55 protein-coding genes and 2 pseudogenes (1 of these 57 running past the window's edge) are annotated in these 55,989 nt (G+C 38.0%); all 57 read right to left on the reverse strand.

Features of this window, described 5'->3' with window-relative positions:
* Window positions 1-484 carry the 5' portion of a riboflavin biosynthesis protein RibF gene (gene ribF, locus QRN68_RS00655; protein WP_285394627.1) on the reverse strand. It extends 473 nt beyond the left edge of the window, so the window shows 484 of its 957 coding nt (coding positions 1-484); it begins with the start codon at window positions 482-484; its stop codon lies off the left edge, out of view.
* Between the two features lie 13 nt (window positions 485-497).
* A complete protein-coding gene (truB, locus tag QRN68_RS00660; protein ID WP_285394628.1) occupies window positions 498-1,409 on the reverse strand; it encodes a tRNA pseudouridine(55) synthase TruB in 912 nt (303 codons plus the stop codon).
* 210 nt (window positions 1,410-1,619) lie between these two features.
* Complete coding sequence (rbfA, locus tag QRN68_RS00665) at window positions 1,620-1,961, reverse strand: 30S ribosome-binding factor RbfA (protein ID WP_285394629.1); 342 nt, start codon at window positions 1,959-1,961, stop codon at window positions 1,620-1,622.
* Between the two features lie 90 nt (window positions 1,962-2,051).
* The gene (locus QRN68_RS00670) at window positions 2,052-2,330 is read right to left on the reverse strand and encodes a DUF503 domain-containing protein (RefSeq protein ID WP_285394631.1); all 279 of its coding nucleotides are present in this window, start codon (window positions 2,328-2,330) and stop codon (window positions 2,052-2,054) included.
* On the reverse strand, window positions 2,330-4,609 hold the full coding sequence (infB, locus tag QRN68_RS00675) for a translation initiation factor IF-2 (protein WP_285394632.1): 2,280 nt from the start codon (window positions 4,607-4,609) through the stop codon (window positions 2,330-2,332). The genes QRN68_RS00670 and infB overlap by 1 nt, the downstream gene beginning before the upstream one ends.
* Before the next feature lie 14 nt (window positions 4,610-4,623).
* Window positions 4,624-4,932: a YlxQ family RNA-binding protein gene (locus tag QRN68_RS00680; protein WP_053483263.1), complete on the reverse strand. Its 309-nt coding sequence runs from the start codon at window positions 4,930-4,932 to the stop codon at window positions 4,624-4,626.
* On the reverse strand, window positions 4,929-5,207 hold the full coding sequence (rnpM, locus tag QRN68_RS00685) for an RNase P modulator RnpM (protein WP_068983119.1): 279 nt from the start codon (window positions 5,205-5,207) through the stop codon (window positions 4,929-4,931). The genes QRN68_RS00680 and rnpM overlap by 4 nt, the downstream gene beginning before the upstream one ends.
* Before the next feature lie 187 nt (window positions 5,208-5,394).
* Window positions 5,395-6,534, reverse strand: a complete 1,140-nt coding sequence (gene nusA / locus QRN68_RS00690) for a transcription termination factor NusA (RefSeq protein WP_285394634.1) — start codon at window positions 6,532-6,534, stop codon at window positions 5,395-5,397.
* Between the two features lie 30 nt (window positions 6,535-6,564).
* The gene (gene rimP / locus QRN68_RS00695) at window positions 6,565-7,035 is read right to left on the reverse strand and encodes a ribosome maturation factor RimP (protein ID WP_285394635.1); all 471 of its coding nucleotides are present in this window, start codon (window positions 7,033-7,035) and stop codon (window positions 6,565-6,567) included.
* Window positions 7,036-7,802: 767 nt separating this feature from the next.
* A pseudogene (locus tag QRN68_RS00700) lies at window positions 7,803-9,206 on the reverse strand (PolC-type DNA polymerase III); the annotation flags it as partial.
* A gap of 109 nt (window positions 9,207-9,315) precedes the next feature.
* Window positions 9,316-11,142 (reverse strand): group II intron reverse transcriptase/maturase, encoded by a 1,827-nt coding sequence (gene ltrA / locus QRN68_RS00705; RefSeq protein ID WP_285394636.1) that lies wholly within the window; start codon window positions 11,140-11,142, stop codon window positions 9,316-9,318.
* A 726-nt stretch (window positions 11,143-11,868) separates the two neighbouring features.
* Window positions 11,869-14,796 (reverse strand): annotated as a pseudogene (locus QRN68_RS00710) (PolC-type DNA polymerase III); the annotation flags it as partial.
* A gap of 362 nt (window positions 14,797-15,158) precedes the next feature.
* Complete coding sequence (locus tag QRN68_RS00715; protein WP_285394638.1) at window positions 15,159-16,865, reverse strand: proline--tRNA ligase; 1,707 nt, start codon at window positions 16,863-16,865, stop codon at window positions 15,159-15,161.
* A 203-nt stretch (window positions 16,866-17,068) separates the two neighbouring features.
* Window positions 17,069-18,337, reverse strand: a complete 1,269-nt coding sequence (gene rseP / locus QRN68_RS00720) for an RIP metalloprotease RseP (protein WP_285394639.1) — start codon at window positions 18,335-18,337, stop codon at window positions 17,069-17,071.
* Window positions 18,338-18,382: 45 nt separating this feature from the next.
* Window positions 18,383-19,528: a 1-deoxy-D-xylulose-5-phosphate reductoisomerase gene (gene dxr, locus QRN68_RS00725; protein WP_285394640.1), complete on the reverse strand. Its 1,146-nt coding sequence runs from the start codon at window positions 19,526-19,528 to the stop codon at window positions 18,383-18,385.
* Between the two features lie 152 nt (window positions 19,529-19,680).
* On the reverse strand, window positions 19,681-20,481 hold the full coding sequence (locus tag QRN68_RS00730; RefSeq protein WP_285394642.1) for a phosphatidate cytidylyltransferase: 801 nt from the start codon (window positions 20,479-20,481) through the stop codon (window positions 19,681-19,683).
* The gene (locus QRN68_RS00735) at window positions 20,478-21,272 is read right to left on the reverse strand and encodes an isoprenyl transferase (protein WP_285394643.1); all 795 of its coding nucleotides are present in this window, start codon (window positions 21,270-21,272) and stop codon (window positions 20,478-20,480) included. The genes QRN68_RS00730 and QRN68_RS00735 overlap by 4 nt, the downstream gene beginning before the upstream one ends.
* Window positions 21,273-21,676: 404 nt before the next feature.
* Complete coding sequence (gene frr, locus QRN68_RS00740; RefSeq protein WP_285394645.1) at window positions 21,677-22,234, reverse strand: ribosome recycling factor; 558 nt, start codon at window positions 22,232-22,234, stop codon at window positions 21,677-21,679.
* Complete coding sequence (gene pyrH, locus QRN68_RS00745; RefSeq protein ID WP_285394647.1) at window positions 22,234-22,959, reverse strand: UMP kinase; 726 nt, start codon at window positions 22,957-22,959, stop codon at window positions 22,234-22,236. Before pyrH ends, frr begins: the two co-directional genes overlap by 1 nt.
* A 12-nt stretch (window positions 22,960-22,971) precedes the next feature.
* Window positions 22,972-23,259 (reverse strand): hypothetical protein, encoded by a 288-nt coding sequence (locus QRN68_RS00750; RefSeq protein ID WP_285394648.1) that lies wholly within the window; start codon window positions 23,257-23,259, stop codon window positions 22,972-22,974.
* A gap of 201 nt (window positions 23,260-23,460) precedes the next feature.
* The gene (tsf, locus tag QRN68_RS00755) at window positions 23,461-24,348 is read right to left on the reverse strand and encodes a translation elongation factor Ts (RefSeq protein ID WP_285394649.1); all 888 of its coding nucleotides are present in this window, start codon (window positions 24,346-24,348) and stop codon (window positions 23,461-23,463) included.
* 101 nt (window positions 24,349-24,449) lie between these two features.
* The gene (gene rpsB / locus QRN68_RS00760) at window positions 24,450-25,169 is read right to left on the reverse strand and encodes a 30S ribosomal protein S2 (RefSeq protein ID WP_049668466.1); all 720 of its coding nucleotides are present in this window, start codon (window positions 25,167-25,169) and stop codon (window positions 24,450-24,452) included.
* A gap of 157 nt (window positions 25,170-25,326) precedes the next feature.
* Window positions 25,327-25,917 (reverse strand): hypothetical protein, encoded by a 591-nt coding sequence (locus tag QRN68_RS00765; protein ID WP_285394650.1) that lies wholly within the window; start codon window positions 25,915-25,917, stop codon window positions 25,327-25,329.
* A gap of 9 nt (window positions 25,918-25,926) precedes the next feature.
* Window positions 25,927-26,235 (reverse strand): RNA polymerase subunit sigma, encoded by a 309-nt coding sequence (locus tag QRN68_RS00770; RefSeq protein ID WP_285394651.1) that lies wholly within the window; start codon window positions 26,233-26,235, stop codon window positions 25,927-25,929.
* A 36-nt stretch (window positions 26,236-26,271) separates the two neighbouring features.
* Complete coding sequence (locus tag QRN68_RS00775) at window positions 26,272-27,042, reverse strand: FliA/WhiG family RNA polymerase sigma factor (RefSeq protein WP_285394652.1); 771 nt, start codon at window positions 27,040-27,042, stop codon at window positions 26,272-26,274.
* Window positions 27,043-27,576: 534 nt separating this feature from the next.
* A complete protein-coding gene (locus QRN68_RS00780; protein WP_285394653.1) occupies window positions 27,577-27,804 on the reverse strand; it encodes a hypothetical protein in 228 nt (75 codons plus the stop codon).
* Between the two features lie 140 nt (window positions 27,805-27,944).
* The gene (locus tag QRN68_RS00785; protein ID WP_481817417.1) at window positions 27,945-28,451 is read right to left on the reverse strand and encodes a chemotaxis protein CheD; all 507 of its coding nucleotides are present in this window, start codon (window positions 28,449-28,451) and stop codon (window positions 27,945-27,947) included.
* Entirely contained in the window at window positions 28,452-29,084 is a 633-nt protein-coding gene (locus QRN68_RS00790) for a chemotaxis protein CheC (RefSeq protein ID WP_285394654.1), read from the reverse strand.
* A 9-nt stretch (window positions 29,085-29,093) separates the two neighbouring features.
* Window positions 29,094-29,540, reverse strand: a complete 447-nt coding sequence (locus QRN68_RS00795) for a chemotaxis protein CheW (RefSeq protein WP_053594227.1) — start codon at window positions 29,538-29,540, stop codon at window positions 29,094-29,096.
* A gap of 27 nt (window positions 29,541-29,567) precedes the next feature.
* Window positions 29,568-31,970, reverse strand: coding sequence for a chemotaxis protein CheW (locus QRN68_RS00800; RefSeq protein WP_285394655.1), 2,403 nt, complete (start codon window positions 31,968-31,970; stop codon window positions 29,568-29,570).
* A 15-nt stretch (window positions 31,971-31,985) separates the two neighbouring features.
* The gene (locus QRN68_RS00805; protein WP_285394656.1) at window positions 31,986-33,140 is read right to left on the reverse strand and encodes a protein-glutamate methylesterase/protein-glutamine glutaminase; all 1,155 of its coding nucleotides are present in this window, start codon (window positions 33,138-33,140) and stop codon (window positions 31,986-31,988) included.
* Complete coding sequence (locus tag QRN68_RS00810; protein ID WP_285394657.1) at window positions 33,141-34,016, reverse strand: MinD/ParA family protein; 876 nt, start codon at window positions 34,014-34,016, stop codon at window positions 33,141-33,143.
* On the reverse strand, window positions 34,013-35,209 hold the full coding sequence (gene flhF, locus QRN68_RS00815; RefSeq protein WP_285394658.1) for a flagellar biosynthesis GTPase FlhF: 1,197 nt from the start codon (window positions 35,207-35,209) through the stop codon (window positions 34,013-34,015). The genes QRN68_RS00810 and flhF overlap by 4 nt, the downstream gene beginning before the upstream one ends.
* A complete protein-coding gene (flhA, locus tag QRN68_RS00820; RefSeq protein ID WP_285394659.1) occupies window positions 35,206-37,239 on the reverse strand; it encodes a flagellar biosynthesis protein FlhA in 2,034 nt (677 codons plus the stop codon). Before flhA ends, flhF begins: the two co-directional genes overlap by 4 nt.
* Window positions 37,240-37,262: 23 nt before the next feature.
* Window positions 37,263-38,351, reverse strand: coding sequence for a flagellar biosynthesis protein FlhB (gene flhB / locus QRN68_RS00825; protein WP_285394660.1), 1,089 nt, complete (start codon window positions 38,349-38,351; stop codon window positions 37,263-37,265).
* Between the two features lies 1 nt (window position 38,352).
* A complete protein-coding gene (gene fliR / locus QRN68_RS00830; protein WP_285394661.1) occupies window positions 38,353-39,129 on the reverse strand; it encodes a flagellar biosynthetic protein FliR in 777 nt (258 codons plus the stop codon).
* A gap of 4 nt (window positions 39,130-39,133) precedes the next feature.
* Window positions 39,134-39,403, reverse strand: a complete 270-nt coding sequence (fliQ, locus tag QRN68_RS00835; protein ID WP_285394663.1) for a flagellar biosynthesis protein FliQ — start codon at window positions 39,401-39,403, stop codon at window positions 39,134-39,136.
* 13 nt (window positions 39,404-39,416) lie between these two features.
* Complete coding sequence (fliP, locus tag QRN68_RS00840) at window positions 39,417-40,082, reverse strand: flagellar type III secretion system pore protein FliP (RefSeq protein WP_285394665.1); 666 nt, start codon at window positions 40,080-40,082, stop codon at window positions 39,417-39,419.
* Window positions 40,079-40,750, reverse strand: a complete 672-nt coding sequence (locus tag QRN68_RS00845) for a flagellar biosynthetic protein FliO (protein ID WP_285394666.1) — start codon at window positions 40,748-40,750, stop codon at window positions 40,079-40,081. The genes fliP and QRN68_RS00845 overlap by 4 nt, the downstream gene beginning before the upstream one ends.
* A gap of 10 nt (window positions 40,751-40,760) precedes the next feature.
* Window positions 40,761-41,123, reverse strand: coding sequence for a response regulator (locus QRN68_RS00850; protein ID WP_049668450.1), 363 nt, complete (start codon window positions 41,121-41,123; stop codon window positions 40,761-40,763).
* Window positions 41,124-41,144: 21 nt separating this feature from the next.
* A complete protein-coding gene (gene fliY / locus QRN68_RS00855; protein ID WP_285394667.1) occupies window positions 41,145-42,368 on the reverse strand; it encodes a flagellar motor switch phosphatase FliY in 1,224 nt (407 codons plus the stop codon).
* The gene (gene fliM / locus QRN68_RS00860) at window positions 42,361-43,356 is read right to left on the reverse strand and encodes a flagellar motor switch protein FliM (protein ID WP_285394668.1); all 996 of its coding nucleotides are present in this window, start codon (window positions 43,354-43,356) and stop codon (window positions 42,361-42,363) included. Before fliM ends, fliY begins: the two co-directional genes overlap by 8 nt.
* A 31-nt stretch (window positions 43,357-43,387) precedes the next feature.
* The gene (gene fliL, locus QRN68_RS00865) at window positions 43,388-43,816 is read right to left on the reverse strand and encodes a flagellar basal body-associated protein FliL (RefSeq protein WP_285394669.1); all 429 of its coding nucleotides are present in this window, start codon (window positions 43,814-43,816) and stop codon (window positions 43,388-43,390) included.
* Window positions 43,806-44,027, reverse strand: coding sequence for a flagellar FlbD family protein (locus QRN68_RS00870; RefSeq protein WP_285394671.1), 222 nt, complete (start codon window positions 44,025-44,027; stop codon window positions 43,806-43,808). The genes fliL and QRN68_RS00870 overlap by 11 nt, the downstream gene beginning before the upstream one ends.
* 79 nt (window positions 44,028-44,106) lie before the next feature.
* Window positions 44,107-45,075, reverse strand: coding sequence for a flagellar basal body rod protein FlgG (gene flgG, locus QRN68_RS00875; protein ID WP_285394672.1), 969 nt, complete (start codon window positions 45,073-45,075; stop codon window positions 44,107-44,109).
* An 82-nt stretch (window positions 45,076-45,157) separates the two neighbouring features.
* Complete coding sequence (locus tag QRN68_RS00880) at window positions 45,158-45,529, reverse strand: TIGR02530 family flagellar biosynthesis protein (protein ID WP_285394674.1); 372 nt, start codon at window positions 45,527-45,529, stop codon at window positions 45,158-45,160.
* A gap of 15 nt (window positions 45,530-45,544) precedes the next feature.
* Window positions 45,545-46,276, reverse strand: coding sequence for a flagellar hook assembly protein FlgD (gene flgD / locus QRN68_RS00885; protein WP_285394676.1), 732 nt, complete (start codon window positions 46,274-46,276; stop codon window positions 45,545-45,547).
* A gap of 2 nt (window positions 46,277-46,278) precedes the next feature.
* Complete coding sequence (locus tag QRN68_RS00890) at window positions 46,279-47,577, reverse strand: flagellar hook-length control protein FliK (protein ID WP_285394677.1); 1,299 nt, start codon at window positions 47,575-47,577, stop codon at window positions 46,279-46,281.
* Between the two features lie 6 nt (window positions 47,578-47,583).
* The gene (locus QRN68_RS00895) at window positions 47,584-48,192 is read right to left on the reverse strand and encodes a MotE family protein (protein ID WP_285394678.1); all 609 of its coding nucleotides are present in this window, start codon (window positions 48,190-48,192) and stop codon (window positions 47,584-47,586) included.
* Window positions 48,193-48,196: 4 nt separating this feature from the next.
* Window positions 48,197-48,646: a flagellar export protein FliJ gene (fliJ, locus tag QRN68_RS00900; RefSeq protein WP_285394680.1), complete on the reverse strand. Its 450-nt coding sequence runs from the start codon at window positions 48,644-48,646 to the stop codon at window positions 48,197-48,199.
* The gene (gene fliI / locus QRN68_RS00905) at window positions 48,647-49,972 is read right to left on the reverse strand and encodes a flagellar protein export ATPase FliI (RefSeq protein WP_285394682.1); all 1,326 of its coding nucleotides are present in this window, start codon (window positions 49,970-49,972) and stop codon (window positions 48,647-48,649) included. It abuts the gene before it with no gap.
* Window positions 49,973-49,977: 5 nt separating this feature from the next.
* Complete coding sequence (fliH, locus tag QRN68_RS00910) at window positions 49,978-50,766, reverse strand: flagellar assembly protein FliH (protein WP_285394683.1); 789 nt, start codon at window positions 50,764-50,766, stop codon at window positions 49,978-49,980.
* Complete coding sequence (gene fliG / locus QRN68_RS00915) at window positions 50,759-51,772, reverse strand: flagellar motor switch protein FliG (RefSeq protein ID WP_285394684.1); 1,014 nt, start codon at window positions 51,770-51,772, stop codon at window positions 50,759-50,761. The genes fliH and fliG overlap by 8 nt, the downstream gene beginning before the upstream one ends.
* A gap of 15 nt (window positions 51,773-51,787) precedes the next feature.
* Window positions 51,788-53,383, reverse strand: a complete 1,596-nt coding sequence (gene fliF / locus QRN68_RS00920) for a flagellar basal-body MS-ring/collar protein FliF (RefSeq protein ID WP_285394685.1) — start codon at window positions 53,381-53,383, stop codon at window positions 51,788-51,790.
* 270 nt (window positions 53,384-53,653) lie between these two features.
* Complete coding sequence (gene fliE, locus QRN68_RS00925) at window positions 53,654-53,959, reverse strand: flagellar hook-basal body complex protein FliE (RefSeq protein ID WP_285394686.1); 306 nt, start codon at window positions 53,957-53,959, stop codon at window positions 53,654-53,656.
* A gap of 23 nt (window positions 53,960-53,982) precedes the next feature.
* Complete coding sequence (gene flgC, locus QRN68_RS00930; protein ID WP_285394687.1) at window positions 53,983-54,444, reverse strand: flagellar basal body rod protein FlgC; 462 nt, start codon at window positions 54,442-54,444, stop codon at window positions 53,983-53,985.
* A gap of 3 nt (window positions 54,445-54,447) precedes the next feature.
* Window positions 54,448-54,840 (reverse strand): flagellar basal body rod protein FlgB, encoded by a 393-nt coding sequence (gene flgB, locus QRN68_RS00935; RefSeq protein ID WP_285394688.1) that lies wholly within the window; start codon window positions 54,838-54,840, stop codon window positions 54,448-54,450.
* Between the last annotated feature and the right edge of the window lie 1,149 nt (window positions 54,841-55,989).

The raw sequence follows: 55,989 nt of genomic DNA on the forward strand, positions 1-55,989 counted from the left end.
TGTCAGTCTTCTTGTCAACAACCGTCACGCCATACTCTCCATTACTCAATTCAAGCATATCTGCCATTGTGCCTTTACCAAAAGCACCAAAAGAATAATCAAAGCCAGCTGTAACATGTTGGATGTTCAACCCACGAATAAATGTATCAATAAATGCAACAGGTGAGAGTTTTGCAAAATCTGATGTGAAATGTACAACAAATACTGTATCTACACCTTGTTCTTCAAAAAGCTGTAATTTCTGCTGTAGTAACGTAATATAAAAAACCTTTTCGTTACGTCCACCTAGCACTACAGAAGGATGTGGATCGAATGTCATAACAGCTGTTGGAATTTGACGTTTGTCTCCTTCTTCTTTCGCTGCCTTAATAACTGCCTGATGCCCTCTATGTACACCATCAAAAAAGCCGAGTGCCAATGAGTATGGCTGCATGCTTTCTCGTTGCTGTAGTTGGTGTGGGTATTTTAAATGAATGACCTCCATACAAAAAATCCTCCTACTCTATCGTCGGAAACATCTTATGTGGCTTCATAAGCCCTTCCTTTGTAGGATGGGCCTGATACACCGCAATTGCTTTCCCACTGATTCCAAAAACAATTTTATCATGTATCTTTAATAATGCATCGGCTGGAAGCACTTGTCCATTGGAAATTTCTTTTTCATTAGCAGAAGTTATCTCAATATACGGATAATCTGTTAATGCATACTCCACTGGTAAAATGCATGAATCGATTTGTTCAGCTTCCATCAGCTCAGCAACTTGTGCCAATGTAAAGCAATTTTCTTGTGTAAACGTACCTGAGGCAGTGCGTACGAGCTCTTTCATATGTGCAGGATAGCCAAGTGCCTCTCCGATTTGCACAGCTAATGTGCGAATATAGGTCCCTTTACTACATGCTATTCGGATTGGAAACATAATTTCTTGACCTTCATATATTTCTACATCTTCTAGCAGCTCTAATGCATAAATAGTAACCTGACGTGAGGGCCTTTCAACAATTTCACCTTTTCGAGCATATTCGTAGAGACGTTTACCATTTACTTTGACAGCCGAAAACATCGGTGGTGTTTGAGTAATAACACCTGTTAAGGAGGCTAAAACTTCTAGCAATTGAGTACGTGTAAACTTTTTAATCGTATGATCTTGTTCTACCGTTTCTCCTTCTGCATCCTCAGTTGTCGTTGTACGACCAATTGAAATCACAGCTTCATAGGTTTTTCCTGCATCTGTTAAATATTCTGCAATACGTGTTGCTTGACCTATACAAATTGGAAGAACGCCCTCTACCCCTGGATCAAGCGTGCCTGTATGTCCAACTTTTTTAGTACGTAATATCTTTCGCAATTTAAAGACGCAATCGTGACTCGTCATGCCACGTTCCTTCCATAGCGGTAAAATACCGTTCATAAATTCCCTCCTAATATCAAGGTTCATCACTATAACTCGGAGTTGTTCCCCACATAATTTGGTGATGAACGAAAATCAATTCTTTTTAGCCTATTTGACAGTATCCAAATTTGAATATTTTCCGCCGTTTTGCTCAGCAAAATCTTCTTTGGCGTATGTAAAAAGTCTGCCTGCATGAACATGCATAGGGCAGACTTTTTTAAGTCAAACTTATTCTTCGTGTAAACCACGTAACAATGAATCAATACGGTTCCCATATTCAATCGATGAATCAAATTCAAAGATTAATTCTGGTGTACGACGTAAACGGATTCGTGTACCGATTTCCGAGCGAATGAAACCAGAAGCTTTTACTAAAGCTTTTAGTGTTTCCTCTCGTTCACGTTCATTGCCTAGAGTTGTAATATAAATGGTCGCTTGCTGTAAATCACCTGTCACTTCAACACCAGTAACAGTAACAAAACCAACACGCGGATCTTTTATTTTACGGCCAAGAATATCACCGAGCTCTTTTTTCATTTGCTCAGCAACACGGTTAGAGCGTAGAGACATAGTTTGTCACCTCAATTTCGATGTACAGATCGTTGTGTATGCAAGGTATGAGTAAATCACATCTAAACATATACAACGATCTAATGTTACTTATAAATAGTCTCGCCACACATCTAGCTGTTCCCAAGATGGATTTGACTGTAAGTAGTGGAGCGCATGATTAATTTCCCGCTCGGCAGCTTCTTTTGATGAAGAAACAGCAACAAGCGCTAATTTCGTGCGTTGCCATACATTTTGATGGTCAATTTCCGCAATAGAGACATTAAATTTTTGCTTAGTGCGGGTAATCATACGCTGTAAAACAGCACGTTTTTCCTTCAACGAATGAGCAGTTTGAATAATAAATTCAACCTCTGCATAAACAATCATTATACGCGTTTAACTTCTTCCATAATATAGGCTTCGATAATATCGCCTTCTTTAATATCGTTGAAGTTTGTAATTGTAATACCACATTCGTAACCTCTTGCAACTTCTTTAACTTCATCTTTGAAACGTTTTAGTGTATCTAATTCACCTTCAAAAATTACTACATTTTCACGGATTATACGTACGCCAGAATCACGAGTTACTTTACCTTCTGTTACGTATGAACCAGCAATAGTACCAACTTTTGATACTTTAATTGTTTGTCGAACTTCTGCTTGACCAATAATTTTCTCTACGAATTCTGGATCAAGCATACCTTTCATTGCTTGTTCAATTTCCTCAATTACTTTATAGATAATGCGGTGTAGACGAATATCTACGCCCTCTTCTTCTGCTGCACGTTTTGCATTGACATCTGGACGAACATTGAAGCCAATAACAATTGCATTTGAAGCCGCAGCAAGAGAAATATCTGATTCTGTAATCGCCCCAGCGCCAGTGTGAATAATTTTCACGTTTACGCCTTCAACATCAATTTTCATTAATGATGCAGCCATAGCTTCTACAGTACCTTGAACGTCAGCTTTAACAATTAAGTTTAGCTCTTTCATTTCGCCTTGACTCATTTGTTCGAATAAGTTATCAAGCGTTACGCGTTGTTTTTCTGAGCGTTGTGCTTGAATGGCTGACATTGCACGAGTTTCTCCGACTTGGCGCGCTGTTTTTTCGTCTTCAAAGACAACGAAACGGTCACCAGCTTGTGGTACATCATTTAAGCCTGTGATTTCTACTGGCGTTGATGGTCCAGCTTCCTTCACACGACGGCCTTTGTCATTCACCATTGCACGTACACGTCCATAAGTGTGGCCGACAACAATTGGGTCCCCAACCTTTAATGTTCCGTCTTGTACTAAAAGCGTTGCAACAGAACCTCGACCTTTATCTAGCTGTGCTTCAATTACTGTACCAAGTGCTAAGCGATCAGGGTTCGCTTTTAATTCTCCAACTTCAGCGACAAGTAAAATCATTTCAAGCAATGTGTCAATGCCTTCACCTTTTAATGCAGAGATTGGTACGAAAATAGTTTCGCCGCCCCAAGCTTCAGGAACTAGGCCATGCTCTGTTAACTCTTGCATTACTCGGTCCGGATTCGCTGATGGTTTATCCATTTTATTAACTGCAACGATAATTGGTACTTCTGCTGCTTTTGCGTGGTTAATCGCTTCTACTGTTTGTGGCATAACACCATCATCCGCAGCTACTACTAAAATTGTTAAGTCCGTTACTTTCGCACCGCGCGCACGCATCGTTGTGAAAGCAGCATGTCCTGGTGTATCAAGGAACGTAATTTTTTTGTCGCCTTCAGTTACTTGATAAGCACCGATATGCTGAGTAATACCGCCAGCCTCTCCAGCTGTAACTTTTGTGTTTCGGATAGAGTCTAATAATGTAGTTTTACCATGGTCTACGTGCCCCATAATTGTCACTACAGGAGGACGTTCTGATAAATCCGCCTCGTTAACTTCTTCTGTTTGTTCGAAGTGTGTTTCTAAATCCGTAATATCTACACGAATTTCTTCTTCAACTTCTACACCATAGTCTGCACAAATTAATTCAATTGCATCCTTATCTAATTCTTGGTTAATTGTTGCCATTACACCAAGCATAAATAATTTTTTAATAATTTCTGATGGTTCACGGTGCAGTTTTTTTGCTAATTCTGCTACTGAAAGTGATTCAACAAAAGTAATTTTTTCTGGTAATTCCTTTTGTTTCACTGGTTGACTTGGTTGATGTGTTTTTGGATGGCGACGTTTTCCGCCGTGAATTCCTGGTTTTGGACGTTGGTTGTAACCACCGCCACCTCTGCGATTATTATTATTATTGTTATTATTGTTATTTTGTGTCATATTTCTATTTTGGCTACCTTTTATATTCTTAGATTTTTCGTTAGACGAATTTGAGTTTTGATGCGTTTGTTGCTGATTATTAACTTTAGGCTTAGAAGTAGCAGATTGCTGCTTTTGCCCTTCTTGCTTTTTCATCGATTGCTGTGATTTTTGTTGGCCATTAGCTTGTGATTTCTGCGATACGTTTTGAGTAGGTTTCTTCACTTCTTTTGTAGCTTTAAATGATTGGTTTAACTTTGATACTATGTCTTTTTCTAACATTGACATATGGTTTGTTACACTCACATTTAATTGACTTAGTGCTTCAATAACCTCTTTACTCGTTTTATTCACTTGTTTCGCATATTCATGAACTCTGATTTTGGTCATCTGCTCACCCCCGATTATTTTTCGTTGAGTAGACTAGACAATTTGCTTGCAAAACCTTTATCGGTAATAGCTAAAGCCACTCGGGCCTCCTTACCTGTAGCATGTCCTAAATCATAACGATCACCAATTACATGATACTCAACGTTATAGTACGTGCATTTATCTTGAATTTTTTTGCTAGAGTTTTTAGAAGCATCGTTTGCAAGTAGTACTAGCTTAGCATTCCCATTGCGGACTTCCTTTACTACTAACTCTTCTCCTGAAATCACTTTACGTGCTCTTGCCGCTATCCCAAGCAAATTATGCACTGCTTGATTAATCATATAATAGACTCCCTACGAATTAACAAAATAAGCTCATCGTAGATTTCTTCAGGGATTTTTACATCAAGTTGGTGCCCTAAAACATTTTTCTTTCGGGCGATTTCAATCGCTTTTTCCGATTTAGAGACATAGGCACCACGTCCGGGTTTTTTTCCGGAAACATCAACACTTACCTCGCCCTCTTTCGAACGAACGACACGAATCATTTCTTTCTTTGGTAGCATTTCTCCAGTAGCTACACATTTTCGAAGAGGTACTTTTTTATTAATAGCCATAAGAATCACCTTTCCTCTCTGAAGCTTGTCGTAAGAGGTGGACTAAGCCATGCACTACATTGGTCATATACTTAGATTTTAAATAAGTATCAAGATATTTTCCATTGTAGGCTCTGCCATTATTCAGTCGGCGCAACCCAACGCCCACTGAATAATGGCAGTTAACTAGTCACACGGGCTTTCTTACTTATTCTTCGTCGTCTTGATATAAGTCAACTGCAACATCATCAAAATCACTTTCTTCATCCTCAGCAGGTATGAAAGTGCTTGTAGCAGATGGATAAATACCTAACTCACGAGCATCCGTTTCACTCTTAATATCAATTTTCCAGCCAGTTAACTTTGCAGCTAAACGTGCATTTTGACCACGTTTACCAATTGCTAATGATAATTGATAGTCTGGTACGACAACCGTAGTAGATTTTTCTTCTTCATTTACTTGAACATCTAATACCTTTGATGGGCTAAGAGCATTTGCTACAAAAACAACTGGATCTTCTGACCATTCAACGATATCGATTTTTTCGCCGTTTAATTCATTAACAATTGTTTGTACGCGCGCGCCTTTTGCTCCTACACATGAGCCTACTGGATCTACTTCTTCGTTATGTGCATGAACAGAAATTTTAGAACGATCTCCTGCTTCACGAGCAATTGATTTAATTTCTACAATACCTTCATAGATTTCAGGTACTTCCATCTCAAATAGGCGGCGTAATAAACCAGGATGTGTACGTGAAACAATGACTTGTGGTCCGCGTGTTGTACGTTCAACCTTTGTAATATAGACCTTGATGCGATCGTGTGGACGATATGTTTCACCTTGAATTTGTTCGTTTTGTGGTAATGCAGCCTCTACTTTTCCTAGACCTACGTAAATATTACGAGCATCTAGACGCTCAACTACACCAGTCACGATATCATCTTCACGGTCCACATATTGCTCGTAAATTAAGCCACGTTCTGCCTCACGTACACGTTGAGTAACAACTTGTTTCGCTGTCTGAGCGGCAATACGACCAAAGTTTCGAGGTGTCACTTCCTGTTCAACCACATCTTCCAACTGGTATGCAGGGTTGATCGCCTTTGCATCTTCTTCAGAAATTTGCAAACGGTCATCCTCTACTTCTTCAACAACATCTTTACGTGAAAAGACACGAATAGAGCCCTTATCTAAATTTAAGTCAACCCGAACATTTTGTGCTTGATTGAAGTTGCGTTTGTAAGCAGTAACTAATGCCGCTTCAATCGCTTCAATTAACACATCTCTTGAAATTCCTTTTTGTTCTTCTAGCGCATTTAGCGCATCTAACAAATCACTACTCATTTTGTTTTCACTCCTAAATATGCAATATGCTTAAAAATCGATGGCTAGTCGTGCCAATGCGATTTTTTCTTGTTCAATTGTTACTGTAATTTTGCGCGTTTTAATGCGTACTTCTATCACTAATGTATGTTCATCATATGACGTTAAGTAGCCTTGGAATTCCTTCATGTCCTTGATGGGCTCATAGGTTTTAACATAAATAAATTTGCCAATCGCATTTTCAAAATCAGCATCTTTTTTTAATGGACGTTCTGCTCCAGGTGAAGAAACTTCTAAATAATAGTTTTGTGTAATTGGATCATTTTCATCCAATAGCAAACTTAGTCGTTCACTAACTTGAGCACATTGTTCAATGTCAATTCCACCCTCAGGTGTATCTACATAAACACGTAAAAACCAGTTACGTCCTTCTTTTACGAACTCGACATCCACTAACTCAAGATTCAACTCTTCAACAATCGGTTTCGCGAGCTCTTCAATTAAAGATGGTACTTTGCTCATTGTTTCCTCCTGTATCTATGAAATTCTGGCGTAATAAAACAGAAATTCCACCAGTAGCTTTGGTGAAATTTAACGGTCTTACCTGCTGTTAGTCAAAAATTTGTTTTGCTACGGTATAACAACAGAAAAGAGCGGGAAGGTCCCACTCTTTTGCTGGAAAAATATCAACAAATTATTACCATAAGGATAGCATAGTTTACAGCACAATGCAAATTTCCTTATTCTAGACATCTAATCAATTATGCCTCGGCATAATTGCGTCCGGAGGCTTTAACTTCTTTCAGCGGATGTTTGGACACCCGCTGAAAAAAGTTAATATAACCTTAATTGTGTCTAGAAATTGAAATTTTCGCTTAAATTAGGGTTCATCACCATAACGTGGGAGTTGATTTCCGTTCTGGCTAGGCGCTTTGCCGCTGACGCTTCGCTTTCGCGCAGATAAAACATTTGTTGCTGTCGCTTCGCTTTCGCACAGAGCAAAGCTTCCTGGGGGCGTCCGATGAGCAGCTTGGGCCTACACGATGTAGGTCACGAAGGCGTTATCACAGGACGTGATGTTTTTAGCCTTCGTTCCTCTGCCTGCTCGCTCCAGTGTGTCCTCTAAGCCGCTAATCCCCAAGGAGTGGCTTAGCCGTACCGAAGATCAACTTTTAACATGGTATACATTTTAACAAATGTCACCCTCAACTTTATAAGCCTTATTTTGAACATAAGGCTTATAAGTTATTTGTTATTGATGAAGATGCCTTCAGACTAACCTTCTTATTTTAGAAAAGTGATAACTGATTAGCATCTGGCATTCCCTCTAAACAGCCCAATTGATCCATGTATTCTATTAATGTCTTGGATACACGACCTCGTTGCTGTAAATCTTCCTTCGATAAAAATTCTCCGTCCTCTCGTGCTACCACAATTTGTTTAGCAACGTTCGTACCAAGTCCAGGAATCGCGTCGAATGGTGGAATTAAAGAGTTCCCATCAATTATAAATTCACTAGCCTGCGAACGATATAAGTCCACCTTCTGGAAGCTCATACCACGCTCACACATTTCAAGTGCTAGTTCCATTACAGTTAATAGGTTTTTTTCTTTTGTGGAAGCATCTAAGCCCTTCATATTGATTTCATCAATTTTTGCACGAATCATTTGCGGACCCTGTACCATCGCAATTAAATCAAAATCATCTGCACGAACTGTGAAATACGCTGCGTAATAAAGGATTGGGAAATGTACCTTAAACCATGCAATACGCACTGCCATTAACACGTACGCGGCAGCATGGGCTTTCGGGAACATGTATTTAATCTTTTTGCATGAATCGATATACCAGCCCGGTACTTTATTCGCTAACATCTCTGCTTCAAACTCGTCAGATAATCCTTTCCCTTTACGTACGGATTCCATAATTTTAAACGCCAGTGACGGTTCTAGCCCTTGGTAAATTAAATACACCATAATATCGTCACGACAGCCAATTACTTCTTTCAGTACACATGTACCATTTTGAATTAATTCTTGTGCATTGCCGAGCCACACGTCTGTACCGTGTGAAAGTCCTGAAATTTGCACAAGCTCCGAGAATGTTGATGGTTTTGTATCTTCAAGCATTTGGCGCACAAAACGAGTACCAAACTCAGGTATGCCCAATGTTCCCGTCTTACAACCGATTTGTTTTTCTGTTACGCCTAAAGATTCTGGAGAACTAAAGATTTTCATAACGATTGGATCATCTGTCGGAATGGTTTTTGGATCTATTCCTGATAGATCCTGCAACATCCGAATCACAGTCGGATCATCGTGCCCGAGAATATCCAGTTTTAAAATATTATCGTGAATAGAATGGAAATCAAAGTGTGTTGTACGCCATTCTGAGTCCTGTGCATCCGCAGGAAATTGCACTGGTGAGAAGTCGAAAATATCCATATAGTCTGGTACTACGATAATCCCCCCAGGGTGCTGTCCTGTTGTACGTTTTACGCCTGTACAGCCTTGCACTAATCGATCTACCTCAGCGCCGCGGAAATGTAGGTTGTTATCATTAGCATAGCCTTTTACGTAGCCATACGCTGTTTTCTCCGCAACTGTACCGATTGTCCCAGCACGATATACATAATCTTCACCGAATAGTACCTTCGTGTAGTTATGGGCTTGTGGTTGATATTCACCGGAAAAATATGACGATAGGTAAGCGTTTGATATGATCTCCAGCTTTTCCCCCGTCCCACACCGTACGTGACCCTTTCGGCGTCATACGGCGTTCCATCGTTAACTTTGTTGAAATTTATAAACTAAGCTTTGGATTTCCTACTTCCGTTCTTAGTTCGTTTAATTTATTTATTGCTTTCTTTTCGAATCGAGCTAATATCTTTACATAATTTTTATTAGCGAGCGGGTCCTTTGTATGGACAAGCATGTGATAACTCCTGTTGATAATAATCAAGTTATCATAGTCGTCAGTTCCACCGTGAGCTGTCGGCTTAATATGATGACAAACGGCTTGATGTGGAGTAAGTCTTTCTCCTGTTATACCGCAACTCCCTTTTTGAGCCACATACTTACTCAGGCGATTATTTTCATACAAAACACTCTTAGCTTTATATATTCCTTTACGAAACATCTCAATTTCACGAACAGACACATGTTTTAAATCTTTATGAATTAAGGACCTGTCTTTCTCATTGTAAATCGTAAATTCAGGCTTTCTTTGTCCTCGTATATCATGTCGAATTGCTTCAATAGGATATACCAGCAATCCATTACTTTTAAATCTTTGATAATTGTAACCCCCATAAAATTTATCAATGACATTGTTTGTTTCCTTCGTTTTCACAAATATGTTTCTAAACAACAATGATTTGATATTTGGATGAACTTTATGTCTTATTGCATTGAAATCTTGTGATATCCTGGTCGCAATTTTGTAATAGTTATGCAGTCCAAGAATATTAGCATTAAAGTTCATCACTTTTTCTGGAGTAGGACTTTTTCTAAGTTTAACTAACTGATACCTTATAACCCCTTGCACTTTTTCTTTTGCTTTAGGGTCCATTTTAGAATTTACGATATACCCTGTTTTAGCGTTACCTTTTTGAACAGCCCTAAATCGTATCCCTAAAAAATCTGTACCATTTTTACGAAGATTTGTGATTTTACTCTTTTCTTTGCTTACCTCAAGCCTTAATCGCTCTTTTAGCCATTTTTCAACAGCTATTTTAATCTTTCGGGCGTTTTCAAAAGAGTTTGTAAAGATTTTAAAATCATCTGCATATCTAACAAGGTACATAGGCTTTAGCCTTGTTTTCTTTAGAGCATCCGTTTTATTTCGTTTCAGTTTATAAGGTACTTCCGTTGGCTTTGATTCCCACTGATTCGATACCCACCAATCTAATTCGTTCAATACTATATTAGCAAGAAGCGGGGATAAGATACCGCCTTGGGGAGTTCCCTTTGTTGGAATACCTTCACCAGTAATTTCAGCTCTTAGCATCTTTTTAATAATTGTTAAAACTTTTTGGTCCCTTATACCAATTGTCCATAATTGCCTCATAAGCTTTTTATGATTAACGTTATCAAAAAATCCTTTTATATCTATATCGACCACAAAGTGTTGATGACTATGATTTACCAAATGATAACATCTCGCTAATGCATCATGTGTGCTTCTTTTTGGTCTAAATCCGTAGCTTTGAGGATGAAACCTAGCTTCTACAATCGGCTCCAAAACTTGAAGGAACATTTGCTGAATCAATCTATCTTCAATTGTAGGTATTCCAAGTGGTCTCATTTTTCCGTTTGGCTTCGGAATAAACAACCTTTTAACCGAATGTGGTGTATAGTTTTCAAGTCTTTTCCTTATTATCTTTATTAGCTTGTCGGCATTCATTTTGTTTAAATGTTTAATTGTGTGTCCGTTTGTACCTTTCGTTTTACTACCTGTATTACTTTTTAGGTTACGAAAAGCAAGTAAAATATTTTCTTCAGAAATAATCAGCTTATAAATATCTGTAAAGTATCGACCCTTTTCACTTTCTTTAAAGAGATTATCAAATGTCTCTTGTAAGCCAAAATATTCGTTATTTCTTAACTTTTGAATCATTAAGTCAGCCAACTAATCACTTCCTTTACGAAGTTTTCGTTCTCTTTAGTCATACACGAATCTGACTTATTGTAGGTTTTGTTTCAACGTTAACGACTTGTGCCCTTCCCTCTGAAATGTTTTTCCCTCCGACTTATTGGTTATTCAGTCATCAACAGCATTTCTTCGTCGGTACTACGGCACTACTGCCACTCCTTTAAAGTATGTTATAGCTATTTTGCCTTTCCATACACCGTCGTCATTGAAGTGCAACCTTCTCTTACGTTAGGAGCTTCACACGTTCCACTATTTCTATCTGTACATAATTCCCGTAGGTTCCCTCTAAATTCCGCTAGGTTGGATTGTGCCTGTAACACAATATGGATTTTCATAACCAAACGCTTACTCATCCACACCTAGAAGTCCTCACTGGACCCCGTAGCATTTCTACTACGTGACATTTACGAAAAGTCAGTCGAGGGTTCGTCTCGATGATTCTACCGCTACTAACCATAGGAATTTTATAGACGCCAGACCTATCATTCACAAGAGATTTCTATCCCTCTTTCCACAGCCGAACTGTTTGGGTGAACTTCAGCCTACTTTAACGAGCTTCAAACGTTTTGGTGTTTGCAATACCGTCCACGCTTGTCGTAGCTTTAGCGAGTGTGTTTCAAGACGTTACTCTGTCATTCCACACTTTGAAATAGCAGTTCTACCAATTAAGGTGGTTAACCTTTTCAGTTAACAACGTGTCGCACTCAAATCAATATCAGGTACCTTATCCCCTTTAAAGCCAAGGAACGTTTCGAACGGAATGTCTTGTCCATCTTTTTTATAAGGTGTTCCACATTCCGTACAATCTTTATTTGGTAAGTCAAAGCCTGAGCTTACTGAACCGTCATTAAAAAACTCTGAATGCTTACAATTTGGACAAACATAATGAGGTGGAAGTGGATTTACCTCAGTAATCTCCATAAAGGTTGCCACTAAAGAAGATCCTACAGAACCACGAGAACCTACTAAGTAACCATCCGCTAATGACTTTTTCACAAGCTTCGCTGAAATTAAATAAATTACTCCGAAACCATGGCCTAAAATTGACTTTAATTCTTTTTCAATTCGGGCCTTCACGATTTCTGGTAGCTCTTCTCCGTATATAAGATGAGCCATTTCATAGGTTAAATTTGTAACCTCATCATCTGAGCCTTCAATTTTTGGTGTGTATAAATCATCTTTAATTGGCTTTACATCACCAATCATATCGGCGACCTTTTGAGAGTTTGTGACAACTACTTCTTTCGCAAGATCTGGTCCTAAAAAGTCAAATTCCGCTAGCATTTCATCAGTTGTTCTAAAATGAACCTCAGGCAGCTTTGATCTATTTAATATGTTGGCACCACCTTGAGAGCCAACTAGTATTTGTCTGAACATTCCATCTATCGGATCTAAGTAATGCACATTACCGGTTGCTACAACAGGTTTATCGATCTTCTTCCCTAGCTTTACTAACTTGCGAATAATATCTTCAAGTGTCCATTCATCATGTACGACATTACGCTCAATTAACGGTGCATACACTGCCTTAGGTTGAACTTCAATATAATCATAAAATCTCGCAACTTGCTCTGCTTCCTCTGGGGATTTATTCATCATTGTCTCAAATAATTCACCATTACTACAACCTGATCCGACTAATAAACCTTCTCTATATTGCTCTAGGACCGCTCGTGTTACACGAGGTACACGATAGAAAGTTTTTGTATGGGAGTGGGTAACTAATTTAAATAAATTTTTTAGTCCAGCATTGTCTACTGCTAATATCGTGCAATGCATTGGTCGTCCTTTTTTATAAGCATCCCCGCCCCCGATATGCTTATTAAAGTCATCGTGATATTTAATACCTAATTCATCTGCATCTTTTAACAGCTGTAAAAGTAAGAAGCCAGTTGCTTCTGTATCATAAATAGCTCGGTGATGCTGAGTTAAATCAATATTGAATTTTTTACAAAGTGTATTTAAACGGTGGTTTTTCATCGTTGGATAAAGCAATCTGGCAAGCTCCAACGTATCAATAACAGGATGAATTGTTCCCTCTAGCCCAAATTTTTTATAGCCTGTGTATAAAAAGCCAATATCAAACGATGCATTATGGGCTACTACAATACCATCTCCAATAAATGCATGGAACTCCTTAATGACTTGTTCCACTTCTGGCGCGTTACGTACCATATCATCTGTAATGCCTGTCAGTTCAATAGTCGTCGCCGAAAGTGGGTGATGGGGATTGGCAAAGCTTTCGTATTTGTCGATTACCTGCCCATCTTTAATTTTCACCGCGGCAAGCTCAATAATCGTATCGTAAGCAGTAGATAGACCTGTCGTCTCTACGTCAAACACGACATAAGTATCATCATCTAGTAATCGATGCTCAGCTGCATAAGCAATCGGAACACCATCATCTACTAAATTCGCTTCCAAACCGTAAATAACTTTTATACCATGTTTCTTCCCTGCTGCATATGCCTCTGGGAAGGATTGTACAACAGCATGGTCGGTAATAGCCACGGCTGGATGCCCCCACTTCGCAGCCTGCGCAACAAGTCGATCAACTGGTGTAACAGCGTCCATTGTGCTCATTGGTGTATGCAAATGCAATTCAGCTCGTTTTTCTCCCTCTGGTGCCTTATCTTGTCGTGTTTCTTTTTTGATTTCATTGATATCATTTGCCATCACGATTAAATCACGAATGAATGTGTCAGTTTGTACGGAGCCTCGTACTTTTACCCACATACCCTTCTTCAAATGTTGCATAAGTTCCGCATCATCATTATCACGTGAGAACATTTTTACAACGATGGAATCCGTATAGTCGGTAATTTTAATTTGCAACAAAGAACGACCGCTTTTCAGCTCTTTAACTTCTGCATCGAATACAAAGCCTTCAATGATTACACGACGTTCTTCCTCAACAATGCGTTTAATTTCCATTGTTTCATCATCTTTAATTAACATACCAAGCTGGAATGGTCGATCACCAAGATTGGCAAGAGCCGGATTTTCTTTCTTCTCCTTCTCACGTTTTTGGTAATCTTCTATCGCTTGCTGAGCTAAAGCGGCTTCTTCTAAACGCCTCTGCTCCATGAAAGCTTCCTGTGCCGCAATCATTTCTTCTGTTTGATCTTGCAGCACGAAATCGAGCACAATATGTGGAAAGCCGAACTGAGTATAGCTTGCAGATAGCTTTTCTGCATACTTTGTTTTCAGCATCATAAATTCCATTTCCTGCATACAGGATAACGTAATTTTTTGCCCATTCCACATAGGCACTTGCGATACTAGGCAATTTTTTAAAGTTGGTGCCATCTCATCGATTTGCTCTACTACTGTTAACCAATATTGTTGGACAAGCTCCTCCGTCACATTTTTCTCTTCCGTATCAAAGGTTGTGTGGATTTCAGCGATAGCTGAAAATTTCTCAGCTAAACGAGTACGAAAAAGTTGATATAGCGGAAAAGGCAGTATACCTTGTAATTTTATAGTAAAGTTCCATAGCCTGTTCTTTTTGTGTACGGTTAACCGTGATAATTCACCTTCTTCAAAAAAGGACATATACACATCATCTGTTAACTCTAGTTGCTGCAAGAGCATTTGAAACCTCGTTCTTGCTTCTTGTTGCTGTTCCAATCTATTGACACCTACTTTCCAGAAAGAGGCAATGTTAAAAGCCCCTTATTGTATTCCTAAGCAACGTTTACGAATCAAAGAAAAAATTCGCTCCCTTTCCGCAGGTGACCATCAAGCCTCACAAATCCTAAACATCTATGAATTCATGCTTGGCTCGCTGTCCCCGAGAAGTGGCGCGAATTTTTTATCTATTTAATGCCATTTTCATCCTTTTTGGGGACAAGCAGTTCTAAAGGAAAATCAATTATGCCTCGGTATAATTGCGTCCGGAGGCATTAACTTCTTTCAGCTGGTGCTTGGACACCCACTGAAACGTAGCTCATCTCACCACCATTGAGGTGGGAGACTTCAGCTGAAAGGAGTTAATTTTTGCGGAAAAATTCATTTAAACGATCAATGACCTCTTCTTTTTTCCATTCAAACGTTTCGCCTGTTTGACGGAATTTTACTTCAACAATACCTTCAGTTGCTTTTTTACCTACTGTTACACGGACAGGTAATCCAATTAAATCAGCATCTGCAAATTTAACCCCTACTCGCTCTGCACGATCATCTAATAACACATCATAACGGTATGATTTCAATAAGCCATACAGCTCATCAGCTAATGCTACTTGTGTTTCATCCTTTGTATTAACAGGTACAACATGAATATCATAAGGAGCTAATTGTGTTGGCCAAATAAAACCATTGTCATCTTGGAAATGTTCAGCAACAGCAGCTAAAATACGTGATACACCAATACCGTAGCAGCCCATAATAAATGGCTGTGCCTTACCTTGCTCGTCTAAGAAAGTACCATTCATTTTTGCAGAGTAAGTTGTTCCTAATTTGAAAATATGCCCAACCTCAATACCTTCTGCAAATTTGATAATACCGTGTCCATCTGGAGATGGATCACCCTCTTGAATAAAACGAATATCTAAGTATTCATTCACTGCAAAATCACGCTCTGGATTAACGTTTACTAAGTGGAACCCATCCTCATTTGCACCAGCTACACCGTTACAGATTGATTTAATAGCATTGTCAGCTACTACTTTTATGTCTACTGGTAATTTAACAGGACCGATTGAACCAACACCACAGCCTAATAAATCACGAATTGCCTCTTCACTAGCAAGTTCCACAGAATCAGCATTAAGCGCATTTTTAAGTTTAATATCATTAATTTCGTGATCTCCACGAGCAAGTACAACAACTAATTCACCATCAACGTCAAACACTAAAGATTTTATGACAGTTAAAGGCTCAACATTTAAGAAAGCTGATACTTCTTCAATTGTTTTTTGATCTGGTGTTGCCACTTTTTCAAGGTCTTTTAATGCTGCATCTGATGGTTGATAGTCTACAAGAACTTCTGCCATTTCGATGTTCGCAGCATAATTAGACGTGTCAGAATAGGCAATTGTATCTTCCCCAATTTCGGAAAGCACCATAAATTCATGTGTACCTTTACCACCAATTGAGCCTGCATCTGCAATAACTGCTCGGTAGTTTAAACCTAAACGAGAGAAGATATTTGAATAGGCACGGTACATATCATCATATGTTTCATCTAAGCTTTCACGTGACGCATGGAAAGAATAGGCATCTTTCATAATAAACTCTCTACCTCGAAGTAATCCAAATCGAGGACGTTTTTCATCACGGAATTTAGTTTGAATTTGATAAAGTGTTAACGGTAATTTTTTATATGATTTAATTTCATCGCGTACTAAAGTTGTAATCACTTCTTCATGTGTTGGTCCTAAAGCAAAATCACGATTATGACGGTCTTTCAAACGCATTAATTCTGGGCCGTATTTTTCCCAGCGACCTGATTCCTGCCAAAGTTCCGCTGATTGTAACGAAGGCATTAAAAGCTCAATTGAATTGATTGCTTCCATTTCTTCACGAATAATATTTTCTATTTTTGTTAACACACGTTTTGCAAGCGGTAAATACGAGTATACCCCACTTGTATTTTGACGAATAAACCCTGCACGTAGTAATTGCTTATGTGATTTTACTTCTGCATCAGCAGGTACTTCACGTAGCGTTGGGATAAATGTTTTACTTTGCTTCATTCAGTGTTCCACCTTTTTTAATAAATAAGTTTTTATACTCTAATTAGCATAAACAAATTTAGCTTTGAACGCAATGTTTCAAAAAAATTGCGCTCAAAGCTATGTTTTCAATCAGTTCTCACCTTGGCTCATTGTAACATTCGCTAGGGCTTCTCTAAATTATGTTTTCCTTGAAAAACTCAACTCAACTTAATTTAATTTAATTAGAAGAAAAATCGTTGGATATCGTTCCATGTAACGATGACCATTAGAATCATCAATAATACGATACCTACAAAATGCACAAGACCCTCTTTTTGACGATCAATTGGCTTACCACGTACTGCTTCATAGCCGAAGAATAATAGACGACCACCATCAAGTGCTGGAAGCGGTAGTAAGTTCATTATCCCAAGGTTAATACTTAACATTGCAGCCCAATTCATTAAATTCATGAATCCATATTGAGCTACAGCCTCTGTCGCTTTATAAATACCTACTGGACCTGATAGAGCATCTATAGTGAATTGACCAGTAATTAACATACCAAGCAACTCAAATATTTTAACAGTCATATTATAGGTTTCTTGAGCTCCATAAACAACTGCCTTTAATGGATTAAATTCACGTGGACTCTCATACTTAACACCAATTTGGCCATAAATCTTACCAGTCTTCTCATCTTTCTTTTCTTTAACGGTCATTGGAAGATTTTTTGTTTGTCCATCTCGTTCAATTGTTACATTAATTGTTTCACCTGGACGATCTTGTACATTGCCAGCTAAGTCTTGCCATTTTTCAACCGCTTGTCCGTCGATGGCAGTTACTCTATCGCCGGCAACCATTCCTGCCTGTGCAGCTGGATCATTGTCTACAACTTCTGTTATGATTGGCTCATACGTAGGGACACCATAAAATAACCCAATTAGCAAATAAATAACAAAAGCTAAAATAAAGTTAAACAATGGACCTGCAAAGATTGTCATAGAACGTTGACCAACTGTTTTAGCATTAAATTGACGATCATATGGTGCAATTAACGTTTCTCTACCGTTTTCTACAAGCATACAATCTCTTGCAACACTATAACGAACTAATTTTTCTTCTTCATCATAACCTTCTACAAACAATTCTTTTTCTAAATCAGCACGTTCAACTTCTAAAAATAACAAATCTGGTAATTGCTTATTGTTTTGATTAAAGATAATTTTCTTTACAACATTATCTTCATCTACAATAAGCCCTACTCGGTAGCCTGGTTGTAATTCAGTGCCATCCATGTCCTCACCAGCCATACGAACGTACCCACCAATCGGCAATAAACGTACCGTATAGATTGTTTCACCATGTGTTCTCCAATAAATTTTCGGTCCCATACCAATGGCGAATTCTCGAACCATGATTCCTGCGCGTTTCGCAAACAAGAAGTGACCAAATTCATGGAAGAATACGAGTAGGCCAAATATTAAAATAAATGCAATAGCTGTTTGCATAATACCCCACCTTTAAAAGCGAATAGTTAACGATATCTTCTCTCGTTATTTTACCATGTTTAACACTGTTTTTCTTGTTTCACTGTCTACATGCAAAATTGTTTGCAAATCTGGCACTAATACGTTGTTATGTGCCTGCATTACACGCTCAATCGTTTCGTCAATTTCAAGGAATGTTATGTGCCCTTGTAAAAATGCCGCAACTGCCGCTTCATTCGCCGCATTCATCGCTGTTAAAATTGTACCGCCTGTACGACCAGCCTCATAAGCTAGACGCAATGCTGGATAACGTTCAAAATCCATTTCTTTAAAATGTAACTGACCAATTTGTGCTAAATTAAGTCGTTGTCCGTTATGTAGCGGCATACGATCTGGGTAGCTTAAGGCATATTGAATAGGTACACGCATATCCGGTGTACCTAACTGTGCAATGACACTAGTATCATGATACTCAACTAGGGAGTGAATAATACTTTCTCTATGCAAAAGTACATCAATTTTATCATATGGCATATCAAATAAGACATGTGCTTCAATGACTTCCAACCCTTTATTCATCATTGTAGCTGAATCTATCGTTATTTTCGCACCCATTGACCAATTCGGATGATTTAGTGCATCTGCAACCGTTACATGCTTCAACTCCTCACGTGTTTTGTCACGGAAGCTACCACCAGAAGCTGTAATGATTAAACGTTCAATATTTTTTGGATTCTCACCATTCATTGACTGAAAAATCGCAGAATGCTCACTATCAACCGGTAAAATTGTTGCATTATATTTCCTTGCCTCAGCCATTACTAAATGTCCAGCAGTAACAAGTGTCTCTTTATTGGCAATGGCAATTGTTTTGCCCATTCGAATTGCGGCTAATGTCGATTCTAGTCCAACACTTCCAAGAACAGCGTTTACAAGCACTGTTGAATCAGGGTGTGTAGCTACCTCTACAAGCCCTTTTGCGCCAAACGTAAAATGGACTAGTGGATATTCTTTAGCGAGCATCATTGCATCCTCTTCTAATTGAACAGATACTAGCTCAGGCTTTAAAGTTTCAATCATTTCACGCGTTTTTTCGATGTTTTTCCCTGAAGAAAAGGCCACTAAATGAAAGGCATCTTGTTGTTCTTTTAAAATATCATAGGTTTGCCAACCGATTGAACCAGTTGCACCAAGTAAACTTATTTTTTTCACGACAATTAGTCCCCTTTTTCTATCTCAGCAAATGATATAGCATGATTATTACCACTCTTTTTAGAAGAAAATGCTATTATTATGACTCGTATAGTTGATTACGGTTCTGACTGGGCGCTTTTTAAGAGGCGTCCGATGAGCCACTATTGTTTTTAGTTACCAAAAAGATGTAAAAAATGTAGTAAAGGCACGACGAATAGTAGACTATCAAAGCGGTCTAAAATACCGCCATGCCCAGGTAAAATTTTGCCTGAATCTTTTACGTCAAAATGACGCTTTATAGCCGATTCCACTAAATCGCCCATTTGACCAATCATTGACGCAAAGATCGTGATGAAAATAATTGAGACATAACCATTCGCAAATGGATAAATTGCCTGCATACCAACAGCAAAGATTACGGCAATGACAATGCCACCTACAAAACCTTCCACCGTTTTCTTCGGTGAAATTTCAGGCCATAGCTTATTTTTACCTAGTTTTCTTCCAACAAAATATGCACCTGAGTCAGTTGTCCAAACTACTAGTAAGCAATATACGACAAACTCTAGACCATAGCTTCTTGTTTCAATTAAGTAATGGAAGCCTAATCCGACATAAAACGCACCTAATAAAATAAAAGCAACTTCGTCGAATGTAATTTTATTTTTTACAAGGACTACGTAAATGAGCAATAGCATCATTAGACCATACACAACCATTAAATCAGAGGAATAGCCAATTGCTTCTACTACCTTACTAGACCAGTCCTTTGGTATAACAAGTAGTATTAATGTTAGTAGCCCTAAAAAACCAGGCACTGAAAAAAGTGAAATACCTTTCATTTTTAGTATTTCATAAAAACCGACAACAGCCATTGCAAGCACAAGTAGTGTAAATGGCACTTTTCCATAAATAACGAATGGAATAAATAGCGCTCCTGCAATTATTGCTGTGATAATTCGTTGTTTCAAGTTGTTTCTTCTCCCTTCAACCCACCGTAACGGCGATTACGTTTCTGATAGTTTTCCACCGCTTCCAGTAAGGTTTCCTCACTAAAATCTGGCCACAATGTATCTGTAAACCAAAATTCTGTATAGGCGAGCTGCCATAACATAAAATTACTTAATCGTACTTCACCGCTTGTACGAATTAATAAATCTGGCTCTGGCAGATGGGCAGTCATTAAATGAGATGTCAAGCATTCTTCTGTTATGTCTTGCATCGTTAATTGACCGTCTTGCACCTTTTGAAGCATTGTTTTCATGGCACAAACCATTTCTGAACGGCTTCCATAATTTAGAGCAAAATTTAGAATTAATCCTGTATTATGCTTTGTCTCCTCCATCGCCTCATACAATGCTCTTTGAGTATGTGCAGGCAACAAAGATGGATCTCCAATCATTTCAACACGTACATTGCGTTCCATCATTTCAGGTAAAAAGGAACCTAAAAATTCGACAGGTAAACGCATCAGAAAATCAACCTCTTTTTTTGGTCGTTTCCAATTTTCTGTAGAGAACGCATACACCGTTAAAACTTTAATACCTAGATCTGATGCAAATCTAGTTACCTTTCTCACGGTTTTCATACCTTCATGATGTCCAGCAACACGTGGCATGGCACGTTTCTTCGCCCAACGTCCATTTCCGTCCATAATAATCGCTACATGAGCAGGAATCGGCTCGTTTTTAGCAAGGGCAACACGTTCCTCCAATGATAGTGTATCCATTTTTATTTGTTTACCTAATAGCTTTTTAAACATGCTAACTCCCCCACTACAACTAATCGGACGTATACTAACCTATCATAACAAACAAAAGCGCTTTTTGTCTTTTTTTTCCCTCTAAATTGACTATGTATGAACTAGCTTATTTTAGAACTACACACATTTTAGGATGCTCAAGTATGATTATTAAGAGGTATTTCCCTTATTTCGTTCATTCCTCAATAATGTTTTTCTCTTTACGTAAAAAACAGTTCTTCTTAATCTTAAAAGAAAGAAAAATTAGATGAAAGGTATTTCCCTAAAACAATTAAAGTTATGTATAACACTTTACTAAACCTTTTACATAATCATTTAAAAGTAAAGAGAAAAGACGTCCTGATATTTATAGGACGCCTTCATCTCATTAAAAAGTTCCATCATGGAGATGTAAATTGAGTTGTTTACACCTCTAAAATTTCTTTTTCTTTGTCTTTCATTACTTGATCTACTTTTACGATGAATTCATCCGTTAATTTTTGAATATCTTCACCGTAGCCACGTAGACCATCTTCTGTGATTTCGCCAGCTTTTTCAAGTTTTTTCAGATCATCATTAGCATCGCGACGAACATTACGTACAGCGATTTTTGCATCTTCTGCTTCTTTTTTCACTTGCTTCACAAGATCTTTACGACGCTCTTCTGTTAAAGCCGGGATCATTAAACGAATAACAGATCCATCATTTGTTGGTGTAATACCAATATCTGATTTCATAATCGCTTTTTCGATTTCACCTAAGATTGTTTTATCGTAAGGTGTAATAACTAATAAACGCGCTTCTGGTACAGAAACACCTCCAAGCTGATTAATCGGTGTTGGTGCACCATAATAATCAACTGTAATGCGATCTAATAGAGAAGCATTTGCACGACCTGCACGGATTGAAGCTAGTTCACGTGAAAAAGCGGCAATTGTTTTGTTCATTTTGTCTTTAGCTTGTTCTAAAACTTGTTTAGCCATTATGCATTCCTCCTAACAACTGTTCCAATTTTCTCGCCTTGTACGGCACGTTTAATATTACCTGGCTCCGTAATCGAGAAGACAATTAACGGAATATCGTTATCCATACATAAAGTAGAAGCTGTTGAATCCATTACTTGTAAACCTTGTTGAATAACGTCTAAATATGTGAGTGTATCGTATTTAACGGCAGTTGTATCTACCTTTGGATCTGCTGAATAGACACCGTCTACATTATTTTTTGCCATTAAAATCGCATCTGCGTCGATTTCTGCTGCTCGTAATGCAGCAGTAGTATCAGTAGAGAAGAACGGGTTACCTGTACCTGCTGCAAAAATTACAACACGTTTTTTCTCTAGATGACGAACTGCTTTACGACGAATATATGGCTCTGCTACTTGTGTCATCACAATAGAAGATTGTACACGTGTTTCAATCCCTAATTTTTCAAGGGCATCTTGTAACGCTAAAGAGTTCATAACCGTCGCTAGCATACCCATATAATCGGCTGCTGCACGATCCATGCCCATTTCGCTACCGATTTTCCCACGCCATATGTTACCGCCACCTACAACAACAGCAACTTCTACATCAAGATCTACTACTTCTTTTACTTCTTCTGCAACAGACTTGATTATTTTTGGTGATAAACCGAAGCCCGCTTCTCCAGCTAACGCTTCACCACTTAATTTAATAACTACTCGTTTATATTGTGGCACACTCATTGTAAACCTCCGTCAGACTTTATTTAAAACATCTCTATTCCCTTTTCCATTATAGTATAAATAACAATAATTTCTAGTTATGAATAAGGCAAAATAGAAAATTATGTGACTCATCATCATAAAGTTGGTTGATTTCTGTTCCGGCTGGGCGCTTTGTAGCTGCCGCTTCGCTTTCGCACAGAAAAAACAATTGTCGCGGCCGCTTCTCTTTCGCACAGAGCAAAGCTTCCTGGGGCGTCCGATGAGCTGCTTCACTCCCGATGCTCGCTCCAGGGTCTCATCTATGACGTTGATCCCCAAGGAGTCGCCTAGTCGTAACGAAGATCAACTTATATACATAGCATAGGTTTTAACAAATGTTATCCGCAACTTTTGGTAATGAGCCAATTATATCTTTTTTCCGCTAATTTCGGAAAAATAGGGAACACGCTATGTTGTGTTCCCCATTTTTTAGTCTAGAAAATCTAGATATTATTTGATTAGGATCAAATGCAAGCTAAATTAGTTACCTTTAACTTGGCTCATTACTTCTTCAGCGAAGTTATCTTCACGTTTTTCGATACCTTCACCTACAGCGTAACGTACGAAGCCATTTACTGAACCGCCAGTTGAAGCAACGAAGTCACGTACTTTTTGGTCTGAGTTTTTAACGAATGTTTGGTCAAGTAAGCAAACATCTTCAAAGTATTTACCAAGACGTCCTTCTACCATTTTCGCTACGATGTTTTCTGGTTTACCTTCGTTAAGAGCTTGTTCAGTTAATACTTTACGCTCACGTTCAACTTCTTCTGCAGAAACTTCATCGCGAGAAACATAAGTAGGGTTAATAGCTGCGATGTGCATAGCAACATCTTTTGCAGCAGCAGCATCTGTAGAACCTTCTAAAGTAACTAATACACCGATACGGCCGCCCATGTGTAAGTAAGAACCGAATGCATCTGCATCAGTTTTTGTTTTCACTTCGAAACGACGAAGAGTGATTTTTTCACCGATTGTTGCAACTGCAGTTGAAATTTGATCAGCAATTTTCACACCTTCAGCATTTGCAAGCTCTAATGCAGCTTCAACTGTTGCAGGTTTAGCAGCAAGTAATTGCTCAGCTAAAGAAGCAACTAATACTTGAAATTTTTCGTTTTTAGAAACGAAGTCAGTTTCAGCGTTTACTTCAAGGATGATTGCTTCGTTACCATTTTCTAAGATATAAGTTGTACCTTCTGCAGCGATACGGTCAGCTTTTTTAGCAGCTGAAGAAAGACCTTTTTCACGTAGGAAATCGATTGCAGCATCAATATCGCCATCAGTTTGTACTAACGCTTTTTTACAATCCATCATTCCAGCGCCAGTTTTTTCACGTAATTCTTTTACTAATTGTGCAGTAATGTTTGCCATTTAGTGTTTCCTCCTCAAATTGGTTGTACAAATTTTAGTGATAGGTTCTAAAAAAGGTGATAAGGGTCCTGAGCCACTTATCACCTTTTTGTAAACGTGAATTACTCAGCAGCAGCTTCTACAGCTGGAGCTTCTTCTTCACCTTGTTTTGACTCGATTAAAGCGTCAGCCATTTTAGCAGTTAAAAGTTTAACAGCGCGAATAGCATCATCATTAGCAGGGATTACGTAGTCGATTTCATCTGGATCACAGTTAGTATCAACAATACCTACTAGAGGGATGTTTAATTTAATAGCTTCTGCAACAGCAATGCGTTCTTTGCGTGGGTCAACCACGAACATTACGTCTGGAAGAGCGTGCATATCACGGATACCGCCTAAGAATTTGATTAGACGTTCGTGTTCTTTTTTAAGTTGGATTACTTCTTTTTTAGGAAGAACTTCAAAAGTTCCGTCTTCTTCCATTTTTTCGATTGCTTTCATACGTGCAACACGTTTTTGAATAGTACCGAAGTTTGTAAGAGTACCACCTAACCAACGTTGGTTGATGTAGTAGTTGCCTGAACGTTCAGCTTCATCTTTGATCGCTTCTTGTGCTTGTTTTTTCGTACCAACGAAAAGAACTTTACCACCGTCTTGACCAACTTGACGCATGAAGTCATAAGCTTCCTCTAATTTTTTAACAGTTTTTTGTAAGTCGATGATGTAGATCCCGTTACGCTCAACGAAGATATATTTCTTCATTTTTGGGTTCCAACGACGAGTTTGGTGACCGAAATGTACACCAGCTTCAAGTAATTGTTTCATAGAAATTACTGACATGTGTATTTCCTCCTAGTATGTTTGGTTTTTATCCTCCGCATTTATCACTTGCAACAAGCTACCCTAAGCTTAGAGCACCACTTACTACATCAAAATGCGTGTGTATTAATAACACCATTTGCAACTATATCATAGCTTTACCCTATTAGCAACTGTTTTAGTTATGAAATTTCAATAAAAGCTCGATTTCTGTTTTTCCTTTTTGAAGCTGTTTTGCAATTTCTTCTGAAGTTTTACCTTGTTTCGCTAATTTAATAGCTTGTTGTTCGATTGTTAATGGCTTCGCTTCGTCTTTTCGTATTGCCGGTTGTTGGGCTGAATGTACCATCTTAGCTTCAGACTTTGCTCCTGTTTGTTGCTGGCGTGAATAAGCATTGGCTGCGATATTTTTGGGCACATAAATTCGCGGTTCATTATTTAGACTACTAGAACCGTCTACTATGCTTTCTTCCTCTGTCAGAGAAGGAGGTTGCTCCTGCTCCTTTTGTCTCACAGTCTGCTCTACCTGTTTAACAGCATCCGTTGTAGTTTCAGACTTTGAAACTCTTTGCAACTCTTGAATCAAACGATCGTTTTCATCTTTCATTTCAGCTAAATAAACACTTATAGTATCATCCATTTCACGCATTAAACGTTCTTGCTTTATTTCTAAATCTTTAAATTTTGCTAGTTTTGTATTTAAAATGATAAGGAAATAAAATGAAAGTAACTGTAAAAAAAATAGAACCGCAATTAATATGGTTGTCATAATATACTCCTATCCACTAAAATCCACGAAATTACCCTTAAACGGATGTTGAGCTTGTTTTTTCGGCTCTTCGTTATTACTTTTTTTCTTTTTTCGAGTACCTTTTATATACTCGCCACCCGCTTCTTCTTCCTCACCAATCTCATCCATACCCTCTGAAGTATTCACAACTTTTTGCTTGCGTTCTATTTCTTTTTTTAACGCTTCATTTGCATGTACTTGCTGAGCCAAAACTTGTTGTTGTGCCTGATCCGCCATTTTCCCAGCTTCAAATGTTTTCGGAATAGCTATTTGTAGTTCGACACCCTTTAAACTCATTTGACTCACTCCTTCAATAGTAGGTATATACGATTATTACACATTAATCATTTCGTTGGATAATAATTTTCTTAACTTTAATAGTGCCTTAGAGTGGATTTGTGAAATACGTGACGTTGATAGTTCAAGCATTTCCCCAATTTCTGTTAATGTCAATTCTTCTGTATAAAATAAACTAAGCACCAGCTGCTCTTTATCATTTAGCTTTTGGATATTTTCAGCTAAGTCCTCCAGTAATTCTGATTTAACAACAGCTTGTTCAGGTGTCTCAGTCGTATCATCACGGATAACAAATGACTTTCCATCCGTTTCATCTTGATCTTGCTGCTCATTAATGGAAAGAACATTTGAAAAGAAATGTTCCTGTACAGTTTGGTAAACTTCCTCAACAGGTAAAACCATATGCTCCGCAAGCTCTTCAGGTGTTACATGACGCATATATTTTTGTTCTAAATGTTCAATTTGTGCATCTAATTTTTTAGCCTTTTCACGAGCTGAACGTGGCAACCAATCTTCCTTACGTAAACCATCTATAATTGCTCCTCTTACTCTAAAAGAAGCATATGTATCAAATTTCAAATCTCTATTAATATCAAATTTATTTAACGCATCAAAAAGTCCTACCATGCCTAAGCTTGTTAAATCATCTCGAGATACACTCTTTGGTAAACCCGCACCAATACGCTGTACATGATAAGATACTAGAGAAATATATTTTTTTATTAGTAAATCACCAGCATCTGGATCGCGCTCATGTATCCAACGGTTCCACAGCTTTTGTTCATCGTTCAGAATTGGTTGTGTCATGTAATCCACCTCTCTTAAGAAAAACGCATTTACGCGCCTGTTTGCCACTGTTTACTACTACTTCGATATTTTTTGCTTCTTTCTGAAAAAATATAGTTCATTTGTTGAAGACAACGAAGCGTTATTAGCCGTAAGCTTCTACCATAAAAACAAAGCAATTCTTTCCTATATTATAACAAGAATCGACTTTAATTTCATTTCTTTCTCTTACTCTATCACAGATTCTTCAAATTTATTTGTCGGGCATATTTAAAATGGACAAAAGGTGCCTTCATGACTTGTAAACACATTGTCTGTACGAGTCAGACACCTAAAGCAACAAAATTAGATATAGTTTCTACAGCAAATATTTTCAGGACTCACAATTGAAAATTCTCCTAGGCTCCCTCGGTTTGTTAACATAAACATAGTAATTACTTCAGGGCACTCACCTCCATCTTAAAACATTGAACACCCAACAAGTATTAATATTTAGCACATCAGTCGAGAATTAAGATAAGTACAAAAAAGAGCCGCTATTCGCGACTCCTATAATTATGCATTTACTTGCTCATCTTCACGATTCATCATCGTTCTTACAACTTGAGCAATTTCATCTGAGCTTTCATCCTGAAACTCAACGGTTGAGTTAGCCGTTGGTGTTTCTTGATTTTCTTCATTGCGATTGTCGGTTTCGTTTTCTTCAAGGTCACCTTCAACGACTTCGTCATCGCCCTCTGGTGTGAATAAAACGTAGGCAATTAAAAATCTTACAATATACATAAGGAAAAACACTATTATTCCCGCTACAAATGCTCCTATGATAATACGTAGTGGTGTAAAAGGTTTTTGAAATGTACTAAAAAAATATATAGAAAAGGCAACTAACGCACCCCACAGGTTGTAAAAAATAGAACCAAACATTATATTTCGCTCACTCCTTGGTTAACCGTACGAATATTTAATGTTGACGTCGCAGGATAAAATTCAATTGTTCTACCACTGTTACCACCCGTGTCTTCGGCAACTAAAGGAATTCCATGACGTTTTAACTCAGACTTTACAGCTTCTACATTACGGGGACCGATCCGCATTGAATCTTTGTCAGAAGTAAATTGAAACATCTGTGCACCACCAGCAATTTTTGCCTTTAGCTTGAATTTTAGAACGCCCTCTAACTTTAATAAGTCAATCATTGCCGCAATGCCTGTGTCAGCAAATTTAGCCACATTTATTGACTCTTGTCTACCTAAGCTCGAATCTGGCAACATCACATGTATTAAACCAGCAATTTTTTTTGACTCATCATATAAAATAACACCTACACAAGACCCAAGACCTGATGTTCTTATCGTGTTTGGTAACTTTACTACATCCATTTGTGCAATTCCAACTTTTATCACTTGTCCATTACTACTATTCAGCATCATCTACGAAACTCCTAATGATTTAAAAATAGCTTCGAATGAATCTGGATCTGGCAATAAGAAGAAATGCCCTTTTACTGTTTCTTGATCCTCTACACCGTCTTCAAAAATGGATGTGTTTATGACGATTACATTATCGCTAACGTGTGATAATTCAATCAAGCCAATACTAATAATGGCACCAAACATATCAACACTTAGTCCTGGCACTGTCGGATAAATTTTTAAATTTGTAAAGTCAGATAACGCCGATAAATAAGAGCCAGATAAAATATTACCCATTTCCTGCATAGCTGATAAACCTAATTCTGAAACAGGTCGTTTTTTAAAGTCGAATGATTCATCATATATAAGTCGACGGATAAAACGATTTGCTTGTTCAATTGGCAGGATAAAGAACATACTACCTTCAGCATCACCTTCAATGCGTAGATAGATTCCAACTACAACATTTTCAGATCCTCCAGCAAGCTCCATCATGTCATTAAATGAAACCATTTCAACCTTTGGTACTCGCATATCAATTTTTTTACCAAGTAAATTGGAAAGTGCTGTCGCAGCATGCGCAGCACCGATATTTCCAATTTCTTTCAATACATCTAAATGTAGTGATGTAATCTTTTGATTATATGTCATTATCGATCCCTACTTTAGTGGATTTAGTACTTTCTCTAAATGTAATAATATTAATAATCGTTTATCTATTTTAGCAACGCCTGAAATAAACTCTTCCTCAAGTGAACCAACAACTTCTGGCTGTGGTTCAATTGCGTTTGCAGGGATGTCTAGCACATCATTTGCAGAATCTACTACGAAGCCTACTTCCATATCTTCTAATGAAATAATGATAATGCGAGTTGTTTCTTCATGCTCAGAGATCGGTAACTCAAATCGTTCACGTAAATCCACGATTGGCGTTACGACACCGCGTAAGTTAATAACACCTTTTACATATTTCGCTGTTTTCGGTACACGCGTAATATGCATTAGTTTTTCAATCCCCTGTACATGTGATACAGGAATCGCATATTCTTTATCTGCTAATTGAAAAACAATCACTTTAATACTTTCTTGTTCCACTGCGTTTGTCATTGTTTACACCTCTCTTATTCATTCACCTTATTTAATAAGTGCGTTACAATCCACAATTAAGGCTACTTTCCCGTTACCTAAAATTGTTGCACCTGAAATTGCAAAGATATTCGTTAAGTAATTTCCTAATGATTTCAGAACAATTTCTTGTTGGCCAATGAATGAGTCCACTACTAAACCAGCAAGCTTCTCACCTTTTCGAACGATGACCACCGAATGGAATTCATCATTCTTCGGTTCTTTGCGAGGTACCTCAAATATTTCTTCTAAGAATACTAGTGGTACTACTTTGCCACGGAAGTCGATTACTTTTTGATTATGCGCATTCATAATTTCAGATGAACGGATAATGGAAGTTTCAATAATTGATGAAAGTGGAATTGCATAGATCTCTTTTTCGATTTCTACTAGCATTACAGAAATAATCGATAATGTCAGTGGTAATTGAATAGAGAATATTGAGCCTACATCTTGTGTAGATTCAATTGAAATATTTCCACCTAATGATTCTATTGTTGTTTTAACAACGTCTAATCCAACACCTCGGCCCGATACGTCAGAAATAACATCTGCTGTTGAGAACCCAGAAGCCAAAATAAGCTCATTAATTTGCTTATCTGTCATTGAGTATGATTGTTCTTGTGTAACAACACCTTTAGAAATAGCTTTCGCTAATACTTTTTCACGGTTAATACCGGCTCCATCGTCTTCAATTTCAATAAAGACATAGTTACCGCTATGATAAGCACGTAGTACAACCGTTCCTTCTTCTGGCTTTCCTTTTGCACGGCGAGCTGTAGGATTTTCAATACCATGGTCGACAGAGTTACGGATTAAATGAACAAGTGGATCTCCAATTTCATCGATGACTGTACGATCTAGTTCAGTTTCAGCACCGATAATTTCAAGGTTAATTTTCTTATTAAGATCACGAGATAACTGACGAATCATTTTTGGGAAGCGGTTGAATACTGTCTCAACTGGAACCATACGCATCGTTAAAATAATTGTTTGTAAGTCACCCATTACGCGACTCATACGCTCTACTGTTTCGTTTAACTCTCCATGATTAACTTCAGTTGCAATAGACTGTAGTCGTCCTCGATCTATAACAAGCTCCTCAAATAAGTTCATTAATATATCAAGGCGCTCGATATTCACACGGATTGTTTTATTCCCAACAGGCGCATGACTTTTATCCGCCTTAGCAGGAGCTTCTGCTTTTGCAGGTTTAGGTGCTGGTGTATTGTTTTCAGGTGCAGTAACAGGTTTAGCCTCCGGTTCTACCGTTGCTGTAGCTGTTACTTCTTGAATTGCTTGTTGGTTTTCATTAAATTGCTTTTGTTCGATCGTTGCGACAATCACTTCTTCGACTTCTGATACTTTCATAATCTTTTTCTGCATATCTTCAGCAGATTCTTTTGTCACGAAAGCTACGTAAAATTGTTGATCGAATTGCTCATCTTCAAGCTTATCTACAGATGGATTTGATTTAATAACATCCCCATCTTTTTCTAAGATTTCAAACACCATAAATACACGTGCCGCTTTTAACAGACAGTCCTCACGTAGTCGCACTGAAATTTCAAATGCATTGAAACCTTGTTCAGCAGATTGTGCAATAACTGTTTGTTCAAAGCCGTCATACTCTAAAACACTTGCTACAGTAGTAACTGAGGTAGCAATAGTTGCAACAATCACTTCTTCGACTTCTGATACTTTCATAATCTTTTTCTGCATATCTTCAGCAGATTCTTTTGTCACGAAAGCTACGGAAAATTGTTGATCGAACTGCTCATCTTCAAGCTTTTCTACAGATGGATTTGATTTAATAACATCCCCATCTTTTTCTAAAATCTCAAACACCATAAATACACGTGCTGCTTTTAAAAGACAGTCCTCACGTAGTCGCACTGAAATTTCAAATGCATTGAAACCTTGTTCAGCAGATTGTGTAATAACTGTTTGTTCAAAGCTGTCATACTCTAAAACACTTGCTACAGCAGGAACTGGTGTCTCAGTAGTTGCTACTACTTCAGGAATCGCGTACTCACCTAATTCAATAAGCTTTAACTGCGCTACAGTTGAGGATACATCACGCTTTCCATCTCCGCCGTTCGCAATGTCCATCACCATTTCTTCTAGATGGTCTACAGACTCAAAGACAACATCTAAAATTTCAGGAGTTACATGGATTTTCTCGTTTCGGATTGCATCTAATACATTTTCCATTTTATGAGTTAAATCAGCTAAATCTTCAAAGCCCATTGTTGCAGACATACCTTTTAATGTATGTGCAGAGCGGAAAATTTCTCCAACAATCGCCAAATCAGCTGGATTTTTTTCTAGTTCTAATAAATGTTCACTACATGCTTGTAAATGTTCTTTACTTTCTTCGATAAACATCTCTAAATATTGATTGACTTCCATAAGAGGACACCCCTTTTAAGGCAAATATTTCATTATTGTTTGTGCAATATCATCTACATCTGCAACTTCATCGACAAGCTGCGTTTCCACTGCTGCTTTTGGCATACCATACACTATGCAAGTTTCAGCTGATTCAGCGATAGCAATCACATTTCCAGAACCTTTTAGTGCTTTTAGTCCATTAGAGCCATCATGGCCCATACCTGTCATAATAACTGCCACTTTATCAAAATCTTTAAAATGACTCACATCTTCGAACATCACATCTACAGAGGGGCGATGTCCAGATCTAGGTGGTTCATTATTATCAAGGACAATGCCAAAGGAGGTACCTACTTTTCTAAGTTTTAAATGATACCCACCTGGTGCAATATACGCTACTCCATTTTGGAGAATATCTCCTTGCTCAGCTTCCCTTACAGTAATCTCACTCAATTGATCAAGACGAGTAGCAAGAGATTTTGTAAATCCTGCTGGCATATGCTGGACAATTAATATTGGTGCTTGAATTGATTTTGGGATTTTTGTAATTACTTCTTGTAACGCTCTTGGTCCGCCAGTGGAAGTTCCTATTAGTACAATTTTCTTACCTACTTTACTCCAATCAATATGTGGCTTCGAAATTTCTACCTTGGACGGAGAAACATCGACAGAAGGAGTCACCCTGCCTTCACCACGTTGTTCTCTTCTAATGATACTCGCATTTAATGCCTGTTCTTGTGGTCTTTTACTACCAGAAGGTTTCTTTAATTTTGAAATAGGTACCAATGCTGCTTGTTCAACCTTGTGGACAAGCTCGGTTTGGATTTTATGTAAATCAAGAGAAATTGTTCCGCTCGGCTTCGCGACAAAATCTACTGCTCCAAATTCAATTGCTGATAAGGCATTTTCTGCTCCTTGTTGAGTTGTACTTGAGAGCATAACAACAGGTACTGGACATATTGACATAATTTCTTTTAAAGCTTCAAGCCCATTCATTTCAGGCATCTCAATATCCATTGTCACAACTGTTGGTTGCAATGTTTGAATTTTTTTTATCGCATCTTTCCCATTTCGTGCTGTTCCAACTACTTCAACCTTCGAGTTGCCAACAAAAAAGTCACTAATTAGCTTTCTCATAAAAGCAGAATCATCCACAACTAATAGCTTGCTTTTATGTAAAAAGTCCAATTAATCACGTCCTTTCGAAAAAATACTTCTTAATTTAGTTAAGAATTTACTTGCTGACTGATCATGTGCATGAACTTCTTCCGCACGGTGTTCTATAAAACGCGTCACTATAAGTTGAAGTGTCTTTGAAATAAGTGCGTCTGGATAAGCAAGTGAAAAAGGTACTTGCTCACGCACAGCCTTACGCACAACAGTATCTTCAGGTAATGAGCCCAACACAGTAACCTCTTTGTCCAAAAAACGTTTCATCGTACGCTTTAGTCGTTCATTGGTTTCCATTCCTTCTTCCTTACTAAAGGCACGGTTACAGAGTATATAAAACTGTTTGTCTGCATCTCGTAAATGAATGTATTTCATCATCGAATATGCATCTGTAATAGATGTTGGCTCTGCTGTTGAGATAACAATGATTTCATCTATTGAGGCTAGTAATTCTAATGACCAACTAGTAGCTCCTGCTTCCATATCAAATAAGATATAATCAAAGTCTTTTTGAAGCTGTTCAAACCCATAAATAAGTCGTTCTAGCATCACCTCTGACCACTCGACGACACTCGACAAACCAGATCCACCTGCAATATATTTCAAATCATAAGGGCCTTCAAATATTAGCTCTTCTAGCAACTTATTCCCATCCAAGTAATCTTTCAAACTAGTAGAAACATTTTTTCCAATTAAAATATTGATATTGCCCATACCAATATCCATATCAACGATTACAACTTTTTTCTCTTTATTGGCTAATGTAGTCGCAAAATTCATTGTGAAGTTACTTTTACCAACCCCACCCTTGCCGCTTACAACCGCAATCGCTCTACCTAATCCGCCCTGCTGCCCCAACATTTTTAAACGTAATGTTTCAGCTTGGTCTCTCATTTTTCTTCACCTTGAAAAAATAAATTTAGCACTGCTTCTATCTCAGCTTCTTCAATATCTTCTGGTACTTCTTGACCATTCGTATAGTAAGCAAGTCCTTTATTATATTTAATCATTAAATTAATCATTGTGCCAATAGAATTTGTTTCATCAATCTTTGTAAAAATGAATTTTTCAATTGGTAATTGCTTAAATTGATCTACAATGTTTGCCATGTCCTTTTCTTTCGTCGTCATTGCAAGTACTAAGAAGGATTCGGCTTGTTCATCAAATTTTATGAGGCGCTGTAAATCATCTACATATTTTACCTCTTTATAATTGCGGCCTGCTGTATCTATAAACACTAAATCTAAATGGGACAATCGTTGGATTGCTTGTTCAAAATCAGTTGCATTATAGGCAATTTCGACAGGCGCCTGCAACAGTCCAGCATACGTTTTTAATTGCTCAATTGCGGCAATCCGGTAAGTATCTGTCGTAATAAAGCCTATTTTTTTCTTTTTCTCTAAAACTGCTCTAGCTGCCATTTTCGCAATTGTCGTGGTCTTTCCGACACCGGTTGGACCTAAAACATTAATATATTTTTTTTCATAGGATAGGCCTCCTACTGGGAGGTTTTCTAGCTCTTTGCGCAATAAACTTTTCGTAATCATCTTACATTGAGAAAAATTGATTTCTGACGCTTCTTTGAAATGCATAAAAAGCTCATCACCAATCGTTGTGATGAGCTCCTCACTTAGCTCCTGTTGTCTTAAGTATTCAATGAAAGGTAAGAGTTCATCGGGATATTGATCTTGGATAGTCTTTTTATGCATGGAATGCATTAAAGATTTTAAATCTGCAATTTCCTTCCTCAAATCTTCAGAAATGCTTGTCTCTTCATATAATGGCGCATCATGCTGTGTTTGTACTTGTTGTACTTTAGCTTGAACAGTATTCGTTATCTCTTGTAACCTTGCAGTTTCTTTATTAGTTTTTGTTATAGGTAAAGCTGCAGGTGCTGGAGCCACATTACTTGGCTCCATTGAATCAATCCCTGCAACAACCTCAAAACTTTTCTTTTTAATGATTCCGAAAAACTTCTTTGTAATTACAACTTTTGAATTCAAAATGACAGCGTCCTCACCTAATTCAGCACGCACAAGCTTCATCGCTTCTGGTATGGAGGATGCATAATATTTTTTCATTTTCATTCAACATTCACCACCCCAACACTTTGAATTTCAACCGAAGCATCAAGTTCATTGTATGAAAGAACTGGAATTTGCGGGAAATAACGCTCCGTTAGTTGACGTAAATACATACGAACTGCTGGAGAGCATAAGATAATAGCAGATTGTTCCATAAAGGAAACGCGCTCTACTTCTGCAGCAATGGTCTCCAGGACAGTTTGAGAATCTTGAGGATCCATCGCTAAGTAATTTCCGTGATCAGTTTGCTGAATACTATCAGCAATCATTTTCTCTACTTTACCCGAAACAGTTATAACCTTTAATGACGAGCTGTCCCCTACGTATTGAGAAGTAATCTGACGTGCCAATGATTGACGTACGTACTCAGTTAATATATCGGTATCGCTCGTTAACTTTGCATAGTCTGCTAGCGTCTCAAAAATAATTGGTAGATTTCGGACTGAAACATTTTCTCGTAAAAGTTTACCCAGTACTTTTTGAATTTCACCTGTTGATAATGGTGTAGGTGTCAGTTCTTCGACTAAAATTGGATGTGTTTCGCGTAAATGATCGATTAGCTGCTTCGTCTCTTGACGACCCAGCAATTCATAAGCATTTGCACGAATCATTTCTGTTAAATGGGTCGACACAACGCTCGGTGGATCAACAACTGTATAGCCAAACATTTCGGCATCCTCTTTCACTTGCTCAGTAATCCACTTAGCAGGTAGACCAAATGACGGTTCAACTGTATCAATACCTTCGATAGAATCATCGTCTCCTGGACTCATTGCTAAATAATGATCAAGCAAAAGTTCACCACGCGCCATTTCGTTACCCTTTATTTTAATTCGATATTCATTTGGTTGTAATTGAATATTGTCACGAATACGTACAACTGGAATGACAATCCCTAATTCTAATGCTAACTGTCGACGTATCATGATGACGCGATCTAATAAATCGCCGCCTTGAGCAGCATCTACTAAAGGTATTAAACCATAGCCAAATTCAAACTCAATTGGGTCCACGTTTAATAAATTCACAACATTTTCAGGGCTCTTCATGCCGTCTGTGGCCACTTCTTCCTCAATTTCAAGTAATTCTTCTTCATCCTCTGGTTTCTTACGTTCCATCATGTAGGCACCAGCAATTAGTGAAATACCAATTGGTAGTGTTACCCAGAGAGGTATTGGTGTGAAAAATCCTAGTAAAAGAATTGTTCCACCTGCTACATAAAGCAGTTTTGCTTGAGCAAATAACTGTCCTGTAATATCTTCACCAAGACTACCTTTAGAGGATGCACGTGTTACAACAATCCCTGTCGCTGTAGAAATCAACAATGCAGGAATTTGCGATACAATACCATCCCCAACTGTTAGCTTGGAAAAATGAGTAGCTGCTTCTGCAAATTCAAGATCCATCTGCACAACACCGATGATGATACCAAATAATAAGTTGATAATAACCATGACCATTGAGGCAATGGCATCCCCTTTTACGAATTTTGTGGCACCATCCATTGCTCCGTAGAAGTCCGCTTCACCCGCTACTTTTTCGCGTCGTTCACGTGCTTCTCTTTCAGAAATAATCCCTGCATTTAAGTCAGCATCAATACTCATTTGTTTACCCGGCATCGCATCCAGTGTGAAACGTGCTGCAACCTCTGCTACACGCTCCGCTCCTTTTGTAATAACGATAAACTGAATTAACACAAGAATTAAGAATACTACTAAACCTACAAGAACATTCCCGCCGACTACGAAATCACCAAAGGTTTCAACAACAGAACCAGCATCTCCATTCGCTAAAATGGCACGTGTTGTGGAAACGCTCAGTCCAAGTCGGAATAAGGTTAACAGTAAAATAACTGAGGGAAAAATAGAAAAATCTAACGCTTCCTTCATACTCATTGCTGTTAAAAGAACTATTAATCCTAGTGTAATATTAATGACGATTAAGAAACTTAACATCCACGGAGGAAGAGGGATGATGAGCATCGCAACGATTAAAATAACCGCACCTAAAACCCCTATATCGCGAACTTTCATTTGTGTCCCTCCTACATAAAGCTTTAAATTTTCCGCTTAATTCGATAAACATAAGCAAGCACTTCTGCTACTGCTTTGAAAAACTCATCTGGTACCTGATCGCCAATTTCTACTTGATCGTACATAGCTCGTGCTAATGGTCTATTTTCAACCATAATCACATCATTTTCTTTGGCAATCAATTTAATTTTTTGAGCGATAAAGTCTGTCCCCTTCGCAATGACGCGTGGAGCTTCCATACTTTCCTCATCATACTTGAGGGCAATCGCATAGTGAGTTGGGTTTGTTATGACAACATCGGCGCTTGGAATCTCTGACATCATACGACGCATCGCCATTTCGCGTTGGCGTTGTTTGATTTTCGATTTGATCAGCGGGTCACCCTCACTATTTTTATATTCATCTTTAATGTCTTGCTTAGACATTTTAAGATTTTTTTCGTAATCAAGTTTTTGATACAACCAATCTAAAATAGATACACAAAGTAAAACGAGGGAAGCTGCAATTCCCATAATACCAACAAGCTTACCCACTGTAATGAGAGTCATCCATGGACTTTTAAAGGATAACGCCAAAACTTCTGGCAAATTTGTCCATATAATAATTGTCGTAACGCCACCGATAAAGCCAATCTTTAAAACTGACTTTAAAAGCTCTACAATGGCTTTAACAGAAAATATTTTTTTCAACCCTTTTATCGGGTCCATCTTTTTCAAATCAAACTTCATCGGCTCTAATGTAAATAGAAAGCCGAACTGTAGAAAGTTACCTACCAATGCTCCAACAAATGCAATTGCCATAATTGGAACGACAATAACAGCCATTTGCATTAATGTTTCTGTAAATAGGCGCATCACACTATCAATTGTTAGTGTTTCTACGCGTATGTTATGAATGAAAGTTTGCCTGAAAAAAGCTAGGAGTTCATCTCGCAGTGAACCTGCAAAGAAGAATAAAAAGATAAATACCATGAGCATGACAATTGCACTGGAAATATCCTGACTTTTGACAACCTGACCTTTTTTTCGAGCATCCTGTCGTTTTTTGGGCGTCGCCTTTTCCGTCTTTTCTCCCGCAAAATACTGTAAATCTAAATCCAGCAGTAGCAACATTTTACCCACCACCTAAAATAGCCATAAAATCACGCATAGCATAAATCATAATTGTAATAAGCTTTTGAATAACTTGAACCATGACAGCCATCATTGTGAATAACACTAGAAGACTAACACCAATTTTAATAGGAAAACCGACAACAAAAATATTTAATTGAGGTACAGTTTTCGCTGTGATTCCTAGTGCCAAATCGACTAAAAATAACGTTGCTACGACAGGAGCAGCCATTTGAAAGGCAATCGCAAAAACAGACGTAAAAGTCGTGATAATAAACTCGACATAATTGTCATTTGCGAAATTAGGAAATCCTTGATCCATCGGTAAGAATTGATAACTATAATAAATTCCATCGAGAATCATATGATGTCCATCTATTGCTAGTAGAAAGAGTAATGCTAGCGTATTAAAAAATTGTCCAATCAATGGACTTTGTGCACCTGTTTGCGGGTCAATAATGTTGGCAATGGCAAACCCCATTTGAAAATCTATAAAGCTTCCGGCAATTTGAATTGCCGACATAATGATGTAGCCTACTAGACCAATTAACAGTCCAATGAGTGCTTCCTTCATCACTAAAAGTATGTAATCACCATTTACTATAAATGGTTCGACGTCAATCGTGTAATACATCATCCAAGATAAAACTATTGCGAGAGTTATTTTGACTTTTGCCGGAATCGTCCTGTATGAGAATAAAGGTGCAGTCACAAAGAAAGCCGAAACACGCACAAGTACTAATAAAAAAACCGTGAAATGCGGGATTAATTCATTCATCTACTCACCCTATATAACGCGTTAAATTCTCAAAAATGTCTCTCGCATAGCTTGTCACCTGTGTTAACATCCATGGACCGAAAAATACGATGGCCACTAATACAGCGATGATTTTTGGAACGAATGCTAACGTTTGCTCTTGAATCGAAGTTGTTGCCTGAAAAATACTTACCGCTAAACCAACGATTAAAGCAACTAATAGTAGCGGACCGCTTGTTAGAAGGATAATCATAATGGCACGCTCTGCAATTGAAATAACCATTTCACCTGTCATACTGTATCATCCCCTAAAAACTTTGTAATAATGATTTTATCACCAGATACCAACCATCTACGAGTACAAATAATAAAATCTTAAACGGCAATGAAATCATAACCGGCGGTAACATCATCATCCCCATCGACATTAGCGTACTTGCGACAATCATATCGATTACAAGGAATGGAATAAAAATCATAAAACCAATTTGGAACGCTGTTTTAATCTCACTCAATGCGAAAGCAGGTACTAGCATAGTAAGGGGAATTTCTTCTACAGATGCTGGCTTTTCCGCTTGATTATACTTTAAAAATAAATCAAGGTCCTTTTGCCTTGTATGCTTACTCATAAACTCTTTAAACGGCACGCTTGCCCGATCGTACGCTTCATCAAGCCCAATTTCTTCAGCAAATAATGGCTGTAATGCCTCTTTATTGACCTCTTGAAAAGTTGGAGCCATGATAAAGAAAGTTAAAAACAACGAAAGACCTACAATGACCTGGTTCGGAGGCATTTGCTGTGTCGCCAATGCCGTACGAACAAACGATAGCACAATAACAATTCGTGTAAACGATGTCATTAAAATTAAAATACTTGGAGCAAGTGATAAAACTGTTAACATTAAAAGGAGCTTAATAGAAGTTGAGACGTTTGTCGGATCGCTGTTGGAAAAAATATTGATTACATCATTCATTTATCTTCATTCTCCTTTTGCTTCCATCTCTCCAGTTCTTCACTGCGCTCCTGTTTAATTTCAGAAATCTTTTTTTCAAATAGTTCACCAAAAGAATTTTGTTTTTGCTTCTTTGATGAATTCTCATTATTTTTTCTTTTAAACTTAGATAATACTTCTGCAATATACGGTGATGTTGCTGCAAGTTCTTGTCGTTCATTATAAAGTGCTAAAAGTGATGCAACTTCATCAGGATCAGTAATTTCACGTATCAACTGTACATCCTCACCGACCCCAACTAAATACAGTGTTTTACCTACTTGTAATAGTTGTACCGACTTATGAGCACCTAACGATAAACCGCCTAAATTTTGTACCAATTGATTACGTTGAAAGTTTAAATTTCTTTTATTTAAAAACTTCATCAATCCATAGAATAAAGCTACAACAAAAATAAGCGCCAAAACCATTTTTATGTATTCCCATGCAGATATGTCTCCAGCTGCTTGTTGATTTGCATCATCTTTCTTAGCAGCTGGATCACTATCTTTTGCACAATCGCCTTTATTGATACAGTCATCTACACTATTCGTGTTAGAGTCTGCATACACTGAAGTCGTTGTAGGGTACAAAAACAGGAAGGATACAAGAAATGCGAAAATCATCGTTAGACGAAATGATTTTAACATTCGCATGCAATCATCCTAAAGCTTTTTGGATCGCTTCAATTACACGATCAGCTTGGAAAGGCTTAACGATAAAGTCTTTCGCACCAGCTTGAATTGCATCGATTACCATTGCTTGTTGTCCCATTGCTGAACACATAATTACAGTTGCATTTGGATCTGAACCCTTAATCGCTTTAAGAGCAGCAATACCATCCATTTCAGGCATTGTAATATCCATCGTTACTAAATCTGGCTTTAATTCGTTGTACTTTTCAACAGCTTGTAAACCATCAGCTGCCTCCCCAACAACTTCAAACCCATTTTTCGATAAAATATCCTTGATCATCATGCGCATGAATGCAGCGTCGTCTACAATTAAAATTCTTTTAGACATCGTTAACTCCTCCAATTGAAACTATCTTAAATTATTTAAACGCTCTGCTTGACTTAAAACATCTGTAATGCGGACACCGAAGTTTTCATCAATAACAACGACTTCACCTTTAGCGATTAAATTGCTATTTACTAAAATATCAACCGGTTCACCAGCTAATTTATCTAGCTCAATAATCGAACCACTAGATAGTTCTAAAATCTCTTTAACAGAACGCTTTGTACGTCCTAACTCTACAGTAACTTGCAATGGAATATCAAGTAGCATATTTAAATTTCTAGCTTCAGATTGCGAGATAACATTTGTATCAAAACTTGCAAACTGTGCTTGTTGAACATTGACCGGTTGAGCAGGTCTTGTTGCTTGAGAAATCTGTTGTTGCTCTTGATACATTGGTTGCTGTATTGGTGCTGCCTGCTGTTGATAAACAGGTTGTGCAGGTGGCGCTTGTGTTACAGGTGCTTGTGGTTGCACTGGCGGCGTTGCTACTGGTGCTTCAGGCGCTATTGTTGCAGCCACAGGTTCTTCGATTGATTCTGTTTCTCCTAATAGAGACTTTACAATGTTTTGACTAAATTTAAGCGGTAATAATTGCATTAAATTTGAATCAATTAAATTACCGATTTTTAATCTGAAGGATACTTTTACAAGTAAATCATCTTCAGGAATATTTTCTCGCCCTTCATTTTGAGAAATATTCATTAAATCAATTGTTGGTGGAGAAATATCCACTTTTTTATTGAATACTGTTGACATTGAAGTAGCCGCAGAGCCCATCATTTGATTCATAGCTTCTTGAACAGCACTTAGCTGAATTTCACCTAGGTCTGGTTTCGGATTTAAGCCATCTCCACCTAACATTAAATCAGCAATAATCGCTGCATCGGATTGCTTAATAACAAGTAAATTCATACCTGATAATCCAATCGTATATTCAACCTGTACGGCTACATAAGGATGAGGAAATTCCTCTTCTAATTTGTTACGATTAATCATTGAAATACTTGGCGTAGTAATATCTACTTTTTGACCTAATAACGCTGAAAGTGCTGTAGCAGAGCTACCGAAGGATATATTCCCCACCTCACCTAATGCATCTTGGGCAAACGAATCGAGGTAATCCTCTACTCGTAAATCATTTGTGTCTTCATCTTTAGAAGCTTCAGAATCGCTGTTGTTATCTTCCAACGTCTCGCCCCTTAATAACGCTTCAATTTCTTCTTGGGAGAGCATTTCATCACTCATCTTCGTCTCCTCCTTTCAAAGGGTCGATAATCTGGATTGCTAATTTTTTGCCTTGCTTTCCTGGTTGAACAGTGAATTTCGGTAATGTTCCTACTTTTAATAGTAATGGGTCTTCAATTTTTTGTTCTAATTGAATGACATCTCCAATCTGCATTGTAAGGAAATCCTCAATGGTGATGTCTGTAATACCAAGTTCGACGGAAAGAGGTAGTTTTGCTTGTTTCACTCGTGTTTCAAGCATTTTTGTTTGCTCTGGAGACATCTCTTTTGTATTTGTCTGCATCCAGTAGCGAACAGAAAGATTTGGAACAATTGGTTCCAGTACAACATGCGGAATACAAATATTAATCATTCCACTTGTCTCACCGATGATCGTATTTAATGAAATAACGACAACCGTTTCATTGGGTGAAATCATTTGTAAGAATTGAGGGTTGACCTCAAGCTCTACTAAAATTGGATCAATTTCCGCAACATTTTCCCACGCCTCGCGTAAGTTGTCGAATGACCGTTCAAAAAGGTTCGTCATAATTTTCGTTTCAATTTCTGTTAAGTTATCGACATTACTATGACTCGCCCCGCTACCGCCCATTAAACGATCTAACATCGAGTAGGCAATGTTCGGATTTATTTCCATCAGTATATTACCATCTAATGGTGGCACTTCAAACACATTAATGAGTGTCATATTCGGAATCGAACGTACAAACTCTTCAAATGGTATTTGGTCCACTGATGCAACCGTAATCTGAACATAGCTTCTTAGCTGTGCCGAAAAAAAAGTTGTCAGTAGTCGTGCAAAATTTTCGTGTATTCGGGTCAAACTTCGGATTTGATCTTTTGAGAAACGCAGTGCTCGTTTAAAGTCATAAACCTTAACCTTGCGCCCTTCGTCCTCTTTTTTTATGTCGTCCGCTGACATTTCCCCTGTTGATATTGCGGAAAGCAGCGCATCTATCTCAGATTGAGATAACACATCTCCTGCCATTTGCCCACCTCCATTTCAAGCAGTTTCTTTATTATTGAGTGATGAAGGAGGTAATATAAATCTCCTGAACTTCTCCCTCTTGCATCAATTCATTTAATCGGGTTTTTAATGATTTTTGGAAAACTTGTTTACCTTGCTTACCTTCTAAATCTTTTTGCTCCATCTCGGAAAGCTCTTGAATAACAATATTTTTCACTTGGAAATCACGCTTCGTTAACTCGGCAGCTGCATCTTTATTTGTTGTTTGAATTTTTAACGACAAACGTACAATTTTGTTATCAGCTAAATTTGTAGTAATTTCCGGAATTTCAACAGAAGCTTCTACGATTTCATCAATTGTTGGTTCAAGAGTTCCTGCTGGCTTATTAAATTGGGTAAACAAGAAAACAGCAATACCCCCGATAAGTATGATTGCTACTAGCACGATGATAATCATCGTTAACATTTTGTTATTCTTCATCTTCTTCACCTCGTAGATGCGGGTTTGATAGTATTTGTATATTTTTATAAAAGGCTTTTACCCTTTGTCGCACCTCATCTTCACTCTGTAAAACAATGATTTTGGTTCCAGTCGTTAATGTGATGGTCGTGTCCGGAAAAGATTCGACCGTTTCTATGTATAAAGCATTCAATGTAAATGCTTTGCCATTTAGACGTGTTAGTTCAATCATTGAAATAGGGCCGGGTCTAGCGCGAGAGCCGGCCCGACCCTCCCTCAAAAAAAATTATGTTTTTTTACAATCTTTCAAACTAGCGTTTTAAGTTTACTAACTCTTGAAGAATTTCATCGGATGTTGTAATAATACGCGTATTTGCTTGGAAACCACGTTGTGCAACAATCATCTCTGTAAATTCTTCAGATAGGTCAACGTTGGACATTTCTACCTTTCCAGTTTCAACACTACCCATACCTGCCACAGTACCTACTTGTGCATACGCTACGCCTGAGTTTGATGTTTGTTGATAGTAATTGCCGCCTGTTTTAGCAAGACCACCAGCGTTTGGGAATTTAGCCATAATCAATTGACCACCCCACTGTAATGTACCATTTAAATCTGAATAAGTAATCGTACCATCCTGACTAATGCTTACTTCTTTAGCTGTTGGCGGGATACGAATTGGACCTACAGTACCTTCAGCTGGTTTTAATTCCCCAGTATCATCAAATAAATTTTCACCTTTATCACCAGATGCTTTTTTTCCATCTGCGGCTAAAATACCTGTATCATCCTTCTCGATAACAATATCTTTACCAGCTGAAATACCTACCATATATTTACCATCGGCATTTACTAAATAGCCATTATTGTCCATGTAGAAAACACCGTTACGAGTAAATAAAGTGTTATTGAAACCATCTTGATCAATAAAACCACTATCCGGATCTGGCGCACCATTAGCATCAGCCACCATAAAGAAACCTTCACCTTGAATAGCTAAATCTAATCCACGTCCTGTTTGCTGTAAGGATCCGTTACCGTGAATAGTATCAATAGCAGCTAATTGTGAGCCTAGACCTATTTGCTGTGGGTTTACACCTCCACGAGTTGCAGTAGATCTAGAAGCACTTCCTTGAGTTTGAGACATTAAATCTTTAAATTCAACACGACCTTTTTTAAAACCAATTGTATTAACGTTTGAGATATTATTACCGATAACATCCAGCTTTGTTTGGAAGTTTTTAAGACCTGAAATACCTGCGTACATTGAACGTAACATTTGTTGTCGTTCTCCCTTCTTTTCTAAATTGTGAGCCTCAATCAGTCAGCTACACATAGGCTTCCTTTCAAAGGTCCAGCCCTTATAACACAATTGTGCCATCAATATTAGTAAATATTTGCTGCTTTGCTTCCGTGCGGTCCATTGCTGTAATGACAGTAGCATTTTTAGCACTGACAATTAAAGCTGCTTGATCCATCAAGACTAATGGTTGTTTGACACCTTTTGAGTGCGCTTCAAATACCTTATCCGATACAACTTGCCATTCTTGTTCAGAAATCGCTATATTACGCTCGATAATTCGTTCATTCGCGTGCTTGCTCACTTTTAATTCTTGTTGATTGGTAGCTTCCTGTAAATGAGCCTTAAACGATTGCTGTGATTTTAATGGCGTAGGTTGTGTCTGGCGAATAGATGGATGCAATGGTACACGATGAATCGAAAATTTATCCATCATTTTTCTCCACCTTTATTCGCTTATTACGGTAAAATCTTTATCTGTTAATTTTTTATCATTTTCTAGTACATAATGAATGACGCCATCTTTATTCGTTACAGAAACGATACGGCCTTGTAGTTCTTGTTCACCGTCTTTATATGTAACTTTTTTACCGATTAACTTGCTTGCCTGTACAAGTGGAGATTCCGTCACCGTATTGTTATCATTCGAATTTGTTCCTGAGCCGCCTAATATTGCTGAGATATTGCCAGGGGTAATTTTCTTACCATCAGCTAATACAAACACAGGTTTACCCTCTACAAACTCGAGAGATTGAATTATTCCCGTACCTTCTTTAATAATCGGCTTCTTAGCTTCATCTACTTCTTCTGTAATCTCATGCCATTTAACTTCCTTACCAATGAATGTTGTATAATTCATCATCTGTGTTTGTTGCTGTGAAGCAAGCATGGATTCCATCGCTTTTGTCATATTTTGCATTTGCTCTAAGGAAGAGAACTGGGCCATTTGCGAAATAAATTCTCTATCATCCATTGGATTTGTTGGATCTTGGTGTTGTAATTGTGTAATTAATAATTTAAGAAAAGCATCCTTCCCAAGTTCACTATTACCTGTTTGCTTTGTAGGCTTCTTATAATTGGAATATTGAAAGTCATCCGATACTTTTGTATTTATTGGTTTAGGTGTGTTCGTTATTGAATCTGCTAGTTTAGGTGTTGTTTTAGATATTGAATCTGCCATTGTTACACCTCCTCACTTATTAAATATTCACTAAAGGACTTGCTTTCATCGTCATCGTCGCTTTTTTGCTCCTGCTCATCTTCCTGCTGTTGCTTAAAGAAATTGTTGAAGAAGTTTTGGTCGCGTTGTTGGCGGTCTGCATCTTGCAATGACTGAGCAATATCGAGACGATCAACTTGAATATTTTGCTGTACAAAGGCTTGCTTAAGTTGATGTGCCTGACTATCGAGTAACTCACGTCCTTGAGCTGTTGAAGCAAGCAGTCGTGCTGTGAGGACTCCATCATTTTGCACAAGCTCGATACGAATTGATCCTAGATTTTCCGGGTACAATTTCAATGTTAAACGTGTAATCCCTTGTGCATTAGAGAGTTGAGCTCTATTGATGATCGCTTGCATCTCTTTCAGTAATGCCTCAGACTGTGCTGGTTTTGCTGCTGGCAGTGTTACTTGGAATGAGTCTGCTTTTGTTTGGACTGTATTGGCCGTCACCATTTCATTAGCACTTGTGTCAGTCTGCTTTGTAACTTGAACTTGCTGCACTACTTGCTGGAAGCCCTGTAACGGAAGTGTTACTGTTGTTTTAGTTGTTACTTGCTGAGCAGTTTGAATCGTCTCTACTTGTGTTTGCATTGTAGTTAAAAAATTCTTAACGTTCGTTAGCAAGCTTTCTTGTTGACCTGTTAAGTCTGTTTTCTGTCCGACTAATTGTGCCAACTTTAACACTTGAAGTAATTGTGTTGCTTCTTTCGGCGTTACTTGACCTTCGCCTTGCAAAGCTGTTACAACTTGTGCTTGAAGCATCGGGGCCTGAGCATCTACTAATGCTAAAAGCTCCCAAACATCACTTGCTTCTTTATCTTCTCCTAGCAACTGTTGTACTAATTTTTGAAGTTGCTCTGAATCAATTCCTAATGCATCCATTAAATTATCTAGATTTAGCATTTCATCTATCCCAATAGCTTTGCCTTCCTCACCAACTTGAAGCATTAACAAACCATCGTCGTGTGGAATATCTAGTAAGTCTAGTACATCTTCAATAGACTCAGCGTTTAAAACTGCTTCTAAATCAGCTATATCTGTTGTTTCGGCAGACTCTGTAGACTGCTGTGTTTGATTGGAAGAAGAAATAATTTGTCCAAAAACAGAGCCAAACGTTGAGAGATTTTCTTTCTTCGACGTTTCACTTGCTTTAACATCAGCATTGCCTACTGTTGCAGGTTTGGTAGCTGCTGTTTTAGCTGGTATAGTCTTGGACATCATTTGCATCATTGCCACATCCATCATTTCACCTCCTTTCATATATCTCTATTGTTTAGCCATCATTTCCGTATATTTCGCTGCATCTTGTGGATCCATTTTTTCTAAAATCGCTGCTACTTTATCCGGTTTTAAGTTTGTTAAAATACGCAGTGCTTCAGCATCGCTCATTTTAACAAGCACTGGCGCTGCTGCTTTAGGAGACATCTTATCATAAGTTTTTAAAATGTCATTAAAGTCACGTTTTACGTCATCTTGCTCTCTATTTGTTTTTTCAGTTTCAAATTTTAGCTGCTCATTTTCTGTCTTTAACTTTTCTTTTTCAGTTGTTGCCGTATCTAATTTTTTTTGCAGTTGAGCAATTTCCGCTTCTTTTTCTTGGATATCAGCCTGTAATTTTACAACCTTCGAATCATTATTAACAACAGCTTCTTTTGCTTGTTGTTCTTCTGAAGGAACGAATGGTAAGCTTTCATATGCTTTCTTTCCTAAATCAAAGACATTCGTATTCATCAGTGTTGCAACAATAAGTAGAATTGCTACTACAAACATAATAGGTATTACAAACCACATAAAAAACTTTCGAAAGCCACCCGATTTACGTTTAGGTGGTCGTTCTTCTAATTCCGTTGTAAGTCGATTATCTTTTTTTGCCATGAAATCACCTGATTTCTCTCTTGTTATACGTAAGTGATGAAATCTCATCTAAAAAAATGCCTTCGATACGATCCTGTTCTTGCTGGAATAACTTAAAATCTTTTTCTCGCATTTTTTCAAATTTACGCACTTCCAAGTTTTTTTCTAATAATTTTTCTTCGTGCCAATTCATTTTTGCACGAGCTTGTACAACTTTCTGCTGTACATCAGCAATTGTTTTTTCGAGGCTATCAATAAAACGGGCATAGTGATGAATCTCCTCTATTGATGAACCTACAGCTAAACGCCCCTGCTGGAACTCTAATAAATCTTCTTTCTTTTTTAGCAAATCATATAGCTTTGATGCTACTTCTTCAAAAGTACGTACAGCTTCTTTATAGGCAATTTCAGTTTCATTTTTTTCCTGTTCTCGAATGGTTAACACTTTTTCAAAACGATAAATATAACTCACCATCTATTTTCCACCACCGTTCGATAATGAAATTAACTCATTCACACTTTCCTCAAGGGTCACTTTATCTAAATAGCCCTGCTTTAAATAAGCGGTAATGAGAGGTTCATAGTAAATCGCTTCATCAATTTCTTTTGACGTCCCCCGCTTATACGCACCAATGTTAATTAGATCTTCCGACTTGTCATATGTATAATAGAGCTCCCTTAAACGTTCTGCAGCCTTTTTATGCTCTGGCTCTGCCACATGATTCATTAAACGGCTGACACTTTTTAATACATTAATAGCTGGATATTGACCTTTATTGGCAAGGTTTCGATCAAGAACAATATGGCCATCTAAAATCCCTCGCACAGTATCTGCAATTGGCTCGTTCATATCATCACCATCTACTAATACTGTATAAAAGGCCGTAATAGAGCCCTTCTCATTAGTACCTGTGCGCTCTAATAGTTTAGGTAAAATCGCAAATACAGATGGTGTGTATCCTTTTTGAGCTGGTGGTTCACCTGTCGCAAGACCAATCTCTCGTTGTGCCATAGCAACACGAGTCACAGAGTCCATCATCAACATGACATTTAAACCACGATTTCTAAAATACTCTGCAATCGCTGTTGCGGTAAAAGCTCCTTTAATTCGCATCAGTGCGGGCTGATCAGAAGTTGCAGCTACAACTATTGATCGGCTTAAACCCTCTGGCCCTAAGTCACGCTCTATGAACTCACGAACTTCACGACCACGCTCCCCAATAAGTGCGATAACGTTTAAATCAGCTTGTGTATTTCGCGCAATCATACCGAGCAATGTACTTTTCCCTACCCCTGAACCAGCGAAAATACCTACACGTTGTCCATTACCAACAGTTAGCATGCCGTCAATTGCTTTAACACCTACTTCAAGTCTTTCATCGATCGGTGGACGTGTTAGTGGGTTCGGTGGGTCCTGCTCAGTCGGAACCGACAATAATCCTCTCGGTAGCACTGTCCCATCTATTGGATTTCCCATAGAATCAAGTACTTTACCGATGAGCTCGGGTCCCACTTTTACCTCTAGTGGTGCCCCCGTACCTTCAACTAGGCAGCCAATGGATATTTCTCGCAGTGAGGTAAAAGGCATTAAGACGACAATTTCATCTTTGAAGCCTACTACCTCTGCTAAGATGGTTTGATGGCCGTTTTTAGAAGTTTCCACATAAATTTTACAGACATCACCAATGGAACTATCTGGACCTTGCGACTCAATCATCAAGCCGACAACTCTAGTTACTCTACCAAACTTTTTAAAGGTTGGCATTTGAGGAATTTGTTTGATTAGTTGAGCCGTTTTCATCTAGATCATTCCTTACTTTCTAATATTTCATGTAGCTTCAATCTTAGTTCATTTAATTGCTCATCAATACTTACAACAATACGGCCATGGTTTGTTTCGATAAAGCAATCTGTATCATTTTCTAAATCCTCATTTACAAAAATCATAAATGGTACGTCCGTTGGGAACATTTCTGCTAGTTCATCACGATTAGAAGTAATTAATGCATAGTAGGTAGGTGAAACATAAATTTTTATTTCTTTCATTTCTCTCGCTTCTTTAAGCCCTCTGCGAACGATTGAAACAAATAATTCATTATCTCGCTCTAAAGATGCACCAATAATACGCTCTGCTGCAGTTAAGCCTAGCTCTAAAATAATCGCTTCCTGATCGTCAATATATTTCCGCGCATTTTCCTTAGCATGAAGGATTACTTCATTAGCTGTTTGGAGAGAATGTGCCATCGCTTCATTAGCTTTGTTTGTCCCATCTTCATAGCCTTGACCATATCCTTCATCATAAGCCTCTTGCACTCGTTCAGGTCGTTCTTCTTCCCAACTTTGCTTTACATGTTCAATTTCCTGAAAGAACATTTGCTTCTCTTGTTCAAAAGCCTCGCGCTCAGCATGTAAAATAGCTCTAGCCTCTGCAAATAAACGTTCGCGCTCTTCCAGTACTTCTTCCATAGTCATTTGTTTTTGAAGCGGAATTTCTTCATTTTCTACTTCATGCATTTCAAACATGTCACGAATTTGAATCTTCTTTACATTTTCGTCATTGGATTGTGTATATATGGAACGGATGATTCTAGACAATGACGTCATCTCCTCCACCACGTGCAATAATAATCTCACCAGCATCCTCTAAGCGACGAATGACCGCAACAATTCGAGATTGTGCCTCCTCTACGTCACGTAAACGTACAGGTCCCATAATCTCCATTTCCTCTTTAAATGTTTCAGCCATACGTTGTGACATATTGCGGAAAATAATATCTTTTACTTCCTCGCTTGAAACTTTCATTGAAAGCAGTAAATCTTCATTTTCACAATCACGAATAACACGTTGAATCGAGCGGTTGTCGAGCGTAACAATATCCTCGAATACGAACATACGTTTTTTGATTTCTTCTGCAAGCTCTGGATCTTGAATTTCGAGTGCATCGAGAATCGTTTTTTCCGTTTGTCGGTCTACACCATTTAACACTTCAACGACTGCATCAACGCCACCTGTCTCTGTGTAATCCTGTGTAACAGTTGATGATAATTTACGCTCTAAAACAGATTCAATTTCACTAATAACTTCTGGTGAAGTTGACTCCATTACGGCTATACGTTTAGCAATATCAGCCTGAACTTCCTGCGGTAATGACGATAAAATGACACCCGCTTGCCCTGCTTCTAAATAAGATAGAATAAGGGCAATTGTTTGTGGATGTTCATTTTGAATAAAGTTAAAAATTTGTGCTGGATCAGCTCTCCGTGCAAAGTCAAATGGACGCACTTGTAAAGAAGATGTCAGACGGTTAATAATCGTTTGAGCTTGCTCTACACCAAGTGCTTTCTCCAATACTGTCTTCGCGTAACCAATACCACCCTGTGTAATATAATCTTGCGCAAGTGCAATGTTGTGGAATTCTTCAATAATTTCCTCTTTCACATTTGCTTCTACTTTTTTAACGCTTGATATTTCTAATGTTAAACGTTCAATTTCTTCCTCTGTTAAATGTTTATAGACAGAAGCTGAAACCTCAGGCCCTAATGAAATTAACAAGAGAGCGGCCTTTTGTTTTCCTGTTAATTCTTTTTCTTTCTTGGACACAGTCGAACCTCCTAGTTAGTCTTCCGCAATCCAACTACGCAGTAACTTTGCAAAATCGTCTGGCTTTTCTTTTGCCATTTTTTCAAGCTGCTTACGACGCATTGTAGCTTCCGTTTCAATTTCTTCATTTATATCTTCAATCATAAGTTCTTCTTGTTCTTCTAGGATGCTAAACTCTTCTTCTTCCTTCGCACGTTTACGTGAACGGATAATGAAGAATGCCAGCAATAAAATTACAGCTAGTAATATTCCGCCGATTACCCAAACCCACCATGGGATCACAGATTTTTCGTTAACTTCATCTACTGCTTTACCATTTAAAGGTTGTACTGAAACAGCTACTTTTTCATCAATTTGCTCTTGAGTAAGCTCTGCAGTTACATCTTTAGAAATCGTCGTACGAACAATAGTACTTAAGATTTTTTGGATATCCTCTTGAACCCCATTTGGTAATGATGCTGCATCGGTTGCTGTCGGTGGTTCAACAATTACTTGAATACCAATATCTTGAATTTTATATGGTGCCTCTTGGATATCTTTGCGTATACGGTTTACGTCATTATTAATTGTTTCTTCGGTACGCTCGTAATCTCCGTTACCCGTTGCACCTTCGTTATAAGTTGTAAAGTTATCTGTCGTCGTTTCAGCTTCAGGTGTTCCAGTAGCCGCAGCTCCTGTACCAGAATATTGCTCGCTAATACGTTGGGCGCTAATGGCAATCCCTGCCATATTCTCTTCGTCGACCGGCGTAACTAGGTTTTCTTCTCGATTTTCCTTTTTGAAATCAATGTCTGTTGTCACAGAAACTATTACTTTGTCTTGTCCCATAAGCGTACCAAGCATAGTTTGCACTTGACGTTGTAAATCACGCTCAATCAATTTCTTTGCTTGTAACTGGCCTTCAGCTGTCGTTGTTGAAGTTCCATCAGCAGTGGTAGCAGCATTCAAATCAAAGTACTCTGAGAATTGGTTAGATATAACAATGTTATCTGTTTTTAAATTTGGAACACTTTTTGCTACTAAGTTGTACATAGTGGCAATTTGTTGCTCGGTAAATTTATAGCCAGGGTCTGTATTCAATACAATAGATGCTGTCGCTTCTTCTTTTGTATCTTTCAAGAAAACTCCTTCTTCAGGAACATTAATCATTACCTTTGCATCTTTTACACCTTCTAGATTTTTAATGAGCTTAGCAATTTCTGTTTCAGTTGCTGCCTTTTTCAATAGGTTAAACTCATTATCCGTCATACCAAATCCAGAGCTGTTCGCAAATGAGTAATCAATCGTTCCTGTTTGCGGATATCCTTCCGATGCTAATTGGACTAACAATGCATCTACTTGTTCCTCAGGCACTAAAATTGATGTCCCCCCTGGCGCGATTTCATATTTTACACTTTGGGAGTCCAACGCTTCCTTTACTTGGCCGATTTCTCTTGTCGATAAATCTTTATAAAGTGGTACATATGTAGTTTTTGTAGCAAAAAGTGTAACAACCGTAGCAAGTGCTAGAACAGCTACTACCGAACCAATCATTACAATTTTTTGTTTTTTACTACGACTTGTCCAAAACTGGCTGGTGTCGTTTTTTATTTTCGTCAATCGTTCATTCATTATGAATCCTCCGGTTATAGTGAATAACCTATCCATCTAATAATTCGCGAAAACAGTGATATCCCATAACATTAAGCATTATCATCACCATAACAGGTTGATTTCCGTTCCGACTGGACGCTTTGTTAGGGGGCGTCCAGCCTCCACTCTAATCAACTTACATACATGGCATAACTTTTGGTAATGAGCCTTCAATCATTCATTCAAAAAACTCACTTTATGGGATATATCCTTTACTTCAATAGTGACTTTATCACTTGTTCAATAAAGTTAGACACTCATTCGCATTATTTCTTGGTAAGCTTCAATCACCTTATTGCGAACTTCCATTGTTGCATTTAATGTAATACTCGCTTTTTGTGATGCAATCATCACTTCGTGCAACTCTACATCTCCACCAGTAATTAGCTTTTCGGTAAGATTATCAGAAGTAATTTGTTGATCATTAACTTTCGCTATTGCTTCTTTTAAAGAGTTCGCAAAACTTTGTTGTGCTTCATAAGGTGTTGTATTAAGTTTATTTGTTTCTTTTACAACCTGCGTAGGTGTCATTAGTGAAACGGACGAAATTGCCATTATGTATCTTCCTTTCCTCTTATTTATTTACCAATCTCTAAAGCCTTTGTCAGCATAGATTTATTTGCATTGAATACAGTTACGTTTGCTTCGTAGGAACGAGTGGCTGACATTAAATCTACCATTTCTTTTAATGGATCTACATTTGGCATTTTTACATTGCCATCTGCGTCTGCATCTGGATGAGTTGGATCATACACAAGTTTGAAAGGTGTTTCTCTATCTTCTTTTATTTGTGTTACTTTTACGCCGTTGCCAACGCCACTTTTTGCATTTTTCCCAAGTGCGGTATTAAAGAACTTTGAAAACTGTCCCTCTTGAGCTGTTAAAGTTACCGACTTTCGGCGGTATGGTTCCCACTCCCCATTCACTTGTCTAGCACGCGTTGTATCCATGCCTGCCATATTTGAAGAAATGACATCCATTCGTAAACGCTGTGCTGTTAAAGCTGAGGCAGTGGTATTCATTCCATGAAAAATAGACATTTATTACTTACCTCCTTTAATTACAGTATTTAATGTATTTAACTTACCGTTCATACGGTCAATTAATGCATTGTAATAGATTTGATTTTCAGCCATTTTCGCCTGTTCAGCATCCATATCTACACCATTACCATTATTTCGATAACGTAAGCCGTCTATATTATGCACACCAGGTGTAGATTGTCGAATCGTAAAATCATAATGTCTATTATCAGTACGATATGCCGAGATTGATCTTTGTTCTTCTTTCTCCAACATATCTTTAAAACTTACACTTTTCGCCTTGTAATTCGGCGTATCGACATTCCCAATGTTATTGGCGATCGTTTTTTGATTCAAAGTTGCATAGGAAAGTCCGTTTTCCAGGCTACTAATAGTTCCTCCAAATAAATTCAAAACCATTCACCTCATTTTATTTCTTTCTATGTATTTCTTTTTTTATCCAATAATACAATTGTAATTAAGATGATACGTAGTGTCTATTGTCTTTTGTCACTTTTTGATAGTCTTTAGGACCCATTTTTTATCGCATCTAACCAGGACAAAACTGCTGTACCCCTTGATTCGCCTGCTTTCGCGAGGATTCTACATACATCTAGTATTTTTACACTATTTCGGCAGTGTTTACGGGCATAGTATCAGATTATTCCCTATTTTTCACTTTTTTTCACTTTTTCGTATTCGACACGATGTCTAATTTAAGGTTCCTTTTTACTACTTAACAGTATTATATTGAATATTCTGTTAATTGGAGAGAGAATTTTCCACTGTTCTACGCACGTAACAAAAGAGGTATTTGTGCCATTTACTTTTATGCTAATAGTAGTGAAATTTTGGTGAAGATATTTGGGGAAAAAGAAACGGAGCTATTCAAATTTTAGTACTCATAATTATCACTAAAATGAATCACTCTTCATCTTTTAGTACTACTTTATTGTTTTATTTACGATGTAACTGCGAAATACCAATGACCTATAAAGCTTCGGCTCCTATCTAACTAGAACAAATGGCTAAAATGCACGTTTACATCAGAGCCTGAAGCAAAAGTAAGCGATCCACCTCTTTTGGCCGAGGGATTAAAGCGTCCTCTAGGATGTAGCGCTTTAACCTTGGCGTTCTTGGGTCCTGAATGAAGATAAAAAAGCATCTGGAATGAAATCGTTCCAGATGCCTTGATAGTGTTGAAAATGGTCAAGAAAATCTTTATGAATGTCGTGACTCTATTAAACGAGGGGGTTTCTGTTCCAGGCTACTCGCTTTCGCACAGAAAGCGAAGCGGCAGCTACAAATGTTTTATCTGTGCGAAAGCGTAGCGGCAGCAACAATTGCTTTATCTGCGCGAAAGCGTAGCGTCAGCAACAATTGCTTTATCTGCGCGAAAGCGTAGCGTCAGCGGCAAAGCGCCCAGCCCGAACGGAAATCAACCACACGCTTTGCAAAAGAGCCATACTTTATTCCCTTAATTTCATTGACACAATAGTTTTTCAACAATCGAGTAGGAGGGAGTGATTAACTCCCGACCTCTCACACCACCGTACTTACGGA

This window comes from Lysinibacillus sp. fls2-241-R2A-57 (assembly GCF_030209535.1).
In the GTDB taxonomy this organism is placed as follows: Bacteria; Bacillota; Bacilli; order Bacillales_A; family Planococcaceae; genus Lysinibacillus.

What these genes read in the sequence shown, in the direction of transcription:
- flgC (WP_285394687.1), bottom strand. Translation starts at nt 54,444, where the DNA reads ATGTCTATTTTTCATGGAATGAATACCACTGCCTCAGCTTTAACAGCA.
- fliR (WP_285394661.1), bottom strand. Translation starts at nt 39,129, where the DNA reads ATGAATGAATTAATCCCGCATTTCACGGTTTTTTTATTAGTACTTGTG.
- QRN68_RS00735 (WP_285394643.1), bottom strand. Translation starts at nt 21,272, where the DNA reads ATGTTTAAAAAGCTATTAGGTAAACAAATAAAAATGGATACACTATCA.
- rnpM (WP_068983119.1), bottom strand. Translation starts at nt 5,207, where the DNA reads ATGGCTATTAATAAAAAAGTACCTCTTCGAAAATGTGTAGCTACTGGA.
- flgG (WP_285394672.1), bottom strand. Translation starts at nt 45,075, where the DNA reads ATGTTACGTTCAATGTACGCAGGTATTTCAGGTCTTAAAAACTTCCAA.
- tsf (WP_285394649.1), bottom strand. Translation starts at nt 24,348, where the DNA reads ATGGCAAACATTACTGCACAATTAGTAAAAGAATTACGTGAAAAAACT.
- QRN68_RS00880 (WP_285394674.1), bottom strand. Translation starts at nt 45,529, where the DNA reads ATGGATAAATTTTCGATTCATCGTGTACCATTGCATCCATCTATTCGC.
- QRN68_RS00795 (WP_053594227.1), bottom strand. Translation starts at nt 29,540, where the DNA reads ATGACAAACGCAGTGGAACAAGAAAGTATTAAAGTGATTGTTTTTCAA.
- frr (WP_285394645.1), bottom strand. Translation starts at nt 22,234, where the DNA reads ATGGCTAAACAAGTTTTAGAACAAGCTAAAGACAAAATGAACAAAACA.
- fliP (WP_285394665.1), bottom strand. Translation starts at nt 40,082, where the DNA reads ATGAATGATGTAATCAATATTTTTTCCAACAGCGATCCGACAAACGTC.
- rpsB (WP_049668466.1), bottom strand. Translation starts at nt 25,169, where the DNA reads ATGTCAGTAATTTCTATGAAACAATTACTTGAAGCTGGTGTACATTTC.
- QRN68_RS00680 (WP_053483263.1), bottom strand. Translation starts at nt 4,932, where the DNA reads ATGATTAATCAAGCAGTGCATAATTTGCTTGGGATAGCGGCAAGAGCA.
- nusA (WP_285394634.1), bottom strand. Translation starts at nt 6,534, where the DNA reads ATGAGTAGTGATTTGTTAGATGCGCTAAATGCGCTAGAAGAACAAAAA.
- fliF (WP_285394685.1), bottom strand. Translation starts at nt 53,383, where the DNA reads ATGAATGAACGATTGACGAAAATAAAAAACGACACCAGCCAGTTTTGG.
- QRN68_RS00890 (WP_285394677.1), bottom strand. Translation starts at nt 47,577, where the DNA reads ATGAAAGGAGGTGAAATGATGGATGTGGCAATGATGCAAATGATGTCC.
- QRN68_RS00870 (WP_285394671.1), bottom strand. Translation starts at nt 44,027, where the DNA reads ATGATTGAACTAACACGTCTAAATGGCAAAGCATTTACATTGAATGCT.
- truB (WP_285394628.1), bottom strand. Translation starts at nt 1,409, where the DNA reads ATGAACGGTATTTTACCGCTATGGAAGGAACGTGGCATGACGAGTCAC.
- flhA (WP_285394659.1), bottom strand. Translation starts at nt 37,239, where the DNA reads ATGAAAGTTCGCGATATAGGGGTTTTAGGTGCGGTTATTTTAATCGTT.
- fliQ (WP_285394663.1), bottom strand. Translation starts at nt 39,403, where the DNA reads ATGACAGGTGAAATGGTTATTTCAATTGCAGAGCGTGCCATTATGATT.
- infB (WP_285394632.1), bottom strand. Translation starts at nt 4,609, where the DNA reads ATGACCAAAATCAGAGTTCATGAATATGCGAAACAAGTGAATAAAACG.
- QRN68_RS00810 (WP_285394657.1), bottom strand. Translation starts at nt 34,016, where the DNA reads ATGAGAGACCAAGCTGAAACATTACGTTTAAAAATGTTGGGGCAGCAG.
- pyrH (WP_285394647.1), bottom strand. Translation starts at nt 22,959, where the DNA reads ATGAGTGTGCCACAATATAAACGAGTAGTTATTAAATTAAGTGGTGAA.
- QRN68_RS00765 (WP_285394650.1), bottom strand. Translation starts at nt 25,917, where the DNA reads ATGACAACCATATTAATTGCGGTTCTATTTTTTTTACAGTTACTTTCA.
- flhF (WP_285394658.1), bottom strand. Translation starts at nt 35,209, where the DNA reads ATGAAAATGAAAAAATATTATGCATCCTCCATACCAGAAGCGATGAAG.
- QRN68_RS00670 (WP_285394631.1), bottom strand. Translation starts at nt 2,330, where the DNA reads ATGATTGTTTATGCAGAGGTTGAATTTATTATTCAAACTGCTCATTCG.
- QRN68_RS00715 (WP_285394638.1), bottom strand. Translation starts at nt 16,865, where the DNA reads ATGAAGCAAAGTAAAACATTTATCCCAACGCTACGTGAAGTACCTGCT.
- QRN68_RS00895 (WP_285394678.1), bottom strand. Translation starts at nt 48,192, where the DNA reads ATGGCAAAAAAAGATAATCGACTTACAACGGAATTAGAAGAACGACCA.
- QRN68_RS00780 (WP_285394653.1), bottom strand. Translation starts at nt 27,804, where the DNA reads ATGTATATTGTAAGATTTTTAATTGCCTACGTTTTATTCACACCAGAG.
- flgD (WP_285394676.1), bottom strand. Translation starts at nt 46,276, where the DNA reads ATGGCAGATTCAATATCTAAAACAACACCTAAACTAGCAGATTCAATA.
- fliY (WP_285394667.1), bottom strand. Translation starts at nt 42,368, where the DNA reads ATGAGTGATGAAATGCTCTCCCAAGAAGAAATTGAAGCGTTATTAAGG.
- fliL (WP_285394669.1), bottom strand. Translation starts at nt 43,816, where the DNA reads ATGAAGAATAACAAAATGTTAACGATGATTATCATCGTGCTAGTAGCA.
- QRN68_RS00845 (WP_285394666.1), bottom strand. Translation starts at nt 40,750, where the DNA reads ATGTTAAAATCATTTCGTCTAACGATGATTTTCGCATTTCTTGTATCC.
- rbfA (WP_285394629.1), bottom strand. Translation starts at nt 1,961, where the DNA reads ATGTCTCTACGCTCTAACCGTGTTGCTGAGCAAATGAAAAAAGAGCTC.
- rimP (WP_285394635.1), bottom strand. Translation starts at nt 7,035, where the DNA reads ATGAGCAAAGTACCATCTTTAATTGAAGAGCTCGCGAAACCGATTGTT.
- flhB (WP_285394660.1), bottom strand. Translation starts at nt 38,351, where the DNA reads ATGTTGCTACTGCTGGATTTAGATTTACAGTATTTTGCGGGAGAAAAG.
- fliE (WP_285394686.1), bottom strand. Translation starts at nt 53,959, where the DNA reads ATGGCAATTTCGTCCGTTTCACTAATGACACCTACGCAGGTTGTAAAA.
- QRN68_RS00800 (WP_285394655.1), bottom strand. Translation starts at nt 31,970, where the DNA reads ATGGAAGTCAATCAATATTTAGAGATGTTTATCGAAGAAAGTAAAGAA.
- QRN68_RS00775 (WP_285394652.1), bottom strand. Translation starts at nt 27,042, where the DNA reads ATGACACAACCAATTCTGAACGATGAACAAAAGCTGTGGAACCGTTGG.
- QRN68_RS00770 (WP_285394651.1), bottom strand. Translation starts at nt 26,235, where the DNA reads ATGAGTTTAAAGGGTGTCGAACTACAAATAGCTATTCCGAAAACATTT.
- rseP (WP_285394639.1), bottom strand. Translation starts at nt 18,337, where the DNA reads ATGCAAACAGCTATTGCATTTATTTTAATATTTGGCCTACTCGTATTC.
- QRN68_RS00850 (WP_049668450.1), bottom strand. Translation starts at nt 41,123, where the DNA reads ATGTCTAAAAGAATTTTAATTGTAGACGACGCTGCATTCATGCGCATG.
- fliM (WP_285394668.1), bottom strand. Translation starts at nt 43,356, where the DNA reads ATGGCAGGAGATGTGTTATCTCAATCTGAGATAGATGCGCTGCTTTCC.
- fliJ (WP_285394680.1), bottom strand. Translation starts at nt 48,646, where the DNA reads ATGGTGAGTTATATTTATCGTTTTGAAAAAGTGTTAACCATTCGAGAA.
- QRN68_RS00785 (WP_481817417.1), bottom strand. Translation starts at nt 28,451, where the DNA reads ATGATGCTGAATAGTAGTAATGGACAAGTGATAAAAGTTGGAATTGCA.
- QRN68_RS00790 (WP_285394654.1), bottom strand. Translation starts at nt 29,084, where the DNA reads ATGACATATAATCAAAAGATTACATCACTACATTTAGATGTATTGAAA.
- fliI (WP_285394682.1), bottom strand. Translation starts at nt 49,972, where the DNA reads ATGAAAACGGCTCAACTAATCAAACAAATTCCTCAAATGCCAACCTTT.